The organism is Terasakiella sp. SH-1 (assembly GCF_004564135.1).
GTDB lineage: Bacteria > Pseudomonadota > Alphaproteobacteria > Rhodospirillales > Terasakiellaceae > Terasakiella.
Map to the genome: position 1 here is coordinate 2992947 of NZ_CP038255.1, position 57671 is coordinate 3050617.

General features: G+C 48.7%; 55 protein-coding genes and 1 pseudogene (2 of these 56 cut by a window edge). 28 read left to right on the top strand and 28 right to left on the bottom strand.

What is annotated here, in order from left to right:
* On the top strand, positions 1-158 hold the 3' portion of the coding sequence (gene phbB, locus E4K71_RS14115; protein ID WP_135080669.1) for an acetoacetyl-CoA reductase. Its footprint begins 565 nt before the window's first position; 158 of the gene's 723 nt are visible here — the last part of the coding sequence; the start codon falls outside the window, past its left edge; it ends in the stop codon at positions 156-158.
* 146 nt (positions 159-304) lie between these two features.
* On the top strand, positions 305-1024 hold the full coding sequence (locus E4K71_RS14120) for a DUF2202 domain-containing protein (protein WP_135080671.1): 720 nt from the start codon (positions 305-307) through the stop codon (positions 1022-1024).
* 12 nt (positions 1025-1036) lie between these two features.
* Here the strand turns inward: E4K71_RS14120 and E4K71_RS14125 are convergent, their stop codons facing one another.
* From E4K71_RS14125 to E4K71_RS14155, 7 genes and pseudogenes are all read right to left on the bottom strand, one after another.
* Positions 1037-2278, bottom strand: a complete 1242-nt coding sequence (locus tag E4K71_RS14125) for an AMP-binding protein (protein WP_135080673.1) — start codon at positions 2276-2278, stop codon at positions 1037-1039.
* Positions 2279-2325: 47 nt separating this feature from the next.
* Entirely contained in the window at positions 2326-3156 is an 831-nt protein-coding gene (locus E4K71_RS14130; RefSeq protein WP_135080675.1) for an ABC transporter ATP-binding protein, read from the bottom strand.
* 145 nt (positions 3157-3301) lie between these two features.
* Positions 3302-4576, bottom strand: a complete 1275-nt coding sequence (locus tag E4K71_RS14135) for an ABC transporter substrate-binding protein (RefSeq protein ID WP_135080677.1) — start codon at positions 4574-4576, stop codon at positions 3302-3304.
* 97 nt (positions 4577-4673) lie between these two features.
* Positions 4674-5762: a branched-chain amino acid ABC transporter permease gene (locus E4K71_RS14140; protein ID WP_135080679.1), complete on the bottom strand. Its 1089-nt coding sequence runs from the start codon at positions 5760-5762 to the stop codon at positions 4674-4676.
* Positions 5763-5767: 5 nt separating this feature from the next.
* Positions 5768-6660, bottom strand: a pseudogene (locus E4K71_RS14145) (branched-chain amino acid ABC transporter permease).
* Positions 6661-6675: 15 nt separating this feature from the next.
* On the bottom strand, positions 6676-8610 hold the full coding sequence (locus tag E4K71_RS14150; RefSeq protein ID WP_135080681.1) for a long-chain fatty acid--CoA ligase: 1935 nt from the start codon (positions 8608-8610) through the stop codon (positions 6676-6678).
* Positions 8611-9423 (bottom strand): ABC transporter ATP-binding protein, encoded by an 813-nt coding sequence (locus E4K71_RS14155; RefSeq protein WP_135080683.1) that lies wholly within the window; start codon positions 9421-9423, stop codon positions 8611-8613.
* Between the two features lie 269 nt (positions 9424-9692).
* Between E4K71_RS14155 and E4K71_RS14160 the strand changes: the two genes are divergently transcribed.
* Together E4K71_RS14160 and E4K71_RS14165 are read left to right on the top strand one after the other, a co-directional pair.
* Positions 9693-11732, top strand: coding sequence for a PAS-domain containing protein (locus tag E4K71_RS14160; protein ID WP_167730574.1), 2040 nt, complete (start codon positions 9693-9695; stop codon positions 11730-11732).
* Between the two features lie 73 nt (positions 11733-11805).
* The gene (locus tag E4K71_RS14165; protein ID WP_135080687.1) at positions 11806-12528 is read left to right on the top strand and encodes a response regulator; all 723 of its coding nucleotides are present in this window, start codon (positions 11806-11808) and stop codon (positions 12526-12528) included.
* A gap of 80 nt (positions 12529-12608) precedes the next feature.
* Here the strand turns inward: E4K71_RS14165 and E4K71_RS14170 are convergent, their stop codons facing one another.
* Positions 12609-13220: a histidine phosphatase family protein gene (locus E4K71_RS14170; protein ID WP_135080689.1), complete on the bottom strand. Its 612-nt coding sequence runs from the start codon at positions 13218-13220 to the stop codon at positions 12609-12611.
* Complete coding sequence (gene cobS, locus E4K71_RS14175) at positions 13217-14011, bottom strand: adenosylcobinamide-GDP ribazoletransferase (RefSeq protein ID WP_167730576.1); 795 nt, start codon at positions 14009-14011, stop codon at positions 13217-13219. The genes E4K71_RS14170 and cobS overlap by 4 nt, the downstream gene beginning before the upstream one ends.
* Positions 14012-14090: 79 nt before the next feature.
* Between cobS and cobT the strand changes: the two genes are divergently transcribed.
* Genes cobT through E4K71_RS14190 form a run of 3 tightly spaced genes read left to right on the top strand, consistent with a single transcriptional unit; the run spans position 14091 to position 16736 of the window.
* On the top strand, positions 14091-15119 hold the full coding sequence (cobT, locus tag E4K71_RS14180; protein ID WP_135080693.1) for a nicotinate-nucleotide--dimethylbenzimidazole phosphoribosyltransferase: 1029 nt from the start codon (positions 14091-14093) through the stop codon (positions 15117-15119).
* Between the two features lie 4 nt (positions 15120-15123).
* Positions 15124-16011, top strand: coding sequence for a DMT family transporter (locus E4K71_RS14185; RefSeq protein ID WP_167730578.1), 888 nt, complete (start codon positions 15124-15126; stop codon positions 16009-16011).
* A gap of 53 nt (positions 16012-16064) precedes the next feature.
* Positions 16065-16736, top strand: a complete 672-nt coding sequence (locus E4K71_RS14190) for a nucleotidyltransferase family protein (RefSeq protein ID WP_167730580.1) — start codon at positions 16065-16067, stop codon at positions 16734-16736.
* Positions 16737-16799: 63 nt separating this feature from the next.
* Here E4K71_RS14190 and E4K71_RS14195 read toward each other — a convergent pair whose 3' ends face one another.
* Entirely contained in the window at positions 16800-17615 is an 816-nt protein-coding gene (locus tag E4K71_RS14195; protein ID WP_135080699.1) for a universal stress protein, read from the bottom strand.
* A gap of 212 nt (positions 17616-17827) precedes the next feature.
* Between E4K71_RS14195 and E4K71_RS14200 the strand changes: the two genes are divergently transcribed.
* Positions 17828-18262, top strand: a complete 435-nt coding sequence (locus tag E4K71_RS14200) for an NUDIX hydrolase (protein WP_167730583.1) — start codon at positions 17828-17830, stop codon at positions 18260-18262.
* A gap of 14 nt (positions 18263-18276) precedes the next feature.
* Positions 18277-18789 (top strand): CYTH domain-containing protein, encoded by a 513-nt coding sequence (locus E4K71_RS14205; protein ID WP_135080703.1) that lies wholly within the window; start codon positions 18277-18279, stop codon positions 18787-18789.
* A 497-nt stretch (positions 18790-19286) separates the two neighbouring features.
* Here E4K71_RS14205 and acnB read toward each other — a convergent pair whose 3' ends face one another.
* The 5 genes from acnB to E4K71_RS14230 form a co-directional block, all read right to left on the bottom strand.
* Positions 19287-21872 carry a bifunctional aconitate hydratase 2/2-methylisocitrate dehydratase gene (gene acnB / locus E4K71_RS14210; RefSeq protein ID WP_135080705.1) on the bottom strand — a complete coding sequence of 862 codons (2586 nt, stop codon included), beginning with the start codon at positions 21870-21872 and terminating at the stop codon, positions 19287-19289.
* 390 nt (positions 21873-22262) lie between these two features.
* Positions 22263-23975, bottom strand: a complete 1713-nt coding sequence (locus E4K71_RS14215; protein WP_135080707.1) for a methyl-accepting chemotaxis protein — start codon at positions 23973-23975, stop codon at positions 22263-22265.
* Between the two features lie 155 nt (positions 23976-24130).
* Complete coding sequence (gene ychF, locus E4K71_RS14220) at positions 24131-25234, bottom strand: redox-regulated ATPase YchF (RefSeq protein WP_135080709.1); 1104 nt, start codon at positions 25232-25234, stop codon at positions 24131-24133.
* A gap of 79 nt (positions 25235-25313) precedes the next feature.
* Positions 25314-26015, bottom strand: a complete 702-nt coding sequence (gene pth / locus E4K71_RS14225; RefSeq protein WP_135080711.1) for an aminoacyl-tRNA hydrolase — start codon at positions 26013-26015, stop codon at positions 25314-25316.
* A 12-nt stretch (positions 26016-26027) separates the two neighbouring features.
* The gene (locus tag E4K71_RS14230; RefSeq protein WP_135080713.1) at positions 26028-26648 is read right to left on the bottom strand and encodes a 50S ribosomal protein L25/general stress protein Ctc; all 621 of its coding nucleotides are present in this window, start codon (positions 26646-26648) and stop codon (positions 26028-26030) included.
* Positions 26649-26850: 202 nt separating this feature from the next.
* Here E4K71_RS14230 and E4K71_RS14235 point away from each other — a divergent pair, with 202 nt between their 5' ends.
* Positions 26851-28896, top strand: a complete 2046-nt coding sequence (locus E4K71_RS14235) for a methyl-accepting chemotaxis protein (RefSeq protein WP_240796818.1) — start codon at positions 26851-26853, stop codon at positions 28894-28896.
* 60 nt (positions 28897-28956) lie between these two features.
* Here E4K71_RS14235 and E4K71_RS14240 read toward each other — a convergent pair whose 3' ends face one another.
* On the bottom strand, positions 28957-31329 hold the full coding sequence (locus tag E4K71_RS14240; protein WP_135080715.1) for a DNA translocase FtsK: 2373 nt from the start codon (positions 31327-31329) through the stop codon (positions 28957-28959).
* A gap of 304 nt (positions 31330-31633) precedes the next feature.
* Here E4K71_RS14240 and E4K71_RS14245 point away from each other — a divergent pair, with 304 nt between their 5' ends.
* The 8 genes from E4K71_RS14245 (at position 31634) to E4K71_RS14280 (ending at position 37940) form a co-directional block, all read left to right on the top strand.
* Positions 31634-32833 carry a phosphoglycerate kinase gene (locus E4K71_RS14245; protein WP_135080717.1) on the top strand — a complete coding sequence of 400 codons (1200 nt, stop codon included), beginning with the start codon at positions 31634-31636 and terminating at the stop codon, positions 32831-32833.
* A gap of 96 nt (positions 32834-32929) precedes the next feature.
* Positions 32930-33178 carry a hypothetical protein gene (locus tag E4K71_RS14250; RefSeq protein WP_135080719.1) on the top strand — a complete coding sequence of 83 codons (249 nt, stop codon included), beginning with the start codon at positions 32930-32932 and terminating at the stop codon, positions 33176-33178.
* 2 nt (positions 33179-33180) lie between these two features.
* Entirely contained in the window at positions 33181-33603 is a 423-nt protein-coding gene (locus E4K71_RS14255; RefSeq protein ID WP_135080721.1) for a hypothetical protein, read from the top strand.
* Complete coding sequence (locus tag E4K71_RS14260; RefSeq protein WP_135080723.1) at positions 33600-34010, top strand: MmcB family DNA repair protein; 411 nt, start codon at positions 33600-33602, stop codon at positions 34008-34010. The genes E4K71_RS14255 and E4K71_RS14260 overlap by 4 nt, the downstream gene beginning before the upstream one ends.
* Positions 34011-34070: 60 nt before the next feature.
* Positions 34071-35492: a tetratricopeptide repeat protein gene (locus E4K71_RS14265; RefSeq protein ID WP_135080725.1), complete on the top strand. Its 1422-nt coding sequence runs from the start codon at positions 34071-34073 to the stop codon at positions 35490-35492.
* Positions 35485-36387 (top strand): glycosyltransferase, encoded by a 903-nt coding sequence (locus tag E4K71_RS14270; RefSeq protein ID WP_167730585.1) that lies wholly within the window; start codon positions 35485-35487, stop codon positions 36385-36387. Before E4K71_RS14265 ends, E4K71_RS14270 begins: the two co-directional genes overlap by 8 nt.
* A 45-nt stretch (positions 36388-36432) precedes the next feature.
* On the top strand, positions 36433-37194 hold the full coding sequence (locus E4K71_RS14275; RefSeq protein WP_135080729.1) for a glycosyltransferase: 762 nt from the start codon (positions 36433-36435) through the stop codon (positions 37192-37194).
* 5 nt (positions 37195-37199) lie between these two features.
* The gene (locus E4K71_RS14280; protein ID WP_167730587.1) at positions 37200-37940 is read left to right on the top strand and encodes an FkbM family methyltransferase; all 741 of its coding nucleotides are present in this window, start codon (positions 37200-37202) and stop codon (positions 37938-37940) included.
* On the opposite strand, the gene E4K71_RS14285 is transcribed toward E4K71_RS14280, so the two are convergent.
* Positions 37935-38120 (bottom strand): hypothetical protein, encoded by a 186-nt coding sequence (locus E4K71_RS14285; protein ID WP_135080733.1) that lies wholly within the window; start codon positions 38118-38120, stop codon positions 37935-37937. The genes E4K71_RS14280 and E4K71_RS14285 overlap by 6 nt on opposite strands.
* Positions 38117-39067 carry a glycosyltransferase family 9 protein gene (locus E4K71_RS14290; protein ID WP_240796819.1) on the bottom strand — a complete coding sequence of 317 codons (951 nt, stop codon included), beginning with the start codon at positions 39065-39067 and terminating at the stop codon, positions 38117-38119. The genes E4K71_RS14285 and E4K71_RS14290 overlap by 4 nt, the downstream gene beginning before the upstream one ends.
* 227 nt (positions 39068-39294) lie before the next feature.
* Here E4K71_RS14290 and E4K71_RS14295 point away from each other — a divergent pair, with 227 nt between their 5' ends.
* A complete protein-coding gene (locus E4K71_RS14295; RefSeq protein WP_135080737.1) occupies positions 39295-44151 on the top strand; it encodes an NAD-glutamate dehydrogenase in 4857 nt (1618 codons plus the stop codon).
* 56 nt (positions 44152-44207) lie between these two features.
* Positions 44208-44702 carry a GNAT family N-acetyltransferase gene (locus E4K71_RS14300; protein WP_167730589.1) on the top strand — a complete coding sequence of 165 codons (495 nt, stop codon included), beginning with the start codon at positions 44208-44210 and terminating at the stop codon, positions 44700-44702.
* A gap of 84 nt (positions 44703-44786) precedes the next feature.
* Here the strand turns inward: E4K71_RS14300 and grpE are convergent, their stop codons facing one another.
* Genes grpE through E4K71_RS14315 form a run of 3 tightly spaced genes read right to left on the bottom strand, consistent with a single transcriptional unit; the run spans position 44787 to position 47392 of the window.
* Positions 44787-45512, bottom strand: a complete 726-nt coding sequence (gene grpE / locus E4K71_RS14305) for a nucleotide exchange factor GrpE (RefSeq protein WP_135080741.1) — start codon at positions 45510-45512, stop codon at positions 44787-44789.
* Positions 45513-45533: 21 nt separating this feature from the next.
* The gene (hrcA, locus tag E4K71_RS14310; protein WP_135080743.1) at positions 45534-46571 is read right to left on the bottom strand and encodes a heat-inducible transcriptional repressor HrcA; all 1038 of its coding nucleotides are present in this window, start codon (positions 46569-46571) and stop codon (positions 45534-45536) included.
* Positions 46572-46603: 32 nt separating this feature from the next.
* Positions 46604-47392, bottom strand: coding sequence for a transporter substrate-binding domain-containing protein (locus E4K71_RS14315; protein WP_135080745.1), 789 nt, complete (start codon positions 47390-47392; stop codon positions 46604-46606).
* A 161-nt stretch (positions 47393-47553) separates the two neighbouring features.
* Between E4K71_RS14315 and E4K71_RS14320 the strand changes: the two genes are divergently transcribed.
* Genes E4K71_RS14320 through E4K71_RS14335 form a run of 4 tightly spaced genes read left to right on the top strand, consistent with a single transcriptional unit; the run spans position 47554 to position 49696 of the window.
* A complete protein-coding gene (locus E4K71_RS14320; protein WP_346504506.1) occupies positions 47554-47769 on the top strand; it encodes a DUF3126 family protein in 216 nt (71 codons plus the stop codon).
* Complete coding sequence (gene rph, locus E4K71_RS14325; RefSeq protein WP_135080747.1) at positions 47769-48491, top strand: ribonuclease PH; 723 nt, start codon at positions 47769-47771, stop codon at positions 48489-48491. Before E4K71_RS14320 ends, rph begins: the two co-directional genes overlap by 1 nt.
* Before the next feature lie 6 nt (positions 48492-48497).
* Positions 48498-49109, top strand: a complete 612-nt coding sequence (rdgB, locus tag E4K71_RS14330) for an RdgB/HAM1 family non-canonical purine NTP pyrophosphatase (protein WP_135080749.1) — start codon at positions 48498-48500, stop codon at positions 49107-49109.
* Between the two features lie 20 nt (positions 49110-49129).
* Entirely contained in the window at positions 49130-49696 is a 567-nt protein-coding gene (locus tag E4K71_RS14335) for a DUF924 family protein (protein ID WP_135080751.1), read from the top strand.
* 85 nt (positions 49697-49781) lie between these two features.
* Here the strand turns inward: E4K71_RS14335 and E4K71_RS14340 are convergent, their stop codons facing one another.
* From E4K71_RS14340 to E4K71_RS14350, 3 genes are all read right to left on the bottom strand, one after another.
* Positions 49782-50279 carry an invasion associated locus B family protein gene (locus tag E4K71_RS14340; RefSeq protein ID WP_167730591.1) on the bottom strand — a complete coding sequence of 166 codons (498 nt, stop codon included), beginning with the start codon at positions 50277-50279 and terminating at the stop codon, positions 49782-49784.
* Positions 50280-50390: 111 nt separating this feature from the next.
* Complete coding sequence (locus E4K71_RS14345; protein WP_135080754.1) at positions 50391-51071, bottom strand: outer membrane beta-barrel protein; 681 nt, start codon at positions 51069-51071, stop codon at positions 50391-50393.
* Positions 51072-51163: 92 nt separating this feature from the next.
* Entirely contained in the window at positions 51164-51535 is a 372-nt protein-coding gene (locus E4K71_RS14350) for a VOC family protein (RefSeq protein WP_135080756.1), read from the bottom strand.
* A 62-nt stretch (positions 51536-51597) separates the two neighbouring features.
* Here E4K71_RS14350 and E4K71_RS14355 point away from each other — a divergent pair, with 62 nt between their 5' ends.
* Both E4K71_RS14355 and E4K71_RS14360 read left to right on the top strand, forming a co-directional pair.
* Positions 51598-52239: an alpha/beta fold hydrolase gene (locus tag E4K71_RS14355; protein WP_135080758.1), complete on the top strand. Its 642-nt coding sequence runs from the start codon at positions 51598-51600 to the stop codon at positions 52237-52239.
* A complete protein-coding gene (locus E4K71_RS14360; protein WP_167730593.1) occupies positions 52236-52871 on the top strand; it encodes a LysE family translocator in 636 nt (211 codons plus the stop codon). The genes E4K71_RS14355 and E4K71_RS14360 overlap by 4 nt, the downstream gene beginning before the upstream one ends.
* Here E4K71_RS14360 and rquA read toward each other — a convergent pair.
* Both rquA and gcvA read right to left on the bottom strand, forming a co-directional pair.
* Positions 52858-53568 (bottom strand): rhodoquinone biosynthesis methyltransferase RquA, encoded by a 711-nt coding sequence (gene rquA, locus E4K71_RS14365; RefSeq protein WP_135080762.1) that lies wholly within the window; start codon positions 53566-53568, stop codon positions 52858-52860. The two genes, E4K71_RS14360 and rquA, sit on opposite strands and share 14 nt — an antisense overlap.
* Before the next feature lie 3 nt (positions 53569-53571).
* Entirely contained in the window at positions 53572-54495 is a 924-nt protein-coding gene (gcvA, locus tag E4K71_RS14370) for a transcriptional regulator GcvA (RefSeq protein WP_135080764.1), read from the bottom strand.
* Positions 54496-54705: 210 nt separating this feature from the next.
* On the opposite strand from gcvA, the gene E4K71_RS14375 reads away from it, so the two are divergent.
* Complete coding sequence (locus E4K71_RS14375; RefSeq protein WP_135082086.1) at positions 54706-54921, top strand: ribbon-helix-helix domain-containing protein; 216 nt, start codon at positions 54706-54708, stop codon at positions 54919-54921.
* A gap of 81 nt (positions 54922-55002) precedes the next feature.
* On the opposite strand, the gene E4K71_RS14380 is transcribed toward E4K71_RS14375, so the two are convergent.
* Together E4K71_RS14380 and E4K71_RS14385 are read right to left on the bottom strand one after the other, a co-directional pair.
* A complete protein-coding gene (locus E4K71_RS14380) occupies positions 55003-56091 on the bottom strand; it encodes a YeeE/YedE family protein (protein WP_135080766.1) in 1089 nt (362 codons plus the stop codon).
* A 108-nt stretch (positions 56092-56199) separates the two neighbouring features.
* The gene (locus E4K71_RS14385) at positions 56200-56976 is read right to left on the bottom strand and encodes an FKBP-type peptidyl-prolyl cis-trans isomerase (protein WP_206201913.1); all 777 of its coding nucleotides are present in this window, start codon (positions 56974-56976) and stop codon (positions 56200-56202) included.
* 192 nt (positions 56977-57168) lie between these two features.
* Here E4K71_RS14385 and E4K71_RS14390 point away from each other — a divergent pair, with 192 nt between their 5' ends.
* On the top strand, positions 57169-57671 hold the start of the coding sequence (locus tag E4K71_RS14390) for a hypothetical protein (RefSeq protein ID WP_135080768.1). It continues 508 nt past the right edge of the window; only the first 503 of its 1011 coding nucleotides appear in the window; its start codon is at positions 57169-57171; its stop codon lies beyond the right edge, outside the window.

The following is a 57671-nucleotide window of genomic DNA, read 5'->3' on the forward strand; positions in this document are numbered from 1 at the left end:
CGCCAGCAGTTCTGGAAAAAATCATTGCGAAAATCCCGATGGGCCGCTTGGGTCGTGCAGACGACATCGCACGTGGCGTTCTGTTCCTGGTTGCCGATGACGGTGACTTCGTAACAGGTGCAACACTGTCCATCAACGGTGGTCAGCACATGTACTAATATCTCTTCAACTGAGATATAAAAAAGCCCTTTCCATTCATTTGGGAAGGGCTTTTTCTTTGTTACGCCCATTACATAATAATTATAGCATATACCATCTGAATAGCTTAGTATGCGCGCCACCTTCAAAATAACCGGGCTGTCCAATGAATAAGTTCCCTTATCCGCCAAGCACCATTCTGTCTTTTCTGGTTCTTCTTGTTTTATTCGCAAGTGTGATCATCGGGTTGGAAAGTGAAACAAATTCATCGCGTGCAACACAGGCTGAGCAAACAGCACCAACTTCGGCTTCCCAGCAACAGCCCCAATCCCGGACCGTCGGTTTTTTGCGACCTACAGCGCCGTTATCTCAAGAAGAAATTCGCGATCTTCGCTTCATGCGCGAAGAGGAAAAGCTGGCACGTGATGTTTACAGCGTGTTGTTTCAAAAATGGCAACTGCCCATTTTCCAGAATATTGCACAAGCTGAACACAAACATACCAGCGCAGTTCTGAACGTCATCAACCGTTATGGCATTTCAGACCCCGCAGCCGGTAAGCCCGCAGGTGTCTATGCCGATGCCCATCTCACTAAAATGTACAAAGACCTGATCGCCAAAGGGCAACGTTCTGTTGAAGATGCCCTTTGGGTGGGGGGGATTATTGAAGAGGTCGATATTGATGATCTGGATAAGGCCATCTCACGCACCCAGCGTGGCGACATCATCCGGGTTTATCGCAACATCCAATTGGGATCGCGCAATCACTTGCGTGGTTTTGCCAAATCACTGGCCGGATTGGGACGTGATTATAAACCACAACATCTTCCCCTTGAAAGTGTCACCCAAATCCTTGCCGGTCCGATGGAAAACAATCGACCATTTTAACGATTTCTCCCCTTACTCGTAGGTGCGAATATCGTCGATCACTTTGCCATCATTAATCAAGCTACCCGGCGCAACAAATTCGATCATACCGCGCAGCTTACAGATGGTCTGCACCGTTTCGCCAATCGCCTGCGCCAGATCGTCTGAGCCCTGATCCACTTCACACTGAAGGGTCATGGCATCACGGTTGTCATCATTACTGACAACCAGACGGCCCTTTTTGATCTCGTCAAATTGTTTCACAATCTGGTTAACCTGACCGGGATGCACAAACATGCCCTTAATCTTGGTGGTTTGGTCTGCACGACCCATCCAGCCTTTGATACGCATATTGTTGCGCCCACAAGGGCTGGCCCCTTCCAAGACAGCCGATAGATCCCCTGTACCAAAACGGATCAGTGGATAGGCTTTGGACGTCAGATTGGTTACAACCACTTCACCCACTTCGCCATCTGGCACCGGATCATTTGTGCCCGGACGCACGATTTCAACCAGTACGCCTTCATCAACGATCAAACCTTCTTTGGCAGAAGATTCATAAGCAATGGACCCCAGATCAGCCGTGGCATAGACCTGACCCACATTAATGCCACGTTCCACAAACCAGTCACGCACAGACGGCGGTAAAGCCTCCCCCGTTACCAGAGCTTTTTTGAAACAGCTGGTGTCAATGCCCGCTGCATCTGCCTTTTCCAGCAAAATGCGCAAGAAAGACGGTGTGCCGCAATAGCCATTTGGTTTTAAATCACGGATCAATTCCAGCTGTTGTTCCGTATTGCCCGGACCTGCGGGAATGACACTACAGCCCAGTGCATGAGCGCCACCATCAAGGATAAAGCCACCCGGCGTCATGTGATAAGACAGGGTATTGAGCACCACATCACCTGCACGGAAACCTGCGGCATGAAACGCCCGGCTTGTGCGCCAGTAATCAGCCTCACGTCCTTCCGGGTCATAAATCGGCCCTGGGGATTGGAAATAGCGCCCCATTACACCTGTGGCTGTTGCATTCAATCCCCCAAAAGGCGGTTTGTCTTTTTGTTGGGCAACCAGATCAGATTTACGTGTCACCGGAATTTGGGCCAAAGCTTCACGGTCCAGTTTCGTTGCGTCCACATCTTGTAAGAGATCACTGAAATAGGAAGCATTGTCTTTTGCATAAGCCAGTTGGCTTGCCAGCTGAACCAGCTGTTCGCTCTCACGCGTTGTTGTGTCACGTGTTTCCAAAGGATCGTAATATTGTTGGTCGCTCATGGGTCTACCCTGTTTTTATCACTTGTCTTTTTTCTTGATTATTGGCCTTACAACCAACGCTTACGACGCTTGTAAGATTTCAGGTTTTTAAACGATTTACGGTCTTCATCACCGCCACCACCGAGGTAGAATTCTTTTACATCTTCGTTGTTCAGCAACTCTTCACGCGTCCCATCCAGAACAACTTTCCCAGATTCCATGATGTAACCGTAATCACAGTGTTTCAGCGCCATATTAGCGTTCTGTTCCACCAGCAACATAGTAATGCCCAGCTCTTTGTTCAGTGTGCGGATGATTTCAAACACTTCTTTCACCAACAGCGGGGACAGACCCATGGACGGTTCATCCAGCAAAATCATATCCGGCTTGGACATGATCGCACGACCAATCGCCAGCATCTGCTGCTCCCCACCTGACAGATACCCTGCCAAGCCAGTACGTTCTTTCAGGCGCGGGAAATAGTGATAAACCTTTTCAATGTCCGCCTTGATTTCTGCGGCACTGTCGTTGCGGGTATAAGCCCCCAGACGCAGGTTTTCCAAAACGGTCATATCTTCAATGATCCGGCGGCCTTCCATCACCTGAAACAGGCCGTTGCGCACTGTTTTTTCCGGGCTACCGTTGGCAATGTTTTCCCCTTTATAGGTCACATCACCACGAGTCACTTCACCGTCTTCTGTGCCCAACAAGCCAGAAATCGCTTTCAGGGTTGTGGATTTACCCGCCCCGTTTGGGCCAAGCAATGTCACCAGTGCCCCTTTCGGTACGTCCAGAGATACACCGCGAAGGACCAAAATCACCTCGTTATAAACAACTTCAATATTGTTAACACTCAGCATCAGGTCTGCGTTGTCTTGCGCTAAAGCTGCCTCTGCCATTGTTACTTTCCTTTTTTCCCTGTGCTCCTGAAATTAAGAGCGCGTTTGTTTCTTTAAATTTCTAAATAAATATTTTGAATTTAAGGAGTAAGGAGGTCCGACCCGAAATATGGACCGGAACTCCAAACCCTCAGGAAGGCATTCCTTAGAGGCCAAGCCACTCAGCTTTACGCTCGAGCTTCGCATCAAACAGTTTCGTCATGCCAATTGTGCCGTCTTTCAGCAGCTGCGGAACAGTCTTGGACGGATCAGCATCAGCTTTTACGTTTGCTTGGTAAACGTAAACATCCATGTGACCACGATGGTCAGTTGCTGTCCACGTACCCGCCGGGCAAACGCCTTCAAGGCCAGCCGGGATCCAGTCAGACTTCTGATACATCCCTTTTTTGATGTTCTCGCCTTTGATCCCACCGTTCTGAGCAGCCCATTCCATGGCTTCTTTCATGTAGAAGAAGGAACAGACGCCACGTACATAGTGAACGTTGTGGTGATCTTGATTAGAACCAGCAGCGTTGATTGCTTTCACCAGTTTCATACCCGGTACATCTGCGTTAAAGGCCGCAGCACCCATCGGGAAGACAACGCCGTCAGCCGCTTTACCAGCCGCTTTCATTACGTTTTCGTCCATACCCCAAACGTTTGTGATGAACTGAACGTTTGCACCAACAGCCTTACAGGATTTCAGCAGAGAAATACCCGAACCGCCAGTGTTTGCCAGATACGCATACTGTGCGCCAGACTCTTTCAGTGACAGACACTGCGCTTTAAAGTCACCAGCTTTCATAGAGTATACGATGTTGTTGCCAACTTCGAAGCCCAGATCAGCAGCGTAGCCGTTTGCCGCTTTTTTCGCAGCATTCGGGTACGGGTGGTTGTCGCCCATGAAGACGAATTTCGGCTTGGCAATGCCTTTTTTCTTCGCATCAGCTGCAGCCCACTGGATTACAGCGCGCGCGCCATCAGAATAAGACGGGCCAGCGAAGAAGTTGTACGGTGCACCTTTTTTCACATGGTCAGACTTACCAGTCGGGTCCTGCAGGTGAGCAGAATAAGACGCAGAATAGTAAGGGATCTTGTCACGGCCAACAAAACCAACCAGTGCTTCGGTATCAGCTGTACCCCAGCCCTGAATGACAACCGCGCCCGCAGATTTCCATTTTTTGTACTGACCAATGGCTTGCGGTGCTTTGTAACCGTAATCCACTGTGTCCAGTTCAATCATTTTACCCGCAATACCACCATTGGCATTGATGTAAGCTGCTGCATCTTTTTTACCTTGTGTAAAAGGCTTGGATACAGAAGCCGTCGGGCCAGTCAAGTCAGCCAGGTTTGCAATCAGAAGCTTGTCAGCAGCCAGTGCGGAACCGGCAAAAGCAACTGCAGTAGAAGTGGCCAACAGACCTGTCATAAATTTGCGCATGTAATGCGTCTCCCTTTAATAAAGTTAACCTTCCTGTAGAGGTGATCTGGGGCATTTATTTTTGCTTTTATCGCCCCAATATTTCGAACAAATCGAATTAGTACGAGAATGGGTAAAGCTTCCAATAAGCCTTGGTCATTCTCCAGCGGTGGGCCAGCCCTTCCGGTTCAAAGATCAGGAACAGGACAATTGCCAAACCAACCGTCATTTCTTTTAAGAAGTTGATGCCATCCATAAAGCCGGAGCCAACACCGGGAATAGCAGATGCCATACCCGCAGCCCCTTGCATGATCTCTGGCAAGAGAACCATGAAAACTGTCCCCATCATTGAGCCCATGACACTGCCCAAACCACCGATGATGATCATACCGATGAACTGAATGGACAGCAGCAGGTTGAAGCTTTCAACCGATACATATTGGAGGTAATGAGCATAAAGCGCACCCGCCACACCGGCATAGAAAGAGGAAATACCGAAAGACAAAACACGGTACCATGTCAGGTTAATACCCATGACTTCGGCCGACAGATAGTGGTCACGGACCGCAACAAAGGCACGACCATCACGTGAGCGCATCAGGTTTGATGCACCGATATACATGATCACCACATAGACCAGAACCACATAGTAGTAGCTACGGTCCGTATCAAGGGCAAAACCGAAGATCTCGAACGGGTTGGCCAAGGCACCGGCAGAACCACCTGTGAACCATTCTGCACGGGCAAAGAAGTCTTCCAGAATGAACTGGGACGCCAGCGTTGCAATGGCAAGGTAGAGACCTTTAATACGCGCAGCCGGCATACCGAACATCATCCCCACAGCCATAGTCAGCAAACCTGCCAACGGAATGGTGAAGAAAACCGGGATGGAGAATTCGTTGCTCATCCAGGCTGAGGCAAAGGCACCAAAGCCGAAGAATGCTGCGTGCCCCAGTGAAATCTGACCGGTAAAACCAACCAGAATGTTCAGGCCCAATGCCCCGATGGACATGTAACCAATCTGGATCATCAGGGACAGCATGAAGTCACTGACGAAGCTGAACTCACCGATTTGCAGTGGGGCGATGATACACAGGATCACCCCCATCATTGCAAATTTTTTGGACGTAGGCGTCGGAAAGATGGTTGTATCTTTCTCGTAGGTGGTGCGGAATTCACCGCACCGCATCATGTTATAACCAGCCATCTTTCTTATACTCGCTCAATATCTTTTGTACCAAACAGACCGTAAGGTTTGATCATCAGAATGATAACCAGCACGTAGAACGGTGCGATTGTGTAAAGTTGCCAACCTGGAACCACTGGCTATCTGCAAATTCTGCAAAGTTTTCCAGCAGGCCGATGATGATGCCGCCAACGATGGCACCCACGATTGAGTCCAGACCGCCAAGGATTACCGCCGGGAATACTTTGATCCCGATGAAGGCCAAGGTGTCAGACACACCGTTCACAATCCCGATAACCACACCGGCAACCGCAGACACAACAGCGGAGATCGCCCAGGCCATGGCAAATACGTTTTTCACGGAAATACCCAGTGATTGCGCAACCTGTTGGTCAAAGGCTGTGGCACGCATGGCGAGGCCATGTTTGGATGTTTTAAAGAACCAGGCAAAACCCACCATGATGAAGAGTGATATAATCAAACTCATGATATAGGCGCTCTGGATCTGGAAGCCCCAGAACTGGACAGTTTCCGTATCAAACACTTTCGGGAAAGGCTGTACGTCCACACCGAACATCCATTTCATACCCGCCTGGAAGAACAGGGACAGACCGATAGTCACCATGATGACCGAGATAATCGGCTCGCCAATCATGGGGCGCAAAACGATGTTTTGAAGGGCAATACCAAAGACCGTCATAAAGGCCAGCGTAAAGAGGAAGCCAACCACAAAGGGCAACTGCCATTCCGTTAGGAAATACCAGCAGGCCCATGCACCGATGAGCAGGAACTCACCTTGGGCAAAGTTAACAATCTGTGTTGATTTATAAATCAGAACGAAGCACATCGCGACCACACCGTAAAGTGCACCGATGATCAGCCCGTTCATAAGCAGCTGGATAAGTAGATCCCAATTCATTTTAGTCGTCCTCCCTTATTCAGCCGCAGCTTTTGTTTGTTGAGGAATTGCACCGTCCATGGATTCCACCATAAGGTCGGTCACGATGTGCGACTTGGAGCCATCCTGGAAGGTAATCATCGTATCAATATGCACTTCCGGCTTGTCTTCATAGATCGCATCAATAACGTCAGCGTATTTCTCCGCCACCACTTTACGGCGGACCTTACGTGTCCGTGTCAGCTCGCCATCATCGGCATCCAGCTCTTTATAAAGAAGCACGAACTTCTTGATTTGCTGGGCCTCTGGCAGGGTCGCGTTTACCTGTTCAATCTCTTTCTTCACCGCTTCATAAACCGGTGCCAGTGACGACAGATTGGTGTAGTTGGTGAAAGCAATCTGATTTTGCTCTGCCCATTTTGAGACGATGGAGAAACGGATACAAATCAGGGCCGAGAGATACGGGCGATCCTTACCCAAAATCACAGCTTCACCCACATAAGGGGAGAACTTGAGTTTATTCTCAATAAACTGCGGGGAGAAGCGAATACCTGTAGATGTTTCCGCCAAATCCTTGATCCGGTCAATCACCACCAGGTGGCCGTTTTCTTTCTTGAAGTAACCCGCATCACCTGTATGCATCCAGCCATCACGCACATCTTCCTTAGTGGCTTCTTCATTTTTGTAGTAGCCGAGGAACATACCTGTGTTTTTGGAAACAATTTCACCAACACCTTCTTCATCCGGATTGATGATCTTGATTTCGGAATTCTCAAACGGATGACCGACAGAATCGAAATCAATGTCATTGCCACGGTGAATGGTATAGGCACCGGCCATTTCTGTTTGACCGTACAGCTGTTTCAGCGGCACACCCATGGCGAGGAAGAAGCGGAATGTATCCGGCCCCATCGCTGCACCACCTGTGGCGGCTGAACGCAGGTTGGTGAAACCAAGACGGTCACGCAAGGCGCGGAACAGGATGAAGTCAGCCAGTTTGGAACGTTCACCACGATCCAGCGCTTCCATACCCAGCTTCATGCCCCAGTTAAACATTTTCTGTTTAAACGGTGTGGAGTCCATCATGCGAGCCTTCACGTCTGCGGCGATATTTTCCCACACACGCGGGGCCAACAAAACGAAGCTTGGGCCAATTTCGCGAAGATCGGACATCATTGTTTCCGGTTCTTCCACGAAGTTGACAATCACACGGGCCACAAGGGCCTGAGAGACCACATACATCTGTTCCATAATCCACGGCAGTGGCAGAACAGAAACATAGTTATCACCCGGCTTTTTGTCATCCGCTTCAAGATAGGCAATGGTGTGATCCAAGAACGGACCGGACTGCAACATGGTCAGCTTCGGATTAGATGTTGTCCCTGATGTCGTACACAGAATAGACACGTCATCAGCATGGCCCTTATCCACCAGATCGTCATAGATCTTTGGATTTTTCACCAATGCCTCACGGGCCATGTCTTTGAGCTTTGCATGATCCAGAAGACGCTCATCATCATATTTACGCATGCCACGTGGGTCGCAATAAACGATATGCTTGATGGAAGTCACATCTTCCAGTTCCAGCAGCTTATCCACCTGCTCTTCATCTTCTGCGATAACGACTTTTGTTTCCGCATAATTGATCAGGTAAGAAGCTTCCGGGCCTAAGGAATCTTCGTAAATCCCCATGGACATGGACCCAATGGCCTGGGCTGCCACTTCGCCCCACACCCATTCCGGGCGGTTTTTACCAAGAAGGCCGACCGTATCGCCCTTCCCGCAGCCCAACACATGCATCCCCACAGCCAGAAGCTTTACTTCTTCGTGGTAGTCAGCCCATGTGAATTCATTCCAGATACCGAATTCTTTTTCGCGCATGGCGACGTCATTCGGCCAATTTTGTGCATTGTAGCGCAAGATTTTGGGGAACGTATCATGCACCTTAATGTCGCAATATTGATTGCTCATTTAAGCCACCTCGCCTGAAACTTCGTCAGCGTCATCTTCTTCACCGAGGTAAGCGCGCTTAACGTAATCGTTGCTCATAATTTCATGGGGCAGGCCCTCGGCAATATTCTTACCAAAGTCCAGAACCATCACGCGTTCAGAAATGTCCATGACCACACCCATATCGTGTTCGATCATGATCACCGTCATGCCCCATTCTTCATTGAGGTCAACGATGTAACGCGCCATATCTTCTTTTTCTTCCAGGTTCATCCCGGCCATTGGCTCATCCAGCAAGATCAGGTCTGGACGCAGGGCTACGGCACGAGCAAGCTCAACACGCTTGCGCAGACCATAAGACAGCGTACCTGCCACAGACTTGCGGATATGGGAGATTTCCAGAAAGTCGATAATATCTTCGGCTTCACGACGGTGGATAAGCTCTTCTTTCTGCGCCCCACCGACCCAATAGGCCATACCGTTCAAAAAGTTATTTTTCATCAGGTGGTGGCGACCAACCATGATGTTATCCAGAACCGTCATGTGCGAGAACAGGGCCAGGTTTTGGAACGTACGCCCCATACCCAGTTCAGCACGATGGTTCGGTGTCATTTTCGTAACTTCTTGTCCCTTGAACTTAATGGACCCTTCCTGCGGCGAATAACGCCCGGATACACAGTTCAAAAGAGATGTCTTCCCCGCACCGTTCGGCCCGATGATGGAAAACAATTCACCTTGTTTTACATTGAAGCTGACATTGCTCAGCGCACGGACACCGCCAAAACGCAAGGAAATGTCATCAACTTCCAAAATGGGCGTATTTTGCCCTGTCATCTACTTTCTCCCCGTCAGATCGTCTTTAACGTTAAAGACCATTTTAGTTGTCGTTTACGTCAACGTAACATTACCCTTCATCAAAGGAAACAAATAACCTTACGCTTACGTAAACGTCTTATTTGACTGTAGGAAGCCTAGCCCATAACTGTGAAGGGGCAATGCAGAGACTTTCAAGAAACCGATAAACTTTGTAAAGGAATGTAAAGTTCACCCTCACATCCAAGCTTTTCGCTAGCCTGTAGATGAGTTACAACACAGGTATGGTAATGGGAAAAACATATAAAATTCTGGATAAACAGAAGATTAGCGCCCTTGATGGCCCTTCTCTGGATGCGCAACAATGGGCCTTTGTTCAAACGGGTCTGGAACATCTGGATGACGGTTTTTCCATTTTTGATACCGACCTTAAACTGGTTGCCTGGAATTCAAAATTCTTTGAGCTGACCGACTTTCCCATCGAGGAATTCAGCTATTACGGTGCCCCTTTTGAAAGCTTCATTCGCTATAATGCTGAACGGGGAGAATACGGTCAGTTTCCGGTAGAAGACATTATTGCCGATACCGTGGCCGAAGCTCGTAAATTTCAGCCTCATGTCATGGAACGCGAACGCCCAAACGGCATGATTTTGGAAGTGCGCGGCAATCCCATGCCCGGTGGTGGCTTTGTCACTGTTTACAAAGACATCACTGAACGTAAAAAAGCCGAACGCTACCTTCGCCAAGCCAATGATGAGCTGGAAGCCCGCGTTCAATCACGCACTGCCGAACTGAACGAAGCCCTTAAGGCCCTTAAGAAATCAGAAGAACAAATCCGTCTGATTGCCGATACGGTCCCTGCCCTCATTGGATATGTCGATAAAAACCAGACCTATACCTTTGCCAATAAACAATATGAAGACTGGTTTGGCCGCAGCCCGGACAAGCTTGTGGGAAAGTCAGCCAAAGAAGTTCTGGGTGATCAAATCTATCGTGATCAGCTTTCCTGCATTCATGCAGCCTTAAATGGCGAAGAAGCCTCACGCGAATTTATTCTAACCATGTCTGACGGGCGCGAGATTAATGCGCTTGTATCTTATATTCCCCATAAAAATAAAGAGGGAAAAGTCTGGGGCTATTTTGTTTTAGGTCAGGATGTCACCGATATTCGCAGTGCTGAATTTAAATTCCGCCAAGCCCAGAAAATGGAAGCCATCGGCCAACTCACCGGCGGGCTGTCCCATGATTTCAACAACCTGCTGACTATTATCATCGGCAATCTATCCGTTTTACAAGAAGATGGCGAAAACGACCCTGCCCTGCTCGATATGGTTGACCCGGCACTGGATGCAGCACGCCGGGGTGGGGAACTGGTGAAGCAACTTCTTGCCTTTGCACGACGCCAGCCCCTTAAGCCTGCCTTAAGTGACCCTGGTGAATTGATTATCGGCATGCAGGATTTGCTCAGCCGTGCGGTGGGCTCCCAAGTGGAACTTAGCCTACATGTCAATGAGAATGTCTGGCCCGTCCTGATTGATGCCCATCAGTTTGAAAACTCTATTCTAAATCTGTGCATCAATGCACGTGATGCCATGAACGGGGTTGGAAAAGTTTCGATCTTTGCTGAAAATGTCACCCTAAAAAGTGTCTTTTCGGATCGCAACATTGATGTCACACCGGGTGATTATGTGGTGATTTCCGTGGTGGATAATGGTTCTGGCATGCCACCTGAAATTATGGAACGAATTTTCGAACCCTTCTTCACGACCAAGGAAAAAGGGCCAAACAGTGGTCTGGGTCTATCCATGATTTATGGTTTTGTACGTCAATCCCAAGGTCATTTACAAGTCGACAGCCAATTGGGTGAAGGCACACGTTTTCGCATGGTTCTGCCCCGTAGTCAGGAAACTCAAATCAGCGAAAAGAGCCAAAACCGCAATCACAATGTTCCACAGGGGAGTGAAAGAATCCTTCTTGTCGAAGATGACCCCGGTGTGCGAGCCTTTGCCTCCAACAGCTTGCGCCGCCTTGGGTATGACGTGATTGCCGCCAGCGATGGTCACGAGGCCCTTGGAATTTTGGAACTGGATTCTCAGTTTGATCTGATTTTCTCTGATATTGAAATGCCCGGCGGTCTCAATGGCATTGAAATGGTCGAACAAATCAGACACACGCTTCCTAAACTTCCTGTCTTGTTCATGTCAGGATATCCGGACAAAGTGATGGATCAAACGGGACGTGATCAAGAAGAAATTGACCTTCTGGCCAAACCATTTGAACGGCTGGAACTGGCCAATCGCATCCGTCGGGCGCTTGATCGAAACAATTGAAATAAAAAGCCTTCTTTCAAGCACACTAATCTTCATGTAAGATTTCAAATAAAACACAAACACAGGGACTAAAATGACAGATACAGGTCATATTCTGATTGTTGATGACGAACCCCATATCTGTTCGTTGGTGGAACGCTGCCTGACAGGGGTTGGTTTTCGCGCAAGTTCGGCACAAAGCGGCGAAGAAATGAAAGCTGCTTTGGCCAAAGGCGATGTGGATATGGTGGTGCTGGACCTGATGTTACAGGGGGAAGACGGCCTTGACCTGTTGCGCCAAATCCGTGGGGAAAACGAAATTCCGGTGATTATTCTGACCGGTATGGGCGAAACAGCCGACATGGTCATTGGCTTGGAACTGGGCGCGGATGATTATATCTCCAAACCGTTTGAGCCCCGCGAATTGCGTGCCCGCGTGCGCAGTGTATTGCGTCGTTCCAAAGGGGCTTCTCAAAACACACCTAAAGGGGATGAGATTTCAGAAATGCGTTTTGCCGGATGGACACTGGATCGCATGGCACGCAAACTCATTGACCCCACAGGTACAGAGACCCCCTTAACAGCAGCACAATTTGACCTACTGACCGCCCTTGCCTGCCACCCCAATCGGGTACTGAGCCGGGACCAACTACTGGATTTGGCCCGTGGCCGGGAATCATCGCCTTTTGACCGTTCAATTGATGTCCATATCGGGCACTTGCGTCAAAAAATTGAAAAAGACCCCAAAGACCCGACCATGATCAAAACTGTTTATGGGGCAGGCTATATTTTCACCCCGACAGTGAATGTCTCCTAAATCAAACGTCGTCCTCGCGAATGCGGGGACCTTATTCACTTGAGATAAAGATTCCCAATCAAGTTGGGAATGACGCGAAGTCAGCTATTCACATTTTCAATCATCCAGCTCTCCCCACGGGCCGGGTCCTGAATATGGCTAAGTCGACTAAGCGATAAAGTTTCCACCTGAATATTAAGAGCTTTGGTCGGGGGAATATCCAGCGCTTGGGCAAGAGCTGCACGAATAGTGCCGGCATGGGTGACACAGATGATCTCCTGGCCGGGGTATTTCTTCACCAAATGCGTAATGCAGTTCTGAACACGCCTGCACAACTGTTCAAAACTTTCCCCATCCGGCGGACAATGGCCTGCCGGATCATCCCAGAAAGTTTTAGCATCCGGGTCATCTTCCAGCTCATCCCATATCTTGCTTTGCCACAGGCCAAAATTCTGTTCCATCAATTCTTTATACGCCATCAACTTGGGCTTTTCTTCACGCTGTTCAGCAATGGCCTTAGCGGTTTTTTTTGTGCGCGACAGGGTCGACGTAACCCACAGGGCCTCTTTGGGTAATTGGTCCGCCAAGGCTTTTAAACGGTCCGTATCTTTGAGGTTACAGCCCACATCACGCTGCCCGTAAATACGCCCCGGCATCATCGCTTTGACCGGGGCATGGCGTACCCAGTAAAACCGTGTGGTGGTCACACTCATGCCAGACCTGCTACAACGACAAGAATGGTCATTTCCATCACCTGCTGAGCAGCCCCGTTCACATCTCCGGTATGGCCCCCAATGTGTTTTTGCGCCATTCCTTGAAAAACGTAAAGCGTCGCTAAAGCCATCACCAGTGTGACCATGCCTGCATCAAGCGGCATACACAGCAAAAACAAGGCAACGGCCAAACCACATCCTTGTACCACCACCAACCAGTTCGGCTTTTCCATGCTCGCGGCCAGCCCATCGTTGCGTGCAGGTTCCATAAAATAAATCAGATAAATCGGTGCCATGCGTGATAAGCAGGCCGCAGCCACAATAGCACTGGCCCCGACTTGCCAATCCTCAAACCCGCCAAGAGCGGCACTGCGCAAACCGATGGACATGATCAAGGCAATGGCTCCATAGGTCCCGATGGTGCTATCGCGCATGATCTCCAGTTTGCGATCTTTGTCAAAACCACCGCCAAACCCATCGGCAACATCGGCCAGCCCATCTTCATGTAGGGCCCCGCTCAAGAGCACCATACTCAACACCGCAATCAAGCCACAGGCCAGCGGTGGAATTTCAAAGGTATGGGCAATCCCAAAAACCGTTGCGGCCAATCCGCCCACCAATAATCCAACAAGGGGAAAGGCCCGCAATGCCCGGTTCAAAGCTTGGGGCGGGGCATCTTTTTCCAGTTTCCATGGCACGCGTGTCAGAAAGACCACAGCCAATTGAAAATCTTCCCACCAACTCTTTGGTGTCTGGGCATCTTTTTGAAAGGTTGAACTGGTATCGGTCATGGTTTGCATGCTATGAGTTGGTGAAAGAATATGTTCTTATAACGAACCATTTGCCATTGGGAAAGAGAGTAGGGATATCATGAATACATTACCCCATGTTCAAAAGCTGGACGACATTCGCGAGATTTTAGAAGTTCTGCCGGAATTTTCCCACGAGGCCAAACAACAAGCCGATGCGCGTGAGCCGCAATTGACCAAACCAGCTGGCTCTTTAGGCCGTTTGGAAGAAGTCAGCCATTGGGTGGCGTCTTGGCAAGGTTCTTACCCCCCACGTGTGAAGTCTGTGCACTGTAATGTGTATGCTGGCAATCACGGGGTTGTCGCACGTGGTGTTTCCGCCTATCCCCCCGAAGTCACTCAACAGATGGTACAGAACTTCATTAATGGCGGGGCGGCAGTCAACCAGCTCTGTGAAACCTTTGATGTGGATTTACAAGTCCATGAAATGGCACTGGATCAACCAACCAATGATTTTTCCAAAGGTCCGGCCATGTCCGATGAAGATGCTGCCGAAGCCTTTTTCTATGGTATGACAACGGTGAAAGATCATACAGACCTGCTGTGTATCGGGGAAATGGGCATTGGCAACACAACAGCAGCAGCAGCCGTTGCCCACGGCCTTTATGACGGGGCGGCTGAAACCTGGGTGGGCCGTGGCACAGGCGTAAATGACGAAGCCATGGGCCATAAAATCGCCGTGGTGGCCGAATCTGTTTTGGTTAATAAGGCTGAAATGAAAGACGGCCTTGATGTCCTGCGATGCTTGGGCGGGCGTGAACTGGCCGCGATGGCCGGTGCGGTAATCGCTGCACGACTAAAACGTATTCCGGTCCTGCTGGATGGCTATGTCTGCACCGCAGCTGTTGCCACACTGGAAGCCACCTGCAAAGGGGCCTTGGATCACTGTATGGTCGCCCATAATTCTGTGGAACCGGGTCATCAGCTGCTCTGTGAAAGAATCGGCAAGAAAGCCCTGTTTGATCTGGATATGCGTCTGGGCGAAGCCAGCGGTGCGGTTCTCGCTGTTGGTCTGGTGCGTTCTGCTGTGGCCTGTCACAATAACATGGCGACCTTCGGCGATGCCGGGGTTGCGACCAAAGAAGACTAAAACAATGGCGAAATCCCTCACCCTAACCGGGTTTATCATGCTTATCATTTTAGCGATGATGTGGGGATCAAGCTTTACCATGATCAAGATTGCGCTTGATGCCTTTGGCCCTGCCAGTATTGCTGCGGGGCGCATTGGGCTGGCCGCGATTGTCCTTGTGCTCATCGCAACCTTGCGCCGTGAAGAAATCCCACGTGAACGCAAAACCTGGGTCGGGCTGTTCTGGTTGGCCATTTTGGGCAATTGCGCCCCCTTTTTCCTAATCGGTTGGGGCGAACATGTGGTTGATGGTGGAATGACAGCAGTCTTGATGTCCACCATCCCCCTGAGTGTACCGATCATGGCCCATTTCTTTACCGATGATGAAAAGCTCACCCCTTATATGGTCGCCGGGGTTTGTATCGGTTTTGTCGGGCTACTCGTTCTGGTTGGCCCCAGTGTGCTTTATGGTTTAGGTCAGGATATCCTTGCCCAAGGGGCCATTGTATCAGCCGCCCTGTGTTATGGGGCTGCTTCTATCGTGGCCCGCCGTCTTTCCCATGTACCGTTTATGGTGGTGGCTGCGGGTTCCATGACCATTGCCACCTTGATCATGATCCCGCCTGCCTTAATCATTGACCAGCCTTGGACGATTGAAGCGAATTTCAGCCAGGTTGCCTCCCTCATCTACCTTGGTCTTTTCCCAACGGCCCTTGCCAATATTTTGCTATTACAGGTCATCAATACCTCTGGGGTGAGTTTTCTGGCCCTGAATAACTATCTGGTGCCTGTTTTCGGCATTGCCATTGCGGCCCTCACACTGGGTGAAAAAATCCCGCCTGAAATGCTCACGGCTTTGGGAATTATTTTTGTCGGCATTTTTGTAAGTAACTTAAAACGCAAAAGTGGCTGATTTTACATGTAAAATTTGCTATGCTGCCTGCACGGTTCATGAGGAAGGACATCATGCGTCGCAAAGGGCATATCGTTAACCGCTACCGCCGACAACTCCCCAATCAGGAGGGAGAGAACCTTCTTTTTGCCGATGATTTGCCACGCTATGAAATTGCCCGCAATGCCGATACGCTGATAAAGCTGGTGCAGATGAACCCTTATAATAAGGAAATCCTCAAACGGATGCATTTGCTGGATGCACCGGATTGCTGGCTGGTATCAGGTTGCCTCTTTCAAACCGTGTGGAATGTGGTGGAAGGACGCCATCCGTGTGATGGAATTCTGGATTATGACATCATCTATTATGACCCAGACCAAAGCCGCGAAGCCGAAGAGGTCATGACCATACGGGCAGGAGCGCTTTTTTCGGATTTGGATGTCAAAATACAGATCAAAAACCAATCACGCGTTCATATGTGGTACGAACCCAAATTCGGCCTGCCCTATCCTGAATTGAAATCAGCCGCCCAATCCTTGCGCTATTACCCGTCCAAGGTTCAGGCCATTGCCTTACAAGGGCGGGGTAGCTCACGCATTGCCTTTGATGCGCCCTTTGGCTTTGAAAATATCCTGCGCCTAATTGTGCGCCCAAATCACGCCTTGGAATTTCCCGATATTTACGAGGCTAAGACCAAACGCTGGAAAGATATCTGGCCGAATTTAGAAATTCATCCTTGGGCATAACCCATAAAAAAACGCCATTCCCGCTTTCATTCAGGAATGGCGTTCTTCAGGGGAAGCACGAACTTAGTGCGACATCAACACAGGCACAGTCATATGCTTGAGGATTTCACGGGTATTGCCACCGCGCAACATGTGGGACATGCCGTAATGGCCGTGTGCCCCCATGACAATCAGATTGGTGCCTTCATCTGCGGCATGGGACAACAGCATATCGGTGATGCTGGCTTTATCACGTTTCTCATGAGCCGCTTTGGCTGAAATACCGTATTTACCCAGATGGTCAACCACTTCACTTTCACTTGGGCGTTTGACGCCTTCTTTTTCGATGGAATAAATTTCAGCAATTTTGGCACCCGCCATCATCGGTAAGGCATCGTTCAACGCACGGGCAGATTCACGACCGCCATTCCAGGCAATCAAGCAACGTGTGCCGATTTCCTTAAACTCCCCGGCAAACGGAATAACAAGGGCAGGACGACCAGAATGTACGATCACATTTTCCGCCAGATCAGAAGGCAAGGCACTGTAGTTTTTCGACCAGTCATACTGACCTAAAATCGAAATATCACTGGTACGTGCCGCCCATGTAACAGCCTGAACCACCTGGGCATGGGAGGTACACAGCGTGCTGGCTACCGACATGCGCACGCCAGCTTCTTCGGCCATAGTGGTGAATTTAACTTCCGTTTCCTTGGCAAGCTTGCGCAGCTCATCACTAATCGGATGATTCCCGACAATCGCAGACAAGGCTGGATCCGTTTGACAGAACAGGGCGCTGATATGCGCATCACCTTTTTTTGCCAGATCAATGGCAATTTTGACACGTTTTTCACATTGTTCTGTGGCGTCTAAATGCAACAAAATATGCTTGAATGGCATGGTTTGGACCTTCCCTGAATTGCCTGATTAGTTTTGTTCATTGTGCCTAACATCAATCAGCTTGTGCAGGGGGGCTTTTTTCCTTTTTTTCCAAGCTTTTACAAAAAACACATAAGAGCTTAACATTTCTTTGCAATTCAATGTCGACAATGACTTTGCGGATGTGGCAAAACAGCATATCCCTTTTATGTAATCAGGACAGGACGAAAACCGTGCCTCCGTTTATTAATGACTGCGCCTTATTTTCCGTCAGCCAAAAAGCCATCATCAAAGATAAAAAAGGCCGTATCCTCATGATGGAAAAGGCTGGAAAAGGCCATTGGGACCTGCCCGGTGGCAAGCTGGATGAAGGCGAAGACATGCATGATAGCATTGCCCGTGAGATCATTGAAGAAATCGGCTTTGATAAGGTCCGTATCGGCGATATCATTTATGCGGGACGGCGCAGTTTTGAAGAAAAAGGCAAACCGGAACGGGTTATGATTTTCTATGCCTGTGAGGTAGATCACAAGCTGGAAAAGATCAAACTGTCTGATGAACATAGTGAATGGCGTCTACTCAGTGAAGACGACATCAAAGATCAGAAAAAATATGAGATCAACCCGGTTGTTCGCACCGCCCTCAAGGTTGCTTTTGCGCAAAATTAAGTCAGGAACACATCATGTCAAACCAGTTGGAAATCGAACGTAAATTTTTGGTCACAGGTTCCGGCTGGAAAGACGGGGCCAATGCCAAGAAAATCTCCCAAGGCTATATCAGCAAGGATGAGTCCCTTGTGGTGCGGGTACGCACCAAGGGCGAAAAATCTTTCCTGACCATCAAGGCTGATCGCGGTGAGATTTCCCGCTTGGAATTTGAATATGAAATCCCAAATGAAGACTGCGAGAAAATGCTTGCTGAACTCTGCGGCGATGCCATCTCAAAAACCCGCTATACACTGGATGTAGCGGGCAACACGTGGGAAGTTGATGAATTCCACGGTGTCAATGACGGGCTTGTCATGGCAGAAATCGAACTGAGCAGTCCAGATCAAGCTTTTGATAAACCTGAGTGGGCCGGACCGGAAGTCAGCCATGATAAACGATTTTTCAATTCCTATATCTCCGAACATCCCTTCTCTTCATGGGGCGTGTCTTTTGAGGAATTGGTCAAAGAATTTTGGACCTGTCGCTAAACCCTTTTAAATCTGAAGAACAAGAATAGAACTATGAAAGTTATGATTGAAATCTGGAACACCTCAGGTGGTGAACCAGTCTTTATCTTTCGTAAAATTTATAAAATTAATGACGATGGCGCAATGGAACGAGCAATAACGGATTGCCGAAAGCGTGCTTGCAAGATTAAGGGCTCTTTGATGTTCAGCATGGATATCAAAGTAAGACCTGCATGAGGTGTAAGAAACAGGGTTTGATGAATTCAGAGCTTGTGCGTTGCCCGAGTTTTAGAGCGTGTCATCCTCGCGCAAGCCGAGACCTTTAGATCACACAGATTCCCAATCGAGTTGGGAATGACCGCTTACAGCCCTTTTCTCTAAATCTGACCCATTTCATGGAGCCTTATTTTTTCTTGAGTTAGGAAAGTTGTGCAAAGCGTTAAACTAACCGAATACCAAACAACAAAAAACCCCGCCGAATTTCTCCGGCGGGGTTTTTCGTGTGTCGGCGTAAAGCCTTAAACGTCAACAGTCTCAGCTTTTTCAACAAAAGCAGGGATCTGGTCGAAGTTCATGTAACGATAAACGTCATCGGCTTGTTCGTTCACAGACTTCACTTTTGCCTGATACTCTTCGTTTGTCGGGATCTTACCTGTCATGGCACAAACAGAAGCCAGTTCGGCAGAACCGAGGTAAACCAGAGTATCGATACCCAAACGGTTCGGGAAGTTACGTGTGGAGGTAGACATGGCCGTTGACCCTTTACGGATCTGCGCCTGGTTACCCATACACAGGGAACAACCCGGTGTTTCCATACGTGCACCGGTTTTACCCAGAATAGAGTAATAGCCTTCTTCCGTCAGGATTGCCGCGTCCATCTTGGTCGGCGGTGCAACCCACATACGTGTCGGCAGGTCAGTCAGACCGTCCAGAACTTTACCAGCGGCACGGAAGTGACCGATGTTTGTCATACAAGAACCGATGAACACTTCATCAATCGCAGTACCTGCAACGTCAGACAGAGTTTTCACATCGTCCGGGTCGTTCGGGCAAGCCACGATCGGCTCTTTGATTTCAGACATGTTGATTTCGATCACAGCAGCGTATTCAGCGTCTTCGTCACGCTTCATCAGCTCTGGGTTCGCAATCCATTCTTCCATCGCCTGAATACGACGCTTCAATGTACGCGCATCATCGTAACCTTCTGCGATCATCCATTTCATCATGGTGATGTTGGAGCGCATATATTCGATGATAGGCTCTTCGTTCAGGTGAACGGTACAAGCCGCCGCAGAACGTTCTGCCGCAGAGTCAGATAATTCAAACGCTTGTTCAACTTTCAGATCCGGCAGACCTTCGATTTCAAGGATCTTACCAGAGAAGACGTTAACCTTACCGGCTTTTTCTACGGTCAACAGACCTTGCTTGATGGCATAGAACGGAATGGCGTTTACCATGTCACGCAATGTGATGCCTTCTTGCAGCTCACCAGAGAATTTAACCAGAACTGATTCCGGCATATCCAGCGGCATAACGCCTGTTGCAGCACCGAAAGCCACCAGACCAGAACCAGCCGGGAAAGAGATACCAATAGGGAAACGAGTGTGAGAGTCACCACCTGTACCCACAGTATCGGGCAACAACAAACGGTTCAGCCAAGAGTGAATAACACCGTCCATCGGGCGCAGCGCAACACCGCCACGTGTTTCGATGAAGTCTGGCAGAGTCTTGTGTGTGTTCACGTCAGCCAGTTTCGGGTAAGCAGATGTGTGACAGAAAGACTGCATCACCAAGTCAGCAGAGAAGCCAAGGCAAGCCAGGTCTTTCAGTTCGTCACGTGTCATCGGGCCAGTTGTATCCTGAGACCCAACTGTTGTCATCTTCGGCTCACAATAAGTCCCCGGACGGATACCTTTGCCAGCTTCCAGACCACAAGCCTTACCAACCATTTTCTGTGCAAGTGTGTAACCCTTGCCAGTATCTTCCGGCTCAGCCGGTGTGCGGAATAGGTCAGAAGCCTCCAGACCCAGGGCTTCACGTGCACGGGCTGTCAGGCCACGACCGATGATCAGGTTAATACGGCCACCGGCACGTACTTCGTCAAAGATCACTTCAGATTTCACAGTGAATTCAGAAACAACTTCATCGCCACGCAGGACTTTGCCTTCATAGGGGCGCAGTTCAATCTCGTCACCCATGTTCAGGTTTGTACAATCAACTTCGATTGGCAGCGCACCAGAGTCTTCCATTGTGTTGTAGAAAATCGGCGCGATTTTAGAACCGAGACATACACCACCGAAACGCTTGTTCGGCACGAACGGAATGTCTTCACCTGTCCACCACAGAACAGAGTTTGTTGCAGACTTACGAGAAGAACCCGTACCAACAACGTCACCAACATAAGCAACCAGGTTGCCTTTTTCTTTCAGGTCCTGAATGAACTGAACCGGGCCACGCACACCTGCTTCTTCTGGTGTGATGCCGTCGCGCGGGTTTTTCAACATTGCCAATGCGTGCATCGGAATGTCCGGGCGTGTGAACGCATCCGGTGCCGGGGACAGGTCATCAGTGTTTGTTTCACCTGTGACTTTGAAGACTGTCAGCTTCATGCTTTCAGCAACTTCGTCACGGCTTGTAAACCATTCAGCATCCGCCCAGGACTGCATAACCGCTTTCGCGTTTGCAGAACCTTTTTCAGCGCGTTCTTTGATGTCGAAGAAATAATCAAACACCAACAGTGTTTTCTTCAGACCTTCCGCAGCTGTTTCACCAACTTCTGCATCGTCGATCAGTTCGATCATCGGTTCAATGTTGAACCCGCCCAGCATTGTGCCGAGCAGCTCAGTTGCTTTTACTTTGGAGATCAAAGCACAAGCGACTTCGCCTTTGGCAACCTGTGCCAGGAAGCCAGCTTTAATACGGGCAGCATCGTCCACACCAGCCGGAACACGGTTGGTCAGAAGATCAACCAGTGTATCTTCTTCACCCGCTGGCGGGTTTTGCAACAATTCTACGAGCGCTTCAGTTTGTTCAACTGACAGCGGCAGGGGGGGGATACCAAGAGCAGCACGCTCTTCGACATGTTTGCGATATTCTTCAAGCACTAGACTTCCTCCGCTTATGCAAGAGTGATGATGAGATATCTCTTTTTATTATTGGATATCTCGTAAAATAACGTGCGATATATACACCACATCTCAAGCCAAATGTCCAGCCCTCTAAACCTTTGAAAAACCGCAGAAAACCTCACTTCTGGTATTACCAAGGAAACATAAAGACGCTCCATGTTTGATTTTTATGGGCAAAGAGTCTGACGCCACAGAACCTTAGCCCGTTTTATCATTTCGTCTGGTTATGTCTTTCAACTTCACAAATCCATCTCATAGATGTGAATGCATACGATTAAAGTCAAGAAAAAGCACGCGACGACCATTCATATCGACGCGTGCTTTCCAAGGATTCGCCTTAAGGTTAGAACTAGGGTCAGGACCTAATTAGCCGTGGGAAATCCGTGCAACAAATTTCTGCACCTGCACTTCCAAGGCATCGGCATGAGAGGTCAGCTCATTGGCTGCATGCAAAACCTTCTGAGAAGATTGATCAGTCAAATCAGAGGCGGCTGACAGGTTCCCAATACAGCCTTGAACCTCGCTGACATGTTGGGAGGCTGTTGTCGCACTTTGGGCGATTTCCTGTGTCGCATGACCTTGTTCTTCTGCGGAATGAAGAATGGAAACCGAAATTTCATTGACTTGTTCAATGGTGTGGCTAATCGCGTTAATCGCCTCTGCCGCTGTACTGGTGGCATCCTGCATGGACGAAATATGCGAGGTAATTTCACCTGTTGCACGCGCCGTTTGGTTTGCAAGGTTTTTCACCTCACCGGCAACAACGGCAAAACCTTTCCCGGCTTCACCAGCACGTGCGGCTTCAATAGTGGCATTGAGCGCCAACAAATTGGTTTGTTCTGCAATATCGGAAATTAGGCCAACAACTTCCCCTACTTTATTGGCCGCATCAATCAAACCTTCCATTTTCTCAGACGTCGCATGGGCCTGCGTCACCGCGTCACCCGCAATCTGGTTGGAATCGGACACCTGAGTTTCCACCTGTTGAATAGACGCCGACAATTCTTCAATCGCAGACGCCACAGAATTTACGCTATGGCTGGCCTGAGCTGAGATCGTATCGACATTTTCAGACTCACGAATAGCCCCTTTTGCATTTTCCGACATATGAACAGCCGTTCCCTGCCAATCATTGGCAGATACTGTAAGTTGTTCTACGAAACTCTTGAATTGCTCTTTAAACTCGCTGGCCAGTTGCTCACGTTCGACCTGTTTTTGCTGCTCAACCTCGTCTTCAGCCGTTTTCTGTTCTTGCTGTAATCTCAAACGTTCCTGACTGCGTTCTTTCAAAATGGCTACAGAGCGTGACATATCCCCGATCTCATCCCCGCGATTTTGATAAGAAATTTCCACATCCATATCATCTTGGCTCAGGCGCAGCATGGCACCAGACAACACATTGATGGGCTGTAAGAAACCTCGGGTCCAGAAGAAAGCGACAATGATGGAAAAGACAGTCACCCCAAGAAAAGACAAAACAATCCCGTTGATAATATTGTCCAGCAACCCTTCAATATCCGATTTCAAAACACCGGCATATAAAATGCCGACGATCTCTTTCTTTGAATTTCGGATTGGTTCGTAAATGGTGAAATAATCTTTACCCAGGATCGTTGCTTCACCACTATAGGTCTGCCCTTTGGTCACGACCGGATACACACGCCCTTTTTGTCCAAGAGGTGTCCCCACAGCACGCTTGCCGTCCGGCTTGATGATATTGGTAGTTTTACGCCAAAAATCCTTGGTTTTATCGTCCCACTTGAAAATGGTAACAGTTTCCCCCGTCACGGCCCCAATTTCATCAATCATGGCATGACTGGAAAAATTATCCGGAATGGCATCCATACGCACATTGGAGACCACCCCTTCTTGCGAAAGGGAAAATGACACCCCGTCCATAGATTTTTTGGCAATAGTCGCCGCAATACGCAGGCTCATACTCTGGCGTTCCACGACCTTGTTGACCAAATCAGCACGAATGAGCCAGATTGTCGAACCACCAATCGCAATACCAGTTAGCGCAATCAGAACAATTGTAAAAATTGTCAATTTTGCGTTTAGCTTCAATTTTCCAAACATGTCACCCTTCCAGCAAACAGGTAAAAGATTAACCTAGAAAATCTTCTAACTGCCCGCTGAACAGAATGACATCGACTTTTAGTCTTACTACTTCCGCATAAATCCGTTAGGATTGGCGCAAAGAAAGTCGAAAAATTAAACCCGGCTTTGCCAACCTACACATTAAAGCGGAAGTGGAAAACATCGCCGTCCTGGGCAATATAATCTTTGCCTTCCTGACGCATTTTACCGTTTTCCTTGGCACCGCTTTCACCGCTAAATTCAATATAATCTTCATAGGCAATGGTTTCTGCCTTAATGAAACCACGCTCAAAATCCGTATGGATAGCACCTGCTGCTTGCGGCGCTTTAGACCCGGTACGTACCGTCCAGGCACGCGCTTCTTTCGGGCCAACGGTGAAGAAGGTCAGCAAATCAAGTAGTTTGTAGCCTTCACGAATAACACGGGCCAACCCCGTTTCTTCCAGACCAAGGCTTTCCAGGAATTCAGCCTTGTCTTCTTCACTATCCAGTTTGGAGACTTCTTCTTCGATTTGTGCAGAAATCACAACAGCACGAGCATTTTCAGAAGCTGCTTTTTCAAAAACTTTAGCCGAAATGGAATTGCCTTCAGAGGCACTGTCTTCTTCAACATTACACACATACAGCACAGGCTTTGATGTCAGCAGTTGCAGCATCTGAAAAAGTTTTTCCTCTTCATCATCGCGGCGTTCCACCACGCGTGCAGGTTTGCCTTCTCGCAAGACTTCCAAAACCTTTTGCACCAAGTCCAATGTCACCTTGGCGTCTTTATCCTGACCACGGGCCTTTTTAATCAACGCCTGCTCACGTTTTTCCAGACTTTCCAGATCAGACAGCATCAATTCTGTTTCAACCGTTTCGGCATCACGGATCGGATCAATGGTGTTGTCTACGTGGGTGATGTTTTCATCTTCAAAACAGCGCAGAACATGGATAATCGCATCCACTTCGCGAATGTTACCCAGGAACTGGTTGCCCAACCCCTCGCCTTTGGAGGCACCACGCACCAGTCCGGCAATATCCACAAATTCCAACTGCGTTGGGATTACTTTGGCCGATTGTGCAATTGCTGCCAGTTTATCAAGACGTACATCCGGCACACCCACACGGCCAGAGTTGGGTTCAATTGTACAAAACGGGAAGTTTGCTGCTTCGGCTGCTGCCGTTGAAGTCAGTGCGTTAAACAATGTTGATTTGCCCACATTCGGCAGGCCAACGATACCACAATTAAAACCCATGATCTCAGGTCCATTTCATATGTTAAAAATCTTGCCCTAGCGGATAGCGTGCTTAGGGACTTTCGTCAAGTTTTGACTGTTATTCCTGAACTGAGGTCTTTTTCAACTTTTGTAAAACCGCAAAAGGATTCCCCTCATCCTCAGAAGACTTATCTTTTGGTGCAGGCGTTTTTTGCGCCACATTTTTATCAGCCTTCGGCTTGTTGGGACGTTGCGGGCGCATGTCCATGGCGTAACGGTTCATAAAATCCGTATCTTCGCCTTTCAGCACGCAACTGATATGCTGACAGACCGTGTCGAGCATTTTATCCAGCTCAGTCCCTTCTGCCTTAGCAAAATCACCCAAGACATGGGAATGCACTTTTTCTTTGGAACCGGGATGGCCGATCCCTAAACGCACACGCTTGTAATTTTTCCCCAAATGGGCATCACAACTACGCAAACCATTGTGCCCGCCATGACCACCGCCTGTTTTGACCTTAATCTTGGTGAAGGTCAAATCCAGTTCGTCATGCATGACCACAACATGTTCGGGATCAATTTTATAAAAACGTGCCGCAGCACCGACAGAACGACCAGACTCATTCATATAAGTCTGGGGCTTGAGTGCGAGAACTTTCACACCATTGATGGTGCCTTCGCACATTTCGCCCTGGAATTTTGTCCGCCAGGGACCAAAGGAATGGCGCTGAACCATCAAGTCCAGCGCCATAAACCCGATGTTGTGCCGATTCTTTTCGTATTTCCCGCCAGGATTACCAAGACCGACCAACAAAATCATAAGAAAGAAACCTTACTCTTCAGCAGCTTCTTCTTCTTCACCTTCTACTTCTACAGCAGCTTTCTCACCAGAAGACGGTGCTGCGATAGAACAGATTGTGAAGTCACGATCCGTAATTGTCGGTGTTACACCTTCTGCCAACGTCACAGCAGAAATGTGGATTGTGTCACCAACGTTTGTACCAGTCAGGTCAACTTCGATGCTTTCCGGAATAGCGTTTGCCGGAACGTTACATTCGATCTCGTGACGAACAACGTTCAATACACCGCCGCGCTTCAGACCTTCAGAAGCAGCTTCGTTTGTGAATGTAACCGGGATCGCAACAGAAATCTTCGCATCTTTACCCAGACGCAGGAAGTCAGCGTGCAACGGCTGGTCAGTTACCGGGTGGAACTGAACGTCGCGGCAGATCACAGTTTCAGCTTCTTTGCCGAGTTTGATTTCGCCAGTAGAAGCGAAGAAAGTTTGACCTGTGTGCAGTTGAACCCACAGTTCTTTCGGGCAAATAGAGATGCTTACCGGATCTTTCTTGTCACCATAGATTACGGCCGGAACAAGACCTTCACGACGGATTGCGCGGGCTGCCCCCTTGCCGGCTGTCTCACGCTGTTGTGCATTTAGAACATAGCTCATAGCTGATTCCTTAAATAAATTCTTTGATTGATAATTGTCATAGAGCCTCCAGGGGTGCCCTACGTACAGTAAGGGGCGCGTGATACAAGAATTCGCCTCAAGAGTCAATCAAACAATCACTCACAGCCGGGTTTCACTGTCACGTCTCGTAATTTCAAACAACCGTGTCCTTATACACACATAAAAATAAAAAGTGTGCGCCATGAAAATGAAACTCACCCCCAAACTGATCTCAGCCTTTCTTGCCATCGGGCTGATCCCGTTCTTTATCGTTGGCATCATGATGCTCAATCGCGCCAACCATGCACTGGAAGACGAAGCGTATGCAAAACTAGCGTCTGTTGCCGAATATAAAACCCTTGCGATTAAAAACTGGCTCAAAGACCGCAAGGCAGATGTTCATTCTGTACCTTTAACCCCGTTCTACATCAATGCGGCCAAAACCTTGCTCAATGGGACGGCGGCAGAAAAGGCGCAAGCCCAAAAAGATGTGCGACATGAATTTGAAATCAACCAGCGCCTGCACGGCTATTATAACGAGATGAAAATCCTTGATCTCAAGGGTAATCATCTGATCAGCCTACAAAACATCAATCAGAATGAGGCTGACAAAGACTGGTTTCAGGCCGCCCTAAAAAAAGCACAGCACACAAAAAAAGGCGATGAATGTCACGACCTGTATGTCGGCCCGCTGGAATTCTGTGAAGAGCTGAAAAAGCCCAGCGTTCATATGAGCCATGTCATTCGGGATCGTGACACGTTTGAGCCCATTGCCATGTATGTGGTCGATGTAAATGTCGATAAAATCGAACATCTGATGGAAGTCACCACAGGTATGGGGGAAACCGGACAAACCTATCTTGCCGGGGCCGACGGTATCTTAAAATCCAATACTCGCCACAATGATCAAGCCATTTTCACCCAAAAAATCGACACCACAGGGCTCACCGATACGTTTGAGCGCCGCGAAACAAAACGCGGAGCCGATATTTGTCAGAACCTCGTCTATGAAGGCCCCAATGGTCATGAAGTGCTTGGGCATAACCATTACCTGCCGGAACTTGACCTTGCCATCATGACCGAAATCCACAAGGAAGAAGCCTTTGCCACCATCACAGAAATGGAATGGACCATGGCGAGCATTGCCTCAATCGGGTTACTCTTAATCAGTGGAGCTGGCTGGTATACGGCCCAATCTGTGGCCCGCCCAGTTGTTGCCATGACCGATGTCATGGGAGAAATGGCTCAAAACAACCTGCATGTTGATGTGCCCTATACAAAGCGTCGTGATGAATTGGGAGATATGGCCGGGTCTGTCAGCCATTTCAAAGACCAGATGCTGCGCGTCAAAGAACTGGAACAACAGGCCGAAGCGGACAAACAACAAGCTGAAATCGAACGCAAGGCAGCCATGAATGAAATGGCCACCACTTTTGAGAATTCTGTTGGTCAAGTGGTGGAAAGCGTTACCTCGGCTGTGACACAGCTTCAAGCCTCTTCCACACAAATGTCAAACACCGCCAATCAAACCAGTTCGCAAGCCACCACAGTCGCAGCAGCGGCAGAAGAAGCCTCCACCAATGTACAAACGGTTGCAGCCGCATCCGAAGAACTGGCTGCATCTGAAGAAGAAATCAGCCGCCATGTCCAACAATCTTCAAGCGTTGCTGACCGGGCTGCCGTTCAGGCAGACACCACAAAAGAAACCGTTGAAAATATGGTCGAAGAAGTCGGTAAAATCAGTGAAGTCGTCAATTTGATTTCCGATATTGCCGAACAGACCAACCTTCTTGCCCTGAATGCAACAATCGAAGCCGCACGGGCTGGTGAGGCAGGCAAAGGCTTTGCCGTTGTTGCCAGCGAGGTTAAAAACCTTGCCAATCAAACGGCCAAAGCCACCCAGAATATTGCCCTGCAAATATCGCAAGTCCAATCGGTGACACAAGAGGCAGCCCATGCCATCCATAATATTGGCTCCACCATCACTGAAATTGACGAAATCGCCAATTCCATTGCAGCAGCGGTGGAAGAACAAACCGCAGCCACCACGGAAATCGCCCGTAATGTCGAACAGGCATCTCAAGGCACAGCCGAAGTTTCTGTCAACATCCAGTCTGTTGAAACCGCCGCCGGGGAAACTGGATCAGCCGCACAACAAATCAGTTCTGCGGCAACAGACCTGTCCAAACAAGCCAACGTGCTACAACAGGAAGTCCGTCATTTCCTTGAAAAGGTCCGTTCAGATTAAACGGACAAACAAAAAAGGGGGAAAGCATAAACACTTTCCCCCTTCTTCTTTTTCACAGGCTTATTCAACCCCGTCTTGACCTGCAAGAATTTTACGCCGCCCAACCCGATCAGGGGCTGACACAATGCCGTCTTCTTCCATCTGATCAACAATACGCGCTGCCCGGTTATAGCCGATAGACAAGCGACGCTGGATGTGGCTGGTGGATGCCTTACCATCTTGAATACAAATTTGCACTGCCTGGTCATAAAGCGCATCACCGCTGGATGTATTGCCCCCTACAGAACCTGCGGGCATGACCAGACCGTCAATCGGTTCATCGCTTTCTTCTGTGACCGCATCCACATAAGCAGGCTCACCCTGTTTCTTCAGGTGGTTGACCACTTCTTCAACTTCTTCATCAGAAGCAAATGGACCATGAACACGCGAAACCTGCCCGCCATTAGGTTTAAAGAGCATATCCCCCATCCCCAAGAGCTGTTCAGCCCCTTGCGTTTCTAAAATAACGCGGGAGTCAATCTTGGTCGTCACTGTAAAAGCAATACGAGACGGGAAGTTGGCCTTGATCGTCCCGGTCATCACATCAGTTGAAGGACGCTGCGTTGCCATGATCAAATGCACCCCGGCAGCACGCGCTTTTTGCGCCAAAGACTGGATACAGGCATCAATCTCTTTACCCACCATCAACATCAGATCAGCAAATTCATCGACGATCACCACAAGGAACGGCATGGGTTCCATATCCAGTGGCTGTTCTTCAAAGATCGGCTTGCCTGTTTCCGGGTCAAAACCGGTTTGCACCCGACGGGTCAGCACTTCGCCTTTCTTGCGGCTTTCTTCCAGCTTGGCATTATAGCCTGCGATGTTACGCACCCCCAGATTGGACATGAGGCGGTAACGCTCGTTCATTTCCTGAACACACCATTTCAGCGCCATCACAGCCTTGCCCGGATCTGTCACCACAGGAGACAACAAATGCGGAATGCCTTCATATACAGACAGTTCCAGCATTTTTGGATCAATCATAATGAACTTACATTGTTCCGGCGTCATGCGATAAAGCAGGCTCAAGATCATGGTATTCACACCCACAGACTTACCGGAACCGGTTGTCCCTGCCACCAACAAGTGCGGCATACGAGCCAGATCGGCCATAACAGGCTGACCGCCAATATCCACACCGAGTGCCATATTCAATGAGGCTTTCGGATTATTGAAACTATCAGCCTCAACCAATTCACGTAGATAAACAGTGTCACGACGCGCATTGGGTAATTCAATGCCGATGACGCTACGCCCCGGTACAACTGCGATACGCACAGAGACAGCAGACATGGAACGCGCAATATCATCTGCCAGCGAAATCACCCGTGATGTTTTTGTCCCCGCAGCTGGCTCCAGCTCATAAAGCGTCACCACAGGACCGGGGCGGACTTCAACGATTTCCCCCTTAATACCGAAATCAGAAAGGACCTGTTCCAGCAGTTCCGCATTATGTTCAAGGGCAGCACGATCAATCTTAGCCGCCTGTTTTTGCGAAGCAGATGCTTCGGCCAACAGGTCAAGGGGCGGGAAATTATAGCTATCTGGAGAAAGGACCAAATTTTGCTGTTTGGCTTTCTGCGTCTTTTTCGGCAAGGCGACGTCTTCAACGTCCGGCGTGCTAATCTTGGTCTGTGTTTTCTTACGTTTAAGGACAGGGGCCTCTTCTACAATACCGCTTTCTTCCTCAATCATCTCGTCCAGCTTGGTACGTTGAAGAACACTAACCCCTTTGCTCACCGCTTCAACAGACCCATTCAAGGTACCGCGTGCCGCCACAGCCACACCATGCCCCATATGCGACCATTCATTTTTGGATAAGGCCAATCCATAAATCAATCCAACCCCGCCAAGAACCGCCGCCAAAAGCGCAATTCCCCAATCAAGAAACGGCAAGGTTTCCAGCCCGACAAAGGCAAACAGCCCCATAATCCGTTCAGAGAGCATCAGGCCGGACAAGCCCCCAAGCCCACTGCGCAACGGCCAATCAGAGGGCATGGGCAACACATGAAAAGCAATGGACAATAAAAAAGCGCTAAAACACAACACAACAAGACGCATCCACAAATTGGATACCATTTGTTTGGACGCGATACGCCAGGCCCAGGAAAACAGCACCAACACAGGTAGCGTACTGATCAGGCCAAAGGATTGCATCATAATATCGGCAACATAGGCCCCAACCGGACCAAGCAAATTTTGTACATCATGAGGGGAGGCACTGTTAAAAGACGGATCACCTGGCGTATAGCTTAGCAGAATCATCGCCAAAATGATGGCACTGCCCCCTAAAAACAAACCGGATGTTTCAATTGCACGATTAAACAAAAAATCTTTGACCGCCGCAGGTAACAAAGGAGTCCGTTGGCTTTTGGATGTGGTGCGCGCCATCACATTCTCTCATGACTATTCAAACAGAGTTTTGGTTATGCTCCACCTTATCGAAAGAGAGTTAAGGGATGGTTTACGCCCTTTTCTTAAAGAGAATTGACAATTCGCAATGAAAAGAAATCGGGAATTTCGCATGATCCCCTTACCCGCTGAACAGGTACCCTCCCTTCAGCATTAATCTCGCAGCCCTCTTTCAGTTCCCCAGACCTGAAAGAGGGTCTTTTTTTGGCTTAAATTTCCAACAAAAATATGTATAGTGCGCTCAAGGGTCTCTAGATACCATCACATATTTTAAGGAATTCCCATGTCCCAGTTCAAAACACTTAGTGATTATGATGTTGCAGGCAAACGCGTTCTGCTGCGTGCTGACTTGAACGTCCCGATGAAAGACGGTGCCATCACAGACACCACACGTATTGACCGCACCTTGCCCACCATTGAAGAGCTGGTGCAAAAAGGTGCCCGTGTTGTTCTGATCACACATTATGGTCGCCCCAAAGGCCAGCGTGTCCCGGAAATGAGTGTGGAACCGATTGCGGGTGCAGTGGCTGAAAAACTGGGTAAAGACGTCAAATTCGGTTCTGACTGCATCGGTGAAGAAGCTGAAAAAACAGTCGCTTCCCTATCTGACGGCGACGTCTGCATTCTGGAAAACCTGCGCTATTATAAGGAAGAAACAGATAACGATCAGGCGTTTGCCGAAAAACTGGCAAAACTGGGCGATATCTATGTCAACGACGCCTTTTCTTGTGCTCACCGTGCCCATGCATCCACCGAAGCCCTTGCCCGCCTGTTGCCCTCTGCAGCTGGTCGTTTGATGCAAGCTGAGCTGGAAGCCCTTAGCGGGGCCTTGGAAGCCCCCGAACGCCCGGTTGCTGCCCTTGTCGGCGGGGCCAAGGTATCTACAAAGCTGGATGTTCTCAACAACCTGTCGGCCAAAGTGGACATGCTCATCATCGGGGGCGGCATGGCGAACACATTCCTCAATGCTCAAGGTGTGGATATCGGCAATTCCCTGTGTGAACATGATCTGGCAGATACCGCCAAGGAAATTCTAGCCAATGCTGAGAAAAATGGCTGTGACATCGTGCTGCCCGTTGACGGTGTGGTTGCCAAGGAGTTTGCCGCCAATGCCGAAAACCGTACAGTTGCCCTGGCTGACGGTGTGGCAAAGGACGAGATGATTTTGGATGTCGGCCCAGCTTCTGTTGAAGACCTGAAAGACCGCCTGTCCAAATGCAAAACCATCGTCTGGAACGGCCCGATGGGCGCCTTTGAAATTGCCCCATTTGACAATGGTACAAACGGCGCTGCCCAAGCTGCCGCCGCCCTGACCAAAGAAGGTTCACTTGTTTCTGTTGCCGGTGGTGGTGATACGGTTGCAGCCCTTGAACATGCCGGGGCCAAAGCGGATTTCACCTATATCTCAACCGCAGGCGGCGCTTTCCTTGAATGGCTGGAAGGCAAGGAACTGCCGGGCGTTGAAGTCTTGCGCGTGAAATAAGCCTCAAAAAAGCCCGCAGCCATATTACTGCGGGCTTTTCATAACTGGGTAAGTATCCTATATTTTAGAGATGTAATTAGATATCAGGCGCGTTTCATGTCAAAATCGAATGGTAATTTTTGGTTAATGTTAGCAGGCATCGGTTTGTTCGCTTATGCTGCCAAAAAAATCATGGATGCCCAAAAAAGAAAAACCGACAATGATTTTGCCAATGCAAAAGAAATGCTGGGCCATGACAACCTTTATGAACTTGTTTCCTTACCCAACGGCACACAAGAAAAGCATTTACGTCACGACATAATTCAATCCGCCCTGAATACTGTTAAAGCTCATCGGTCTCATTAATCATGAATGAGTTTCAGGATAAGAATAAATACGCCTACGACTTACTCGTGCATGAGCATGGCGACCTGGTCGGATATGTTGCGTACGGATTTTATAAAAAAAGTAAACGGGAATGGCTGATGTCATCCCACCGCTCAGATGAAGAACGCGCCAAATATTATGAAATGCTCACCCCTCAATTGGTAGAAACATATAGAAGCGATGCCGAACACGTTTTAGAAGAATATGCCAAGGCTGCTATTGAAGCCGCTAAACCGAGCATTGAAAGCCGGGCAAAGGATGCTCGTGTTGTACAAATTATAAATAGGAAAAGCGGCTTCTGGTCACAGGTTTGGGCTGGTTTCACAGCTTCTGTCATCGTTCTATTTGTCACAGCCATGATCGCCTTTGCTTTAAAAAATGACATCATGTCATTCATCAAATGACAAAAACCGCTGAGATCACCCAAGGTACACAGCTTCTTTTACAAAATATGGGCTATGCCTGCCTAAACGAAGTCACCCTGCCCAATGATCGCCGCGCCGACCTGATGGGCCTCAACAAAAAAGGTCAGATTTTTATCGTTGAAGTCAAATCGAGCCTTGAAGATTTCCGCAGTGACCTGAAATGGCAAGACTATCTAGACTATTGTGATTTCTTTGCCTTTAGTGTTGATGAAGACTTCCCTAAAGATATCCTGCCAGCAGAACATGGCTTGATCATTGCTGATAAATTTGAAGGCTATCTGCACCGCCATAGCCCTGAACACAAACTCAATGGGGCACGACGTAAAAGCCTGACCTTAAGTTTTGCCCGGACAGCGGCAAAGCGGCTGGAAAAAGATCAGGTTTAAATTTTCTCAAAACACCGTATAGTTCGACACATCGACTTTCCCTATTTGAGGCACGCAACCATGCAACAGAACCTTTCCCTTCAACAAGCCCTGCAAGTGGCCATGCAACAAATCAATGCGAACCAGTTGCCACAGGCTCAAGACTTGCTGTCTCAAATTCTCAAACAAATCCCCAAACATTCCGATGCACGCAATCTTTTGGGCGTTACCTATCTAAAACAAGACAGATTTGACGACGCATATAGCGAAATCAAAAAATCCCTGCAAGGCAACCCGAAGTTCGCCTTGGCCCATTACAATATGGGCCTGACCCTATTGGGGATGAACGAACCGGACAAAGCCATTAAATCCTTTAAAAAAGCGATCAAGATCAAACCAGATTATTTTGCCGCCAAGCGCCATTTATGTGATGCGCTGTTTATCGCTGAAAAATTTGAAGAGGCTGAACAGAATTTCCGCGCATTAATAGACCAAGCCCCCCAGGATATCGCCCTGATTGTCACACTGGCAGATATGGTCGATACACAAGGCAAATGGGATGATGCAGAAACCCTTTATAAACAGGCCATTGACCTGGCCCCGAAAGAGGCCGTGCTTTACACCAAACTCGCAAACACCTTAAATCAGGCAGGCAAACCGCAAGAAGCCGAAGAGATCATCTTAAAAGCGTTGGAACTGAAACCAGACTTCCATTCTGCCCATATGGCCCATTCCTATATTATGCTCAGCCAAAATAAACCCAAGGAAGGTTTGGCCGCTGCAGAAAAAGCTTTGGAAATCTTCCCCGGTGAAACCACAGCTGTAGCCTGGAAGCTCACCGCCCTTGATCAGCTGGGCGGCGGGGAAGAATATGATCGTTATATGGATTTTGACACTTTCGTTAAACCTGAATGGGTCGATGTGCCAAATGGTTATAAGGATATTGATGACTTTAACGCAGCTCTGGTCAAACATGTGGAGAACCACCCAAAGCTCTTCTCCTTTGACCATTATGAGGTCACACGTTACGGCAAGGAAGTTAAAGATATCTATTCCGAACCTATGGGACCGGTAAAACATCTCAAGGCTGCTATGGAAAAACAGGTCGCAAATTATATTGCCAACCTGCCCGATGATCCAGACAACCAGTTTGTGGCAACGGCCCCGAAAAAATGGCGGATTAAATCCTGGGCCAATATACTGTCCGGACCGGGTCGCCAGATTGCCCATATCCATGGCGAAGCCTGGATGAGTGGCTGCTATTACGTACGCCTGCCTGATGTGATGAAATCAGAAGATAACCCCAATAACGCAGGCTATATCGAATTTGGGCAAATCAATGATGAATTCCCCAATCTGACAACCGAACGCCTGAAATTCCTGCAACCACAAGAGGGGCTGGTCGCACTGTTCCCTTCTTATCTTTATCACTCCACCGTGCCGACAGAAAGCACCCAGCCACGCATTGCCATTGCCTTTGATGTGGTGCCTGTTCGTGACTAAAGTTTCGTATGTCATCACGGTCTATAACAAAGCGCCTTTTCTCCCCGGTGTAATTGATGCCTTAAAATGCCAACAAGGTGATTTTGAACGTGAATTCATCTTTATCAATGATGGTTCTAGCGATGAGTCGATGCAGGTTGTTAAGCGTGAAACTGCCGGGCTTGAAAATGTGGTTCTGATTGATCAAAAAAACCAGGGCGTTGCCATTGCCACGAACAATGGGGTAAAGGTTGCACGCGGTGATGTGATCAAGCTTGTAGATTCAGATGATATTCTCGCCCCTTTCTGTACAGAACTTCTACTCAAGACTATGAAGGAAACAGAAAGTGATTTTGTCTTCGGTATTTCAGGGGAATATGAAACGGAGATTTCCTTTGAAAAACCAGACCAGCCGGAAGTCATTCGTTTTGAAGACCCGCTTTATAGTGTGATTGATCGCGGCTTTGCTCGGGTCAGCCATTGCCTGTTTAAGAAATCTCTCTTTAAAAAGGCAGGCGGCTGTGATGAACGGGTTTTCTCCCAAGATCATTCCCTATTCATTCGCCTATGTACCCATGGCACGTTGGCACAAGTGCGACATACGGTCTGCCTGTCACCAAAAGATGAACCGGGGCGCATTATGAACAACAATGCACAGGTCATCCATGATGCGACCATTGCCTTGGCCTATCACCTGCAAGACCATGACGACCTGAGTGCCAAACATAAAAAGGCAGCACAAAAAAAGATTATTTCGCGGGTATGGAAATGGGCCAAGAAAGAACATAAATTCGGTTTTTTCAGTTCTGAATTTCTGCTCTATCTCGCCTCTTCCTGTGGGGTCAGTCTACAAGGCGATCAGTTGGTTTATCTTTGCAGTATTTTTCGAAAAAACGCTACTGTCAGACTGCCGTAATTCTGCTACAAGCATCCCATCATCATCTCAATCGGGGTAGGAAGTATGAGCCAGCCGGAAGTTACCTTTGTTCTGACCAGTTGTGGTCGCGTCGACCTGCTGCAACAGACCATCACAAGTTTCGAAAAATACAACACCTACCCGATCAAACGCGCCATCATCACCGAAGATTCCTGTGATGATAATGTTTATCAGCAAGTTGAAGAACTGTTTGGGGATCGCTTTGAGATTTGGGCCAATAAAGAAAAAAAGGGCCAGATCAAATCCATCGTTGATGCATATGCTACCATCGACACCCCTTATATTTTTCACTGTGAAGATGACTGGGAGTTCACCCGTTCCGGCTTTATTGAAGAATCCTTAAAAATTCTGGAAACAGAACCCAAAATCCTCCAGCCTTTTTTGGAAAGCATTGCCGATGCCAATATTGCAACGGAAAGTGTTGAACTGTTTAAAGAAGAAAAAAAGATTGATATCAATGGAGCCAGCTATCTGACTTTTAGTATTGCAGAAGGCTGGGAATGGGGGTTCTTCTCTTTCAAACCGGGTTTACGCCGCAAAAGCGATTATGACCTGATCAAGGGCTATGCCCGCTTCACCAATGAGCTGGATATCGGCTGTTGCTATAAGGAACAGGATTTTTACTGCGTTGTCCTTGACCCACCTGCGATGATCAATACAGGTCATGAGCGCCATGTCGCCGACCCCACCCGCATCTGGCCCAAACGTCGCAAAGCCGGCAAGGAAAAGGGGCTGAAGCGTCTGCAAAAACACCTGCGCCGTCTGGTCACTGAAGGAAAATGGTAAGCGATATGAAACAAGCCGTCTCTGAGTTTAAGGCCAAACATATCAAACATCGCTTTTTATATAAGCTCTACCGCCTCATGAAATTTCGCCCTTTTCAAGCTTATGCCAGTTGGGGCGAAGACCTGATTGTCGCACGCATTTATCGCATTGGGCGTTTTAAGAAAAAGAATTATCGCGGCACTTTTGTTGATGTGGGCTGTAATCACCCGGTCATCGGCAACACCACCTATCCGCTTTACAAAATGGGTTGGACCGGGCTGAACATTGACCTGACAGCTGATAATATCATGTTGTGTAATCGCCTTCGCAAAAAAGACAAGAGCATTCAACGCGCGATCACCCAAGAAAGCGGAGAGATTGAATCTTATATTTTTGATCCCGGCAGTGGCCTGAACACACTGGATAAAAAGGCGGCGGACGAAGGAAGCAAGCTTATTGGAAAGCCCTATTCCATCGAAAAGATCAAAGCGGACCCTTTAAATACAGTCATTGAAGAACAACTGGGGACAAAAAAAATCGACGTCCTGAATGTGGATGTCGAAGGGCACGAGATGTCTGTTCTGGGCAGTTTTGATTTCGCCACCTATGCCCCTGACATCATTATCTGTGAAATTCATGCACAAACTGTAGAAGCTGTCACAGAAACGAAAATCTACCAGCACATCAAGAAAAATAACTACCACTGTTTTTCATATTGTGGGTCCACGGCCCTGTTTGCCCGCAACGGCTGGGACTACACGTTATAAAACTTCCTGCGCTTTCTTTTTATCGGCCTTACCCATACTTAAAAACGTCAAGCGCAGTAAAATCAACATAAAAACAGAAACGCCCAGCCCCATCGTGAGTACCAACATGAACGGATCATCAATGGACTGTTTCACCATCTGAACAATTTCGTTATTTTTGATCAGTTCGTCCAAATTCATTGCTGCTCTTCCCATAAATTCAAGGCACTGTCATAAGCCATATCCACAGACAGACTGTCCATCAGGCTATCGGTTTTCTTATGATCGAAGTTTTCGTCAAACAGGTCAAGGAATGGAGTGGCGGTACGCACCACCGCGCAATTTTTCCCCCACGGGCCATAGAGTTTTTCCTGCGTGGGACCAAATAGGCCAAGTGTGGGTATTTGTGCTGCCACAGCCATATGCATCAAGCCGCTGTCATTACCAATATAAAAATCACAACGTTTCAAACAGGCATAAACAACAGGCAGGCTATATTCCCCGATCAAGTCGGTTTTTTGGTTTTCTGGTAAACCGTCAATCAGGGCCTGGGCCTGTTCACGTTCTGAAATATGACCAAACAGCGCCACCTTGGCCCCCTGAAATGGTGCCCCCTCAGATGTTAAGCGCTGTACCAGTTCCAAAAAGTTTTCTGCCCGCCACGTTTTACCCCGCCAATTAGCCGTTGGGCCAATGGCAAGAAGTTTCCCCTCAGGCGTCCCAATTAGATCATCTGCGACTTGCTCATGTTCCTCAGTCGTCCATAACACCGGACCGCGTGGTTCTGACAATTTCAGTAAATCAGAAAACAGTTGAACGCGATGCTTGCTTTTATCATCACGCAATAAATGCGTCCCGCGCAAGGTCGGGAATAAATAGGTAATCGGGCCGTTGCGCAGATCAATCACCCTGTGCCACCAGGTCAGGCCGCATTCTTTCCACAGGTCCACCCAATGCATGGATCGTTTCTTTTTCGTCATCACAATGACACGTTCAACCTGCGGGGTTGCCTCAAATAAAGGGGCCGCGACTGGGCCGCAAGCAATGGTAAAACGCGCCTGAGGGTGGGCGTCAATCAAATGCTGCAACAAACCCGTTGAAAGTACTGCATCGCCGATACGTGTGGAGGTAATGAAGAGGATTCTCACGATGAAAGCCCATAGATAAAGAATACCCCTGTTTTAATCGTCAAACGGGTCGCTGTAAAGATTTTGCCTTTCCCAATTGCTGCGAATCGGGAAATCTTCATAATAAATCAATAAAATCCACCTATCCTCTTGTAAATTGGCGATTTTTACCTAGCCTATAAAGATAGGGGAAAAATCCTCACATGTTTAACGACCCGAAAAAACGGGCGAGAACAGGGATAAATGGGATGAACAAGACGCTTTCAAAGTCAGAACAACAAAAAGCGGACCTGATTGAAAAGGTCGCCACGTTGATTAATGATCGGCTCAATCCAGAAGATGCCTTTGACGCTGCCAAATTTACCAGACAGTTCTTTGCCAAAGTCCCCCCTCATGACCTGATCGGGCGTGATGAAGAAGAAATTTACGGTTCCGTTCTCGCATTTTGGCGTTTTGCCAGCCACCGTCAAGCTGATGAACGACTGGTGCGGGTCTATAACCCCAATCTGGAAGAACATGGCTGGCAAACAGACCATACCGTCATTGAAATCTGTGTTGCAGACCGTCCCTTCCTTGTGGATTCCATCACATCGGCTCTGGCAGAACATGACATGACCATCTACCTGACCATTCATCCGGTCATGGAATTATGTCGCACTCTGGACGGTAAAATGCTGGCAACCTGCACAGCCGATGAAATGAAGGCTTGTGAGAAAAGCTGCTCAAAAGAATCCTTTATGCTGTTTCTGGTCAATCGCCATTCAGATCAAAAGCAGCTTCAGACCATCCACGATTCCTTGCGCCACTGCCTGACAGAAGGTGATGCTGCCGTGCGGGACTGGCGCGACATGCGCCAACTGGCCCAGGACACAGTTAATGAACTGAAAAAGAAACAACCCAAACCCAAATCAGAAGAAGCCTGCGAAACCTGTGACTTCCTGCAATGGGTCCATGATGATCATTTCACCTTTCTGGGCAGTTGTGATTTCGAGATTTCAGGCAAAACGGTTATCCCGTCCATGGATAGCGCTTTGGGCATCTTGTCCAACCCACAATCAGACATTCTGGATGAAATCAGTCAGCTCGCCACCAGCCCCGCCTCTGAAAAAGGGAAATTCACCGAAGGCCCTTATTCCATCATGCTGGTGAAAACGTCGCATAAATCCATCATTCACCGCCCGGTCTATATGGATGTGATTTGCGTGAAACGCTATGGCGCCAAGGGTAAAGTCATTGGTCAACGGGTGTTTGTCGGCCTGTTTACGTCCATTGCCTATAGCCGGGCACCTCATGATATTCCACTCATGCGCATGAAATTCAATCATGTGATGGAAAAAGCAAATTTTGAACCCTCCAGCCATAACCGCAAGGCGCTTGCCCATATCATCGACACCTTCCCACGCGATGAACTTTTCCAGATTTCAGAAGAATCGCTTTATGAAATCTGCATGGGGATTCTTCATTTACAAGAACGCCAGCGCGTCGCCCTGTTTGTGCGTCATGATGACTTCCAGCGCTTTGCCTCCTGCCAAATTTTCATTCCCCGCGACAGCATGACAACAGAACTGCGCCATGTCATGCAGGATATTCTGGAACGGGCCTTTAATGGCGAAGTCATGGCATTTTATACCCAGATCGGTGATGCCCCACTGGCCCGGCTGCATGTGCTGGTGTCTACACCGGATAAACGCAAAAGATCGGTTGATATTTTCGAAGTCGAAATGCAATTGATTGAAGCGGCCCGCAACTGGATTGACCAGCTGCGCAACCAGCTTGTCACCAGCCACGGTGAAGAAAAAGGTCTGGAGCAGTTCCGCCGTTATGCCAATGCCTTTCCCGCAGGCTATATTGAAAGCCATAATGCCGCCGTTGCCGTCTCAGACATTGCCAAGCTTGATGACGTACTGGACACAGGAGAGCTGCAACTCAGCCTCTATCGTCCGATTGAAGCCTCAGAAAATGTGGTGCGCTTTAAGCTCTATCACCCTCAAAAAGCCGTGCCCCTTTCCCATGTTCTGCCTATGTTGGAAAATATGGGACTACAGGTTTTAGACGAACACCCCTATCCGGTTAAGCCCAATCACGATGACATCAATATCATTATGATCCATGATTTTGGGTTGGAAACTGCCAGTGGTGAAGGCGTTGACCTGTCTGCTATTCGCAAAAGTTTTCAGGAATCTTTCCGCCATGTCTGGAATGGGACAGTGGAAAATGATGGCTTTAACCGTCTCGTCATTCAGGCCGGGATTGAGCCTTGGCCGGTGATGTTGCTGCGCGCCCTCTGTAAGTATCTACGCCAAGCCAATATTCCGTTTTCTCAAACCTATATGCAACGCGCTTTGGCCTATAACCCCCAAGTCACTCGCTTGCTGGTCAATCTTTTCTATGAAAAATTTGATCCCACAGCTGCCAATGATGCGAAAAAAATTGGAAAAATCCGGGAAGAAATTCTCGATATTCTCGATACCGTCCAAAATGCCGATGAAGACCGGATTTTGCGCCGTTTCCTCAATATTATTGATTGCACGCTTCGTACCAACTATTTCCAGAAAGACCGCACCACAGGCGAAACAAAACCCTATGTCTCTTTCAAATTCAATTCCACTGAAATTGAAGACCTGCCCCTGCCCCGTCCCTGGCGTGAGATTTTTGTCTATAGCCCGCGGATTGAAGGGGTCCATTTGCGCGGTGGCCCGGTTGCACGTGGGGGCTTGCGATGGTCAGATCGCCGTGAAGATTTCCGCACTGAAATTCTTGGTCTGGTGAAAGCCCAGCAAGTCAAAAATGCCGTCATTGTCCCGGTTGGTTCCAAAGGTGGCTTTGTCGTCAAACAGCCCCCAAGCGAAGGCGGGCGTGATGCTTTCTTAAATGAAGGTATTCAATGTTACATCACCTTTATTCGCGGCCTGCTGGATTTAACCGATAATTACATCAGTGGCAAAGTCATCCCGCCGCAACAGGTTGTGCGTCATGATGAAGATGACCCCTATCTGGTGGTTGCAGCTGATAAGGGGACAGCCACTTTTTCAGACATTGCCAATCGTGTTTCCGAAGAATACGGCCATTGGCTGGGGGATGCCTTTGCCTCTGGCGGGTCGGTGGGCTATGACCATAAGAAAATGGGCATTACAGCCAAAGGCGCATGGGAATCGGTGAAACGCCATTTCCGCGAAATCGGCAAAGATATCCAAAATGACGATTTTACCGCCGTCGGGGTTGGCGATATGGGCGGGGATGTGTTCGGTAACGGCATGTTGCTTTCCAAACATACCCGTCTGGTTGCCGCCTTTAACCACCTTCATATTTTCATTGACCCAAACCCGGATGCCGCATCCTCGTGGGAAGAACGCAAACGCCTGTTTGATGAGGTAAAAGGATGGGGTCATTATGATACGTCCCTAATTTCCAAAGGGGGAGGCATTTTTGAACGTTCTGCCAAACAGATTGCCATCACGCCTGAAATTCGAAAAGCCCTGAGCCTGCCCAATGGTACAAAGTCCCTATCCCCCAATAAATTGATCAAGGCAATCTTGAAGTCAGAGGTTGAACTCTTGTGGTTTGGCGGGATCGGGACCTATATCAAGGAAACCCATGAAACCGATGCCGATACAGGGGATCGGGGGAATGACGCGGTACGCATCAATGCAACCGAGCTGCGCTGCCAAATCATTGGCGAAGGGGCAAACCTTGGCTGTACCCAAAAGGGCCGGATTGAGTTTGCCCTGCATCATGGGCGCAACAATACCGATGCGATTGATAATTCTGCTGGCGTGGATTGTTCCGACCATGAAGTCAATATCAAAATCTTGCTCAATCAGGTTGTGGCTGATGGCGATATGACCATGAAACAGCGCAATAAATTACTGGAAGAAATGACACCGGAAGTCTCTGATCTGGTTTTGCGTGACAATTATCTGCAAAGTCAGGCCATCACCTTGATCCATGAACGGGCCACAGACATTTTAGACCAACAGGCCCGCTTGATGAAATATCTGGAACGTCAGGGCCGTTTGGATCGGGATGTGGAAGTTCTGCCCAATGATGAGGTTCTGGCCGAACGTCAAGCTGCCAAACGGGGGCTGACCCGTCCGGAAATTTCTGTCCTGATGCCTTATGCCAAAATCTGGCTTTATGACCAGCTGCTGGCATCCAGCTTGCCCGATGACCCGCGCCTGGAAGAGGACCTGATCCGTTATTTCCCAACGGCCTTGCAAAGCAAATTCAAAGGGCAGATTAAAAACCATATGCTGCGTCGTGAAATTATTGCGACTCATATTACCAACTCTTTGATTAACCGGGTTGGTGGTGTTTTTGTCACCCAGACGATGGAAAACACCAATGCCACCCCCGATGACATTGCCAAAGCCTATCTGGTGACACGCGATTCGTTTGGCTTGCGTGAAACCTGGGCTGAGATCGAAGCTCTGGATAATAAGATCCCGGCACAGGAACAGGCCCGTATGTTGTTACAAGTCAACCGCCTGATTGATCGTGGCACCAAATGGTTCCTGCGCAATTGCGAACAACCCCTTGATATTGGCAAAACGGTCGAAGCCTTTTCTGACGGGTTGCAGCAATTAGGCGATCGCCTTGAAGAGGTTCTGCCGGAAAATGTGCTGAAAGGTCATTTGGAACAAGCCCAGACCTTTATCGACAATGGCGTGCCTGAACAACTGGCGAAAAGTGTTGCGGGCAAAGTCGTGCTGGTCTCTGGCTGTGATATCGTTGGCATTGCCCATTCACGCAAAATGGATGTGGTCGATGTCTCTAAAATCTATTTTGCCGTTGGGGCGCGTTTTGATCTGGGCTGGATGCGGGCAACAGGTGAACAGCTCGGGCTGAAAAACCACTGGCAAAAACTGGCTGTTGGGGCCTTAATCGAAGACCTTTACACCTATCAGTCCACCCTGACCTACGCTGCCATTGATGAATGTAAATCAGGCTGTGACCCCATCGTTGGTCTGGACCAATGGATTGAAAAAAACCAGACTGTGGTGGATCAAACTGACCAGATGCTGGCAGAAATGAAAACCACCCCCGGTGTCGATTTTGCCATGCTGACCGTTGCGGCCAAACAGCTGCGCGATATGATTTCAGGCTAAAAGAAAAAGCCTCACGGCCTTCCATAACAACGTCCATGAACTTATGGAGGATTGTTATGGAAATCGTGCGGGCCCGTCTTGAAGATGCAAAACAGCTGGTAGAGCTACATACCACCTTGTCACAACAACACCCTTTCGTCCCAACGATTGTGGAAACTATGGAATTGCGACAGGAATGGATGGATTATTATCTGCGTGAAAATCGTGAGTATCACGAGGTCATCCTGGCCAAAGAAAAAGACCAGATCATCGGCAATATCTGGATTGGTCATATGGATGACACCGAACGCGCCCATCACGGCGGATTTGGCATCGCCATTTTGAAAGAACACCTCAATCAAAAGATCGGCACCGCCCTGCTGGAAAAGGCCGAAGAATGGGCACATAAAAAGCAACTTCGCAAAATCAGGGCAAAAGTTGTGAATGATAACCTTGGTGCTGTTTTCTTCTTTCTGAAACGCGGCTTTCAATTTGAAGGAACTAAACGGGAAAGTTATGCTTATGAAGGCACCTTCCATGATGAATATATTTTGGCAAAAGATTTAACCTGATGACACAGAAAAAGCCCCTGCACAATGTACGGGGGCTTTCTTGTCACCAAGTTTCCCAATCAAGTTGGGAATGACAAAGTAAAATTAAGTTTCCTGATTGAGCTGCTCACCAGAATCAGCCCCTGCTTTTTCATAAGCATCCGTTGCAGCGGCGGCTTCTTCGGCAGGTTTGTCTTCAGCAGTATTTTCTTCACTACCCGCTTCATATTTCGGACCACCTTTGGTCACGCCGACCATGGCTGGGCGCAACAGACGATCATGGATGACATAGCCATCCTGCATGACCTGCCCAACAATCCCGGCTGGCTGGCTTGGGTCCTGAATTTCAAACATGGCCTGGTGCAGATTGTGGTCAAAGGGCTGACCCGCAGCTTCAATACGTTTGATACCCGCCTTGTTAAAGGCGTTTTGCAACTCACGCTCCGTCATTTCAACACCTTTGATCACATCGGTGTCTTTCATATCATCTGGGGCACTGTCCATAGCGCGGCGCAGGTTATCAGCCACAGAAACCATTTCACGGGCAAAGTTCGTCACACCGTATTTCAACGCATCCTGTTTTTCACGTTCAGCCCGGCGGCGCACATTTTGTTCATCAGCAACAGCGCGCATCCATTTGCTTTTCATTTCTTCCAGTTCAGCTTCCAGCTCCCCCACACGATCACCAGATTTTTTATCATCTGCAAACCCTTGTGCGTCTGCTTGCAGGGTTTCTTCTGCCTCTGTGGGAGCAGCTTGTGCTTCTGTCGCCGTTTCAGGAGCTGCGTTTTGTGTTTCTTCAGGAGTTGCCTGTGTATTTTCGCCTGACATGTCGTCTTCTCTTTAACTCGGTTAACCAATCAATCGGCCGATCACCTTGGAGGTATAATCGACCATGGGAATAATGCGCGCATAGTTGATCCGGGTAGGCCCGATCACGCCAATTGCGCCGACGATTTTCTGATGACCGTCATGAAATGGGGCCACCACCATAGAACAGCCGGACACATTAAACAACGGATTGTCCGAGCCGATAAAAATTTGCACACCTTGCGCGTTATCTGCAAGGCGCAGAAGCTTTAGCAAAGTTTCCTTCGTTTCCAAAGCCTCAAATAACGAACGGATACGTTCCAGATCCCCAATGGCAGAAATATCATCCAGCAAATGGGCCTGTCCACGCACAATTAAGGAACCTGAATCCTCGCCGCCACCGGCCCATTGGGCCAACCCTGCGGCAACCACCTTGTTAGTCAGCTCATCCAGCTGGGTCTTATGGGTTTGAAGTTCCTGATTAATTTCATCCGCACCGCCAGAAACCGTCTTGCCCACCAGCTTGGCACCCAGATAATTACTGGCCTGAACCAGCGCACTGGCCGGAATATCGGGCGGAGTTTCAATCACCCGGTTTTCCACCAACCCGTTTTCCATCACCATAATCACCAGCGTGCGCCCTGGTGAAAGATTGACAAATTCGATATGTTTTAAAGGCGAATCCGCCTTGGGCGCAAAGACAAGGGAAGCACAGCCCGACAGGCCGGAGATCATGCCCGAAGCCTCATTCATCACATCGTCAAAACGCCGTCCCTTGGCCGCACATTCCACATCAATGGCTTGGCGATCATTTTCTGACAGATCACCGATTTCCATCACCCCGTCGATAAACAGGCGCAAACCTTCTTCCGTTGGCATACGTCCCGCCGAGGTATGGGGCGAATGGAGCAAGCCCATATCTTCCAGATCAGCCATCACATTGCGAATAGAGGCCGGTGACAAGGAATTTTCCAACAGCTTGGACACCGTGCGCGAGCCCACAGGTTCCCCGGTTGCCATATAGGCATCAACAATGCGGCGAAAGATATCGCGCGATCTCTCATTCAAATTACTTAACATGAAAACGAATTTAGTTCGCCATCAGCGATGCGTCAATTCTTCACCTTCGTTTGGGCAAATTGCGACCAGCGTTTCACATATTGCTGCAACAAGGCAACCGCTTCCCCACTGGCGATCATTTCCTGATAGCGACGCGACACATAGGGCAGAAACATGTTACAGGGCGACCCTTTGGTAAAGCCGCTGTGAATAACGCCTTCATTAATATTTTGCGCCAACGCGACCACCTGATCACCTTCCTTGATCGTGGCAAAATGTGCCAGACCGACGTAACGCCCGTGGATAAAATAATCAATTCGCCCATTGATCAGTTTTTTGACATTACTGGCCGTCGAAAAGCCATCTTCCAGTTCCAGATATTTCCGGGCAAAGCTATCAAATGGTTCTCCATATCGGTCCCCGGCATTTTTGCCCCCTCGTTTAGGCAACAGGTCCTTCCATTGGGTATAATCAAACGGACGGGTCACTTTGACAAAGACAGCAAAAGGGTTGGGGAAAATCGGGGACGTGGTGTAGTTGAGAAACTTGCTGCGTTCTTCTGTTTTTTTCAAGGCAAGAACCATATCCACATGATTGGCCTGGGCATTTGCCAGCACCCGTTTCCAAGGGCCTTCATAGCGGGCTTCAACCTCGACCCCCAATTCTTTGAAAATCTTTTCAGTCAACGCTACACTGGCCCCAACGATTTTACCGTCTTCATGCCAATGATAGGGGGGGTATTCCGGATGGGCCGTCACAACAACCTTGGTACAATCATGGGCCCGCGCAGGCACAACCATGCCCAACAGCAGAAAGAAAAAAACAGCCAGTTGTCTTTTCATGCATACCCCATCATTAGTGGAAGAAACTATAGCATAAAAAACGCGATTTTCCTCCCTTGAAATTCCATTCTGGAAAATTCACACGCTTAACTGTTGTCCAATGCCAGACCCCTATGGTACACCCGAAGAAACTCAACTTTTCGCATAATGGAACCCACCTCATGATCACGATGGAAGAAATCCAAAAAGTTACAACGCATCTGCGCAAAACCTTCGGCAATGACAAGATTCGTATCCAGCCGCCCAAAAAGCCGGAACACCCGGTTGAAGTCTATATTCTGGATGAATTTATCGGCGTTTTACACCGTGATGAAGACGAAGGCGAAGTGTCTTATGATCTGAATATTTCCATCATCGAAGAAGATTTGATCGACTAATGACACGACCATCAGGGCGCGCAGCCGATCAATTGCGTGAAATCAGCTTTGAGATGGGTTTCTCCAAATATGCCGAAGGCTCCTGTCTGATCAAATTTGGCGACACCCACGTGCTATGTACAGCCACAGTGGAAGAAAAAGTTCCCGGCTGGATGCGCGGCAGTGGCGAAGGCTGGGTCACAGCGGAATATGGCATGTTGCCCCGTTCCACCCACGGCCGTATGCGCCGCGAAGCTTCCAGTGGTAAACAATCTGGTCGCACGCAGGAAATTCAACGCTTGATCGGGCGTTCTTTACGTGCGGTTTGTGATTTGAAAGCCATGGGCGAAATTCAGGTCCGTGTGGATTGCGATGTCATTCAGGCTGATGGCGGCACCCGTACAGCTTCCATCACCGGGGCCTATGTCGCCATGTATGCGGCTTTTCAAAAAATGCTTGAAGAAGGCAAGCTGGAAACCATTCCACTTTCTTCTGAAGTTGCAGCCATTTCCTGTGGTATTTTTGAAGGAACACCTGTGCTTGATCTGGATTATGATGAAGACAGCTCCGCCCAGGCCGATGCCAATTTTGTGCTAACCGGCAAAGAAGGCATTGTGGAAATTCAAGGCACCGCCGAAGAAGACCCGTTCAGCCAAGATGAATTTATGCAGTTGCTCAGCCTTGCACAAAAAGGGGTGAGTGAACTGGTTGTCAAACAACGTGAAGCTTTAGGTCTGGAGTAATCATCCATGCGCAAACTGGAAGCCGGAAAACTTGTGATTGCCAGCCATAATGCGGGCAAGGTTCGTGAAATTCAGGACTTGCTTGCCCCCTTTGGCATGGAAGTCATTTCCGCAGGTGATTTAAACCTGCCTGAACCGGATGAAACCGGGGAAACGTTCATTGAAAATTCCCTGATTAAATCCGTGGCGGCGGCCAAAGCTTCCGGTCTTCCTGCACTGGCTGATGATTCCGGTCTCAGTGTGACGATTTTGGGTGGAGCACCCGGCATTTATTCCGCCCGTTGGGCTGGCCCGCGCAAAGATTTTGATCGCGCCCAAAAGAAAGTCGCCGATGCGGTGGCTGAATATGACACGATTGAACAAAAGGCGGATCGTTCAGCCGCCTTTATCTGTGCGCTGTCCATTGCCTGGCCTGATGGTCACACCGAAGCATTTGAAGGGCGCGTTGACGGTGAAATGGTCTGGCCAGCACGTGGGGAGAAAGGGTTTGGGTATGACCCGACTTTCAAGCCTGCGGGTTACGACATCACATTTGCTGAAATGGACCCGCAAGCCAAACATCAAATCAGCCACCGTGCTGATGCTTTCAAACAATTGGTTGAAGCTTGTTTTTCTTAAACTACAAAAGGGCCTGAGCTATGAGTGTTGAGATCAATCACATCCTGAAATTCTGGTTTGGGAGCCTGAACCCGGCTGAAATGCTGAGCCACCGTGAAGAATGGTGGATGAAAAACGAAGAATTCGATAAACAGATCGAAGAACAATTTTCAGAAATCTACGAACAGGCCGCCCTGCAAAAACTGGAAAACTGGAAAAGCTCACCTCTGGGCTGTGTTGCCCTTGTCATCTTGCTGGATCAATTTCCGCGCAATATGTTTCGCAACAGCTTCAAAGCCTTTGCCACCGATACACTGGCGCGCAATGTCACCCACCATGCGGTGCAAATGGGATTTGATCAGGTCCTGCCCATGGGGCCACGCCTGTTTCTTTACATGCCCTTAGAACATAGTGAAAGCCGTCAGGAACAAAAAGCCAGTGTCGAGCTAATCAGCCGTTTGGGTGATGATAACTATACCGACTATGCCATCAAGCACCAGCTCGTCATCGACAAGTTCGGCCGTTTTCCCCATCGCAATAAAATTTTGGGCCGTGACAGCACGGATGAGGAAATCACCTTCCTCAACCAACCTGGTTCCCGGTTTTAAGTGACAAACCTTCATCCTCGCGCAGGTGAAGGCTCTATCTCATGGAAAAAGATCCCCGATCAAAGTCGGGGATGACATGTGTTCGTTACTTGGAACACGCCTTGCGCATGGCCTTATAGGCAGCAGAAATCCCTTTCAGGGAATAGGTATCAGTCGTATTGGTCCCGCGTGTTGACACGCCCTTGACTGTCATGGTTGACCCCGCCCGCATCATTTTGACCAAGGCCATATCGTCTTTGGCCTCATAGGTCCAGCCTGTTTCCCCAGAACCAAACAGCTTGAAGCTTCGTTTCCCAACACTGACACGCAGGTCTTTCTTCTTTTTCAAGGGATAGCCCTGGTGAAAGCTCACCACATCCTTGAAGCCTTCATTTCTGCGCAACGTAACCAATACATAGATTTCACTGCGCTTTTTCTTATGGCTCGCCTTGGTCGGAACAGAGGCAATATAGCACACATTTGCCTTTTTCTTCTTATCGGCAAATACGTCCCAATCGCCATGGGGACCTAAAAACTCAAAACCAGCCGCACCTGCCCCTGAAGACAGGACCAGTGCTGTTATAAAAGTAAGAATATATGTCATGCGTCTCATAATAGTTTTAGTTCTATCAGAAGAGTTTTAACAAATGATGAAATGAAAAAGCCCCTGCAAGATTTCTCTTACAGGGGCTTTAAAAATCAAAATCCTATAGGATTAGAAGCTATAAGACAAACCAACCTTCAGATTGGTAATTCTCAGCTTACTATCGCTCTGATAATTATTGTAATCTGCAATGTTCTTATCAGTGGCGTAGATCGTATGTGAGCCTTCCCCGAAGATAGAGATATTATCCGTCAAACGGTAGCTTGCCCCCAATGCAAAAAGGCCACCCGTATGTTGCTCCTTTGCATAGCCATCACTAAAAATTACATTATTGCCATTTGCAAACGTGTAATCCACTTTGGCAGTTGCAGCACCAAGGGCTGCATACAGAAAAGTGCTATCTTCAAATGCTGTCACACCGGCCTTTGCCCGTAAAGATGCTGTATATTTAACATCTGTCGTCACGTTATAGCCAGCGCTTCCATTACTTCTATATTGACGCGTTACTTCCTTCCGACCTGTTGAACGGTCATAAACCCCTTCAAGCCCAACAATAACACCATTAGAAAGCTGTGTGTTGTAGCCAATAGAAGCGCTATAAGCCATATCGCTGGAGTTCGCATCCGTAGAATATCTGCTAGACCCTGCATTGGCATTATATTCTTGCAGCAAGTTGCTGTCTTTTTGAACACCAACAGCTACGCTTACATAAGGTCCGACAAAAGGACCATCAGCCAACGCTGCTGTTGAAACACTCATCAAAGCCGCAGCCATTAAAGAAATTTTTTTCACGTCTACCCCTTAGTACACAAAAATTAAAACCAAATTTTGCCTGTTATATACCATCCATATAAACAGGATGTAAACAGACTGCTTTTTTTTACCTAATTCTGCGCAGGATATTGGATCAGAGTAAATACATTATTGGCCGGGTCGCGAAAATGCACCATGGCCCCGCCCCAATCTTCCATCTCTGGCTTACTTTCAAATTTCACCCCTTTGGACTTTAGCTCCTTATAAGTGGCCTGAATATCGTCAACCGCAAAAGAAACCCCTGTGAAACGCCCTGCCATGCCCGCAGCATCGGCATCACTTAAGTCCAGCTCTTCCAAAATCAGTTTGGTCCCTGCCAAATCATAAACACACACACCTTCGCCTTCAAACCCAATGGTAAAGCCCAGCGCTTTAACGAAGAAGTTCTTGGTTTCTTCAAAATCACCGGAAAAAATTCGAATTGCATCAATTGCGTTCAGCATGACTTGCGTACCCTCTCAATTAAGTCCATATAGTTTCATACTGTATCAAAGGGAAAAACACCATGGACTATCTTTATAGCGGACCGGAAAATTCTGACATCACCTTTGTCTATGCCCATGGCGCAGGCGCACATATGGACAGCACCTTTATGGAACGCTTTGCCCAAGGTTTGGGAGAACAGGGGATCCGCGTGGTGCGATTTGAATTTCCCTACATGCAGAAACGCCGCGAAACGGGTAAAAAACGCCCACCGGATCGCACACCCAAGCTGCTTACCGCCTGGCGCGAAGTCATTGCCGATTTAGGGGGGGCGCAAAATCTTTTTATTGGTGGCAAGTCTTTGGGTGGACGCATGGCAACCATGATTGCGCAAGAACTGGAAGTCGAAGAAACCCCGGTACGTGGTGTACTGGTTACAGGCTACCCTTTCCACCCGCTGGGTAAATCGGAAAAAGAATATCTGCGCGTAGAACATCTGATGGAAATGAAAACCCCCACCCTGATTTGCCAAGGTGCGCGTGACAGTTTTGGCTGGTGGGATGAGGTTGTGACCTACAACCTGCCTGAAACCATTGACTTTCACTGGGCCGATGACGGGGACCATGACCTCAAACCCCGCGTTCTGTCCGGGCGTACCATGAAAGAAAATCAAAACGAAGCCATTGACGCCATGGCCGCATGGATGAAGGCCAAAACCACATGATTGTGGATAGCGCCACCCTCATTGCCTATGCCCTGACGGCAGGCGCGATTGTGTTATCGCCGGGCCCTGATACCGTTCTGATTTTGCGCTATGCTCTAAATTCCGGGCGCAGCGTTGGGCTGGCCACCGTCTTTGGCGTTCAAATCGGATTGATCGGTCATACGCTGCTGGCGATTTTCGGTATCTCCATGATCATTGCCAACAGCCCCATTGCCTTTAAACTGGTTGCTATTGCCGGGTCCGCCTATCTTGCCTGGATCGGCATTCAGGGCTTTCGCGGGACCACCTTAAAATTTGATGGGGACGGCCCCAGCATCACCTGGAAAAAGGCCATGATTGATGCCATGGTCTGTAATCTGCTCAATCCCAAGGTCATCATCCTGTTCTTGGCCCTGTTGCCCAACTTCGTTGACCCGGCCAAAGGGCAAGTCCCCTTGCAGCTGGTCATTTTATCGCTGGTCCTTGTTGTTCTCAATGTCACATGGCAGGCACCATTGGCCTTTGCCGCTGATGCTATTCGCGGCTGGCTATCACGCCCACGCGTGCAAAAAACCGTCAATGCCAGCACAGGCGCTTTCCTGTTATTTTTTGCCGCCATGATGCTGTGGGAACATCTGATTAAAGGATCGTAGCCACCACTTTTTGATAAAGCCCGCCAAACAGGGTTTCCTTATGCCATGAAATCATCATGCCATCAGGGGCAAAGGCATTGATCTCTTTTTCCCACAACCCTTTGGCATAAGGTTCCAGCCAGTCAAAGATGCGACTCATCACCGGTTTGAGCGGGTGAAAAGAAGATGGTTTGTGATAATCGACAAACACCACCTTGCCACCTTTTTTCACTGATGACAGTAAGGCGTGAACAATCTGTGTCTTCACCTCATCAGGGACTTCATGCAGCAAAAAGAAACAGACCACCGTATCATAAGTCCTTTGTTGAACGATCGCTGCATCCCCTAAGGCCACATGCACATGCGACTGGGCACCAACACGCTTTCGGGTCGTTTCAACCTGAATGGGGGCTATATCAATAATATCCAGCTGCCCTGTCGGCCCCACAGCATCGGCCAGATATGTTGAAAAAGGACCATAAACGGCTGCGGCCTGTAAAACCGTTTCCCCGGCTTCAACCTCCATCGTTGCACGTTTGATCAGCCGCCCTGCATTGCCCCATAAAATCAGGGATACCACCGGGCTGGAACTTAAAATTGGAACGGTTTTCGGATTGAGATAAGCCCAGCTGTAGGTCTGTTGCAAATAGGTTGGCAAGCTGTGCGACGATACTTCTGCCTCATCCTTTTCCTTTTGCTCTTTGCCAACAAGCCCCATTATTCACCCTTCTCCTTTCATGGCCGCTTCTTCCAGTACCCACTGGCGAAACAGCGACACTTTGGGCACATCACCGCGTCCTTGCGGATAACTGAGATAATAGCCATCATGTTGATCCGGTAAATCCGGGGCAGCAAAAGGAATGATCAAGCGCCCACGATCCAGCTCATCCTGTACGGCTGTTTTACCTTCCAAAGCCACCCCCAACCCATTAATCGCGGCATCAATGGCAAGGGTGGCCCGATTAAAATGCAAGCCCTTGGCCGGCTTAATCCCTCGTACTCCGGCGTTTTCCAGCCACATGGCCCAAGTCACCAGACGGGCTTCACTATGGATCAGGGTGTGGTGGACCAGATCTTCTGCACAATCCAGTGCCGATTGATACTGGATCAAGGCAGGTGAACAAACAGGCACCATGGTTTCGGGAAACAACATGACTGCCACCTGCCCCGGCCAGTTTCCCCGGCCATACATTAACCCGACATCATAATCCCCATACAGGCTATCGGTTGGGTTCAGCGTGGAATTCACCCGGATATCCACATCCGGGTAACGGTTCACAAAACGATGCAGGCGCGGCATTAACCAGCTTTTGGCAAAAATCGGTGCAGTTGCCACGGTCAGAATATCCCCGGCCCCTTGTGCCATCACAGAGACCACGGCCTCTTCAATTTCATCAAAAGAACGCATCAAGGTCGGCAACAGAACTTGCCCTGCATCACTAAGCACCAACGCCTTATCCCGGCGTTTCCCACTGCTAAGACGATGAAACAGTTTCACCCCAAGATAATCTTCCAGTGACTGAACCGCATGGGAGACCGCAGACGGGGTAACATGCAAGTTTTCCGCAGCTTTCTTGAAACTTAACAGACGTGCAGCTGCTTCAAAAGAGCGTAACTGAGCAAGGGGTGGAAGATGTCGGGCCATATCATTACATGAATTAAATTCATCTTATTGATGAAATCTTATCGTTTGTTCCCAAAAAAGAAAACACTTAAATCTACAGCCCACAAAGAAAAACAAGGCCAATAAGGCCAATCACTCAAAACTTTTACAGGGAAGACCTCACAGATGATGACCCAGGACGCACAAGCCGTTAATATGTATTGGGAAAACCGTGGAATGACTGTACCTCTCATGACCGAAAAACTCTCTTTACGAAAACGTTCTGTAACGATTGCCGGTCACGGCACCAGCGTCTCGCTGGAAAATGCTTTCTGGGATGCTTTAAAAGATTTGGCAGAAGAACGCGGCATTTCCCTGAACGCCATGATCACTGAAATTGATAAAGAGCGCACAGGCAACCTGTCCAGCGCCATTCGCGTTTATGTTCTGGAACATATGCGTCGTTGATCCACCCACCCCAACGACGACGAAAAAGGCCACACCCTGCAAAGAGTGTGGCCTTTTGTTTATCTTACAGCTTTATCCGATTTATTCAGCCGCAGCCAATTTTGCCTCAACACTGGCTGCTTGGCGCTGCATAATCACATGGCCGATACGAGAGCCGACAATGATGGCGCTCAAACTAATGATCGAGGAAAAACCAAGTGTGCTGATCCCGGACAGGCCCTGACCGATCGAACAGCCAATCGCCATCACAGCCCCGCTGCCCATCAAGGCCCCGCCTAACAGGTAACGTAACATTTCATGGGGCTGGGAAAAACTTTGCAGCTTAAGTTCACGACGCAGCAAGGCACTGGTGAACGACCCCGCGATCACCCCACCAATCAACATAATACCGAAATTGGCTGTTGCACCTGTATAGATCATCAAGAACTGCATGGCATTACCGCCCGGTGCAACAAAAGTCAGTGACTCAAGACGCTGGGGTTCAAACTCGTCATATCCAATAACGCCGGTTACATACCAGCCGCCAACAACGACAGAACCAATAATCATGGCTGCAATGGTCAGGAAAATATTTTCACGCAGGATGAAAGTACGCGCAATCAGCACCACAGCCAACAGCGCTGCCACAACAATCGCACCCAGACGCATGGTTTCAGCCTCAGCCCCAAACAGGCTGCTGACGCCCTGAACCACATCCGGACTATCCAGTCCCATCTGCCATAGCCCTTCGACCTGTTGGCGAACAGGGGCAAACAAGCCACGCATGGTCATATAACCTGTCAAGGCAATCGTCATAATAACGATCAAGGAACGCAAATTCCCTGTTGCCGCCAAAACCACCTGACGCCCTGCACAGCCACGTGCCAACATCATGCCAATACCGAACATGACACCCCCGGCGACCAAAGACAGCACAGGCAGGCTTTCAACCCAGTACGCACTTTCCATCAGATCAATTTCAAAAGCAGGGATTAAGGCTTGTGTCCCGGCAATCGCAATCAATGTGGCAATCAGCCAACCACGGAGCTGGCCTGCACGTTTGCCTTCAAAACTTTCAGCCACAGCTTGGCGAAAACAAAAACGGCTGGATTGACCCAAAAGGCCAAATGTCAGCCCGATCAAGCCCCCACCGATTAACATAATGTCAGCTGGTTCCAATTCTTCAAACATCAATGCGATCTCCAATACACAAGCGAAAGCGCTTTTGCCTGTGCGCTTTCTCTCATATTAGATTTAATAAATCAATATTTTTCTTATTTTATGTGTTATTAATCACAATCAACACAAAGAACACGTATTTTTCAACATATCCATTTTCGGGGCAACAGTCGGATTCTTTTCGCGCATCCAATATGTTATCCCATGACGCACGTTATATACGTTTTCATAACCAAACCGTGTTACCAGAATTTCAGAAGCCATGCGGGTACGATTTCCTGTGCGACAAATCAACATGAATTTCTCATTTTTATTGACGATTCGCGCCATATCCTCAGGAAATTTTGGATTAAGCCGTCCATTGGGCATTCTAAAAGGTAACAAGATGCTGCCTTCAACAACACCTGTTTTTTTCCATTCTGCTGGTGTGCGGACATCAATAATTTTCACCCCCTCTTTTAACAGGGCTTTGACTTCTCCATTATTGATATTTTTAAAAGGTGGCTCCACCACAGCCAGCAATTCCACCTCAAAACGCAATGTGGCATTGGGGGGAATAACCCCACCTGCACCACGTGGACCATAGGCCAGTTCCGGTGGGATAATCAGCTCACGCACGCCCCCCACACGCATGCCCTGCACCCCTTGATCCCAACCTGGGATCACTTGGCGCGCACCCAGCATAAATTCAAAGGGCTGATTACGGTCTTTACTGGAATCAAATTTACGCCCATTCATCAGCCACCCTGTGTAATGGACTTTCACCTGCTTTTCACTTACAGCCACATCACCTGTACCGACTTTGATATCTTTCACCTGAAGTGCGCCCGCTGATAGCGGAGACACCAAAGCAATCATTGTTAAAACAAACAGAAAAACTGTCCATACAGGTTTCATAATCCCGCGTTCCTTATATTTGCGATTAGGCGACTGGAGTATACATTATTGCAACCTGATATGAAGGGAATGTTCCTGAAAAACACACAAAACTTTTGCGATGAGAGCTATTCTTATATATAGCTTGAATCTTGGGCACAGGCTTTGGCACAATAGATTCACGAACCAATTGGTACAAAGGGTATCGGCAGTATGGCAACTGACTCGAGCGAAGACTTCTTTCAGGCAATCCGCGAAGCGGTCGGCCATACATTGGAAATGGCCGAAGCAGATGCCAAAATCTCAGATGAAACCAAAGACCTTCTCTCCCAACTGATTTTAACCCGTCGTGGCGATGGTGAAATTGTTTTGGACATGAGCGCCCACCAACGCATGAAAGCCGGCGAAAACAGCTGGGTGAATAAAGAACGCACCGAACAGGACCGTTTTGTAAACCCAACCCGTCTGCCCCAACTGGTTCCCGGTCTTTCTGGGCTAACATCCGGGCAATATCTTGCCTATGTTCAACGCCCGCTTGACCGCAATGGCGACAATGCCCCTTTCTTATTAAAAGAAACCCTGCGCCTGTGCCGGGGGTATCACCCAAAAGAAAAAGCAGCCGAACGCAATAAACTCTTTGGGCAAATCCAGCGCTATGTCGCCAAAACCCTGATTGACCAGATTTTATCTGATGAACATAAAATTAATGATCAGGC

Excerpts from the sequence above, each read along its gene's own strand:
- E4K71_RS14265 (WP_135080725.1), top strand. The coding sequence starts at position 34,071 with ATGCAACAGAACCTTTCCCTTCAACAAGCCCTGCAAGTGGCCATGCAA.
- E4K71_RS14155 (WP_135080683.1), bottom strand. The coding sequence starts at position 9,423 with ATGACAGGGCAAAATACGCCCATTTTGGAAGTTGATGACATTTCCTTG.
- E4K71_RS14360 (WP_167730593.1), top strand. The coding sequence starts at position 52,236 with ATGATTGTGGATAGCGCCACCCTCATTGCCTATGCCCTGACGGCAGGC.
- E4K71_RS14250 (WP_135080719.1), top strand. The coding sequence starts at position 32,930 with ATGTCAAAATCGAATGGTAATTTTTGGTTAATGTTAGCAGGCATCGGT.
- E4K71_RS14125 (WP_135080673.1), bottom strand. The coding sequence starts at position 2,278 with ATGAGCGACCAACAATATTACGATCCTTTGGAAACACGTGACACAACA.
- E4K71_RS14280 (WP_167730587.1), top strand. The coding sequence starts at position 37,200 with ATGAAACAAGCCGTCTCTGAGTTTAAGGCCAAACATATCAAACATCGC.
- grpE (WP_135080741.1), bottom strand. The coding sequence starts at position 45,512 with ATGTCAGGCGAAAATACACAGGCAACTCCTGAAGAAACACAAAACGCA.
- E4K71_RS14215 (WP_135080707.1), bottom strand. The coding sequence starts at position 23,975 with ATGTTTGGAAAATTGAAGCTAAACGCAAAATTGACAATTTTTACAATT.
- E4K71_RS14170 (WP_135080689.1), bottom strand. The coding sequence starts at position 13,220 with ATGAGTGTGACCACCACACGGTTTTACTGGGTACGCCATGCCCCGGTC.
- cobS (WP_167730576.1), bottom strand. The coding sequence starts at position 14,011 with ATGACCGATACCAGTTCAACCTTTCAAAAAGATGCCCAGACACCAAAG.
- E4K71_RS14385 (WP_206201913.1), bottom strand. The coding sequence starts at position 56,976 with ATGAAACCTGTATGGACAGTTTTTCTGTTTGTTTTAACAATGATTGCT.
- E4K71_RS14255 (WP_135080721.1), top strand. The coding sequence starts at position 33,181 with ATGAATGAGTTTCAGGATAAGAATAAATACGCCTACGACTTACTCGTG.
- E4K71_RS14135 (WP_135080677.1), bottom strand. The coding sequence starts at position 4,576 with ATGCGCAAATTTATGACAGGTCTGTTGGCCACTTCTACTGCAGTTGCT.
- E4K71_RS14130 (WP_135080675.1), bottom strand. The coding sequence starts at position 3,156 with ATGGCAGAGGCAGCTTTAGCGCAAGACAACGCAGACCTGATGCTGAGT.
- gcvA (WP_135080764.1), bottom strand. The coding sequence starts at position 54,495 with ATGGCCCGACATCTTCCACCCCTTGCTCAGTTACGCTCTTTTGAAGCA.
- E4K71_RS14245 (WP_135080717.1), top strand. The coding sequence starts at position 31,634 with ATGTCCCAGTTCAAAACACTTAGTGATTATGATGTTGCAGGCAAACGC.
- E4K71_RS14195 (WP_135080699.1), bottom strand. The coding sequence starts at position 17,615 with ATGCCATTCAAGCATATTTTGTTGCATTTAGACGCCACAGAACAATGT.
- E4K71_RS14340 (WP_167730591.1), bottom strand. The coding sequence starts at position 50,279 with ATGACATATATTCTTACTTTTATAACAGCACTGGTCCTGTCTTCAGGG.
- pth (WP_135080711.1), bottom strand. The coding sequence starts at position 26,015 with ATGATTTTGTTGGTCGGTCTTGGTAATCCTGGCGGGAAATACGAAAAG.
- E4K71_RS14165 (WP_135080687.1), top strand. The coding sequence starts at position 11,806 with ATGACAGATACAGGTCATATTCTGATTGTTGATGACGAACCCCATATC.
- E4K71_RS14230 (WP_135080713.1), bottom strand. The coding sequence starts at position 26,648 with ATGAGCTATGTTCTAAATGCACAACAGCGTGAGACAGCCGGCAAGGGG.
- hrcA (WP_135080743.1), bottom strand. The coding sequence starts at position 46,571 with ATGTTAAGTAATTTGAATGAGAGATCGCGCGATATCTTTCGCCGCATT.
- E4K71_RS14315 (WP_135080745.1), bottom strand. The coding sequence starts at position 47,392 with ATGAAAAGACAACTGGCTGTTTTTTTCTTTCTGCTGTTGGGCATGGTT.
- rquA (WP_135080762.1), bottom strand. The coding sequence starts at position 53,568 with ATGGGGCTTGTTGGCAAAGAGCAAAAGGAAAAGGATGAGGCAGAAGTA.
- E4K71_RS14285 (WP_135080733.1), bottom strand. The coding sequence starts at position 38,120 with ATGAATTTGGACGAACTGATCAAAAATAACGAAATTGTTCAGATGGTG.
- cobT (WP_135080693.1), top strand. The coding sequence starts at position 14,091 with ATGAATACATTACCCCATGTTCAAAAGCTGGACGACATTCGCGAGATT.
- E4K71_RS14140 (WP_135080679.1), bottom strand. The coding sequence starts at position 5,762 with ATGGCTGGTTATAACATGATGCGGTGCGGTGAATTCCGCACCACCTAC.
- E4K71_RS14240 (WP_135080715.1), bottom strand. The coding sequence starts at position 31,329 with ATGGCGCGCACCACATCCAAAAGCCAACGGACTCCTTTGTTACCTGCG.
- E4K71_RS14355 (WP_135080758.1), top strand. The coding sequence starts at position 51,598 with ATGGACTATCTTTATAGCGGACCGGAAAATTCTGACATCACCTTTGTC.
- E4K71_RS14380 (WP_135080766.1), bottom strand. The coding sequence starts at position 56,091 with ATGTTTGAAGAATTGGAACCAGCTGACATTATGTTAATCGGTGGGGGC.
- E4K71_RS14260 (WP_135080723.1), top strand. The coding sequence starts at position 33,600 with ATGACAAAAACCGCTGAGATCACCCAAGGTACACAGCTTCTTTTACAA.
- ychF (WP_135080709.1), bottom strand. The coding sequence starts at position 25,234 with ATGGGTTTTAATTGTGGTATCGTTGGCCTGCCGAATGTGGGCAAATCA.
- E4K71_RS14150 (WP_135080681.1), bottom strand. The coding sequence starts at position 8,610 with ATGAGCAATCAATATTGCGACATTAAGGTGCATGATACGTTCCCCAAA.
- rdgB (WP_135080749.1), top strand. The coding sequence starts at position 48,498 with ATGCGCAAACTGGAAGCCGGAAAACTTGTGATTGCCAGCCATAATGCG.
- E4K71_RS14160 (WP_167730574.1), top strand. The coding sequence starts at position 9,693 with ATGGGAAAAACATATAAAATTCTGGATAAACAGAAGATTAGCGCCCTT.
- E4K71_RS14190 (WP_167730580.1), top strand. The coding sequence starts at position 16,065 with ATGCGTCGCAAAGGGCATATCGTTAACCGCTACCGCCGACAACTCCCC.
- E4K71_RS14235 (WP_240796818.1), top strand. The coding sequence starts at position 26,851 with ATGAAAATGAAACTCACCCCCAAACTGATCTCAGCCTTTCTTGCCATC.
- E4K71_RS14320 (WP_346504506.1), top strand. The coding sequence starts at position 47,554 with ATGATCACGATGGAAGAAATCCAAAAAGTTACAACGCATCTGCGCAAA.
- E4K71_RS14120 (WP_135080671.1), top strand. The coding sequence starts at position 305 with ATGAATAAGTTCCCTTATCCGCCAAGCACCATTCTGTCTTTTCTGGTT.
- E4K71_RS14205 (WP_135080703.1), top strand. The coding sequence starts at position 18,277 with ATGTCAAACCAGTTGGAAATCGAACGTAAATTTTTGGTCACAGGTTCC.
- E4K71_RS14185 (WP_167730578.1), top strand. The coding sequence starts at position 15,124 with ATGGCGAAATCCCTCACCCTAACCGGGTTTATCATGCTTATCATTTTA.
- E4K71_RS14375 (WP_135082086.1), top strand. The coding sequence starts at position 54,706 with ATGACCGAAAAACTCTCTTTACGAAAACGTTCTGTAACGATTGCCGGT.
- rph (WP_135080747.1), top strand. The coding sequence starts at position 47,769 with ATGACACGACCATCAGGGCGCGCAGCCGATCAATTGCGTGAAATCAGC.
- E4K71_RS14300 (WP_167730589.1), top strand. The coding sequence starts at position 44,208 with ATGGAAATCGTGCGGGCCCGTCTTGAAGATGCAAAACAGCTGGTAGAG.
- E4K71_RS14295 (WP_135080737.1), top strand. The coding sequence starts at position 39,295 with ATGAACAAGACGCTTTCAAAGTCAGAACAACAAAAAGCGGACCTGATT.
- E4K71_RS14350 (WP_135080756.1), bottom strand. The coding sequence starts at position 51,535 with ATGCTGAACGCAATTGATGCAATTCGAATTTTTTCCGGTGATTTTGAA.
- E4K71_RS14275 (WP_135080729.1), top strand. The coding sequence starts at position 36,433 with ATGAGCCAGCCGGAAGTTACCTTTGTTCTGACCAGTTGTGGTCGCGTC.
- E4K71_RS14335 (WP_135080751.1), top strand. The coding sequence starts at position 49,130 with ATGAGTGTTGAGATCAATCACATCCTGAAATTCTGGTTTGGGAGCCTG.